The following is a 57512-nucleotide window of genomic DNA, read 5'->3' as shown; positions in this document are numbered from 1 at the left end:
GGCCCGGCCGATGCCGGTGGTGCCGCCGGTCACCAGCGCGCGGCGGCCGGCGAGGCTCGGCTGCCGGGTGTGTGCGTCGGTGGCATCGTGGGCGGAGGGTTCGGCGAGATCGGGCATGGCGGCTCCGGTGATTGCGGACGGTTGCGCGAACAAGGAATGGGCGCCGCTTAGGTTCCGGTCACCACGCTATGCTGATCCGACCGTTCGCCGGAACGTGAAACTCGATCCGGTTCTCGCCCGCCGCCCGGCCTACCAGGCGATCGCCGCCCATCGTCTGGACGGTCAAATCGGGCAGCTTCGCCTTCTTCTCCGGGAGGATGCACAGGCGTGCCGTGCAGCCCTCGGTGCCGCCGAGCTGGAAGTTGAGCGCGCGCTCGCCCGGCCGATCGCTGGCCAGCAGGAAATGGTCGCAGAACAGGCTGAAAGGTGCGTTGCTCACAGGGTGGAAGGTGCGGCTGGCGAAGACGAAGGCCGCGCCCGCGCCATAGATTTCCTGGCCGACCTGACCCGCCTGCTGCCCGTCGACATACAAATCCTCGACCGGGAAGGAGAGGGCGCGATCGACATAGCTGTTGCGGACATTCTCGCTGGCCACGACCTCTTCGGGCAGCGCATCGGGATAGTAATACCAGGCGCGGTCGAGCGCGTAGCGGCAATATTCGCTGAGCAGCAGCCGCACCGCGGGCTCAAGATCGGGTCCGCTGTCCTTTAGATAGCGCTCGAAAGCGGCGAAGCTCTCAAAGCACTCGTACATCGCCATGTACGGCGCGTCGTGCAGCGCAGTGACGCCCAGGAAGTTGCGGTAATGCTTGGCGTGCGCGATCTCGGATTCCCACATCGCCGCATTGTGGAAGAAGCTGGCGAGATAGACGTAGCTCTGTTCGAGATACGCTTCGTTGTTGGTGATCCGCCACAGCCGCATGCATGCCGCCGCGCCCCAGGCGGTGAGGTTCGCCTGGTAATTGAGCTCGAAGCGCATGCCGCGCGCGGCATCGATCGCGGTGCGGGCTTCGTCGAGGAAGCGCTTGTCGTCGGTCAGTTCGAACGCCTGGAGCATGACATAGGCATAGATGCCGCCGACATCGGTCTGGCCCAGCCCGGCGTCGTCGCGCGCGGCGGTGATGACCGAGAAGTCGGTGACATTATACTGGATCGGCCAGCGATAGTCGAAATGGTGCGCCGCCTCGATCCCGAAATCGACCGAGTCCAGGAACAGCTTGTGCGCGCGCTCGTCGCCGTCGATCGCCAGCCGGCCCAGGTTCATCAGCGGATGATAGAGATACCAGCTGTCGACCGCGTCCTTCTCCTTGTCGGCGCCGACATTGGGCAGATAGCGGCGCATCGTGCGCAGCTTGGGATCGTAGAATTTGCGCAGCCCTGCCTTTAGCTCGCCGAGCAGCGGGATCTCTTCCTTCTTCCACGCCTCATAGTCGCGGATCGATGCCAGCACCGACATCTGGACCATCGAGTCCGGATATTCGGTTGCAGTGTAGGGATGGATGTAGCGGAAGCCGTAATGGCGGATCGTCGCCTGCGGCGCCTCGTCCAGGTCGCGGAGCGAGCGCTCGGCGCGGTCGACCCAATCGTGAAATTCGGTCTTGGGCAGTTCGAGCCGGCGATAGATCGCGCCGAGCAGCATGAGGTAGCGATGCGCCATCGCCGTCTCGTCGCCGCCGGCATCGTCGTGGAAGGCGAGATAGGTGTCGAGGATCGCGATGTCTTCGCCCTCGGGCAGTCCCTTGAGCGAGGGCTCGCCTTGCTGCGGCGCGGTCGGCGGCAGATAGCCGAGCTCGGGCCATTCCCCGCCCACGGCGCCATCGGGCGTGGTTCCGGTGGCCTCGAAATAGGGGTTCAGCGTCGTGAAGTTCTGGAAATACAGCGTGCTGCCGAAATCGGGTTCGGTCATCCGGAAATAGCTGACGCCGGCGTTCATGCCGCGCTGCCCGGCCTCGACCTGGCCCACCGCCAGCGCCGGATCGTCGCCTTCGCCCAGCGGGTAGAGGTCGCGCGGCAGATAGGGAACGAGCAGCGGCACCTGCGGGCGGAGCGTGGTGGTCACGCGCAGGATCGGAATGGCATCCTCGTGCAGCCGGATTGCCACGGTCTGCCGGCCGAGCACCGTGTCGAACTCGAGGCGCAGCGTTTCGTCGCCCTGGGTGCGCCGCTTGCGCACCTCGCCGCAGCCGCCCGGCGCATGCGCCGCACGCAGCGCCAGCCCGCCGCGTCCTTCGCGTCGGATGAGGATCCACAACGCGTCGCGCCCCGAACGGACTTCGATCGTGCGGTCGCCGAGCGGCAGCGCCGCCACTTCGTCCATGCTGCCGTTGCGCAGTTCCTCGCGCAGCAGGAGGACATTGGGCGTGACGCCGGGAAGCTTGCCAGCCGCGGACCGGGCGGGAAGAGTCATGGTCTTGGTCATCGAAGATCAACCTCCGGGGTTTGCAGCGGTTTCCAAAGCTAATCTCGATCAGCGAAGCGCTGGCGCCGCAGGAAGCGCGCCCGCAGCGATGCGTCACGAAGGAAGCTGGCGGGAAGGTCGGTGAGGCCACGCAGGCCTGCGACGGTGGAGATGTTGCGGACCGTGCGGCGCGTTCCGAACAGCATCTGCTGGACCATCTCGCGCCGGCGGATCTCGCCGCTCTCCTGGACGAGCGCGAGGCGGTGGAGCGCATAGAGCCCCAGCACGCCGGCGATCAGGAAGTAGAAATCCCATTGCGACAGCCGTAGCGGCGACACCAGCGCGACGCCCTCGGGGCTGGTCCAGCGCAGCAGCAGCTCGAACCGGCGCAGGCGAAAGAAGTCCGCGAACGCTCCACCGAGGATCGGGGCGACGCCGGCAGCAAGAGCCGTCGCGAGCCCCGCGGTCGCGACATAGGCAGTCGACGAACCCTTGGGCGAAAGCTTGAGCGCGATGCTGGTGGTGGCCAGCGTCGCGCCCGCCACGGCGCCTCCCATGAACAGGTGCAGCACCACCAGGTACGCGACCAGCCACGGCCCGTGATCGATCTGCGAGGCGCCGATCATCGCGACGATGCACAGGATATAGGTCGGCGCGGCCACCAGCAGCACCGACTTGTTGGCGAAGCGATCGGCAAGCGCCCCCCAATTGCGCAGCGCGATCAGGTTGGAAAGCTGGCTGACGACGCTCAGCACCATGACGAAGGTCATGTCGAAGCCGAGCTGCTGGACGATGAAGACCGTGAAGAACGGCGTCGCCAGGTTGATCGCGAATTGCCAGGCGGCGAGGAAGATCGTCAGCTGGCGGAAATTGCGGTCGGCCAGCGGCTCGCGCAACAGCCCGGCCAATCCCAGCTTCACGTCCGGCTGCGGCGGCATCGCAGGCTCGGGGATGCGCGCGGTCAGCCAGGCGCTGACCAGCCCCGACAGGAAGCCCAGGCCGTACAGCGCGCCGAAGGTAACGCTGCGCCACCACGATCCTTCGGGCGTGCGGTCGAGCACCACTGCCGCGGCGATGCCCGCCACCAGGCTGATCGCCGGCGCGAAACCGCTCCGCCGCGCGAACACCCAGCCGAGCTTGTCCTCAGGCGCCAAGTCGCGCATCCACGCGCTCCACGCACAGCTTCCCACCGCCGCCATCCCGCACAGCACCAGCTGCCCCAGAATCAGCGCCGCGATCGCCAGTTCGTGCGGCAGGAACGCCGACAATGCCATCAGCGCCAGCATGCCGCGCCCGATCAGGCTGGAGACGACCGAGATCAGCTTGCGCTGCCGCAGCCGCTCGACCAGCAGGATCGTCGGCGCCTGGAGCAGCTGGCCGAGAAACGGTGCCGAAGCGAGCACTCCGATCACCAGGTTCGATGCGCCCAGATGCAGCGCGAACGCCGTCAGGATCACGCCGCTGGTCAGCGCCGTTGTGGTGCTGGCGAACGCGGACTCAGTGACGAGCTGGCGCAGCGCGTGGTCGCGTTCCGCCTCGCTGACGCTTTGCTGTGCCCTGAGCGTCATTCGCCCGCCTTGTCCTCCTAGTGCGAGACCGCTGAAAGATTTTGTGCGGCGCCGGTTCCACGCTTGCTGCACCGCAGGGACCAAAAGCCGCTTCGCGCGTTGCGGGGGCCATGGAAAAGCTGTGGTTCATCACCAATCCGAACTCAGGGTCTGCAACGCGCCCCAAATGCGAGGCGCTCGAGGCCGTGTTCGAGGAGCGCGGGCTGACGCTCGCCGGGCGCACCGAATTTCCAGACCAGGAGCTGCCCACGCCCGCTACGCTTGAAGAGGCCGGGGTGGATACCGCGGTGCTGTTCGCCGGCGACGGCACGATCAACGCCGCGCTGCGGGCGCTGGAACAATGGAACGGCGCCTTCCTGATCCTGCCCGGCGGCACGATGAACCTGCTCGCCAAGGGGCTGCACAGCGAAACCGATCCGCACAAGATCGTCCACGCCGCGCATGCGTGCGACCGGCGCGTCGCGCTGCCTTATGTCGAGGCGGGCAAGCACCGCGCGTTCGTCGGCCTGATCCTCGGCCCGGCGGCATCCTGGTTCCGGGCGCGCGAAGCGGTACGCGAAGGCAAGGTCGGGCATCTGTTCGGCGCCGCCCGCGCCGCGCTCCGCCGCACCTTCGGCAACCGCGGCATCCGCGTCGACGGCGCCAAGGGCCTGGGCGACCATTACCAGGCGGTGTTCGTCACGCCCGATCTCCAGGGCCTCGAAGTCACCGCCGTCGACGCCCGCGACTGGGGCTCGATCGTGCAGCTCGGCTGGGACTGGATGACTGGCGACTGGGTCGCCGCGCGCGCCGTCACGCAGACCCGCGCCGACCGGCTCAAGGTGCGCGGCAAGCGCCGCGTGCTCGCCTTGTTTGACGGCGAACCCGTCACGCTCGATCCCCATGAGACGATCAAGGCCGGCAAGAGCCTGGAAACCTTCATCGCCACCCGCACCGACCCGGAGGTCCCCGCCGCATGACTCGCATCTTCCACGTCAGCGACGTCCATTTCGGCCGCGAGGATACCGAGGCGGTCGAATGGTTCGACCGCAAGGTGCAGCAGGAAAAGCCCGACGCCATCATCATGACCGGCGATCTCACCATGCGCGCCCGCTCGGCGGAATTCGCCGCCGCCGCCAAATGGCTGCAAGGGTTCGACGTGCCGGTAACGGTGGAAGTCGGCAATCACGATCTGCCTTACTTCAATCTCTTCGCGCGCATGTTCACCCCCTACAAGCGCTACAAGACGCTCGAGCGCATGATCGAGAAGCCGCTCGACGTGAAGGGCGTCGCGGTTGTCCCGCTCAAGACCACCGCCCGCTTCCAGCTCCGCACCAACTGGTCGAAAGGCTATGTCAGCACGCATGCGCTCCAGAAGTCGCTGGCGCTGGCCGAGGCGGTGCCCGCCGGCAATCTGCTCTTCATCGCCGCGCACCATCCGCTGATCGAGGCGGGCACCCGCGCCACGTCGATGACGCGCCACGGCCGTCAGGCGCTCGACGCGCTGGCGCAGACCGGCGCGCACGCCGTGCTGTCGGGCCATGTCCACGATCCGTTCGACGTCGAGCACCAGGTGAACGGCCGCACCGTCCGCCTGATCGGCGCCGGCACCCTGTCCAAGCGCACCCGTGACAAGCCGCCTTCGTTCAACGAGATCCAGATCGACGGCAGCAGCTTCCAGACCATCGCCCGCTTCAAGGGCGAGGACCCGGTCCCCCTCTGAAATCCTCCTCGGCACGGGGAGGGGGACCACGCGCAGCATGGTGGAGGGGGCTCGCCTGAGGACAGATCGCTAACAAAGATCCCGCCACGCCCAACGCGGTCTCGAATCCCCGATCTGGGCGAAGATCAGGCCCGGAATAGCCCCAGGGGCCCGCGCCCGCCGCCGCTCCACGTTCCCCAATTGGGGAACACATAGGGCATGTCCGCGTCCGCCACGCCGTGCCACCGCGCGATCGCGCCGATATATTCCTCCTGCGACACCGCCGGCACGAAGCGCCCGTCGCTGGCGATGTCGTTGGCCCCGCCCAGCACCGGATCGGGATAGGCGCCGAAGATGCCGCCCGGCGTCACATTGCCGCCCACCACCAGGTGGTTGCTGCCCCACGCATGGTCGGTGCCGTTCTGGGCATTGCCCTTGAAGGTCCGCCCGAAGTCGCTCATCGTGAAGGCAGTGACGTTCTCGGCCAGCCCGATTGCCCTCATCGCCTTGTAGAACCCAGCCAGCGCCATCGCCAGGTCGCGCAGCAGGGTGGCGTGAGTGCCGGTATCGTTGTTGCCGCCGCCGACCTGTCCCGAATGGTTGTCGAACCCGCCCTGGCTGACGAAGAAGGTCTGGCGGTTATGCCCCAGCGTGCCGCGCGCCTCGATCATCCGCGCCACGCGCATCAACTGACGCGCCACGTCGCTGGTCAGCGCCGCGCCCGTGTCCGGGTTGACGAAATAACCATCGACCGCGCTGGTGGCGGTGAGGATGCCGTTGGCGGTGTTCGCCTGGCCATAGGCGCCGGTCACGTCGCGCGCCGTCGCCTCAGTCATGATCCCGTAGGACGCGCCATTGGCGAACGCGTCGACCGCGGCGTTCTTGGCCAGGTTCGCCGCGCCCGAAGCGCCGCTGAAGCCGTTGCGGCCCAGCGTGCCGGTCGACGGCAGCACCAGCGCCGAGCTGGTCTTGCCAATTGTCGCCAGGTTGGACCCACCCAGCGAGATCATCGACGGCGTCGCGCTCGCGCCCGCCCGGTCGCTCAGCCGCCCCATGAAGCCATCGACGTTGAACTCGCGCGCGCGCAGCCCCTGCCAATGCGCCTGCTCGTCGGCATGGCTCATCAGGTTGCTCGGGCGCAGGTCTGCACGGCTCCTGTAGGTGTCCTTGGTCAGCGGCGCGAACAGCGTTCCCGCGTTCAGCACCAGCGCCAACCCGCCTTCGTCCCACACCGGCCGCAATGCGCTCATCGCCGGGTGCAGCGCATAGGTCGTGTTGGTCAGCGCGGTGAGCGCCGGCGCCTTGATGCCCACGCTGCCGCGCGACGCCAGATAGGTGGCATGCCGCGCGTCGGTCGGGATCACCATGTTCCAGCCGTCGTTGCCGCCGAACAGGAAGATGCCGACCATCGCCCGGTAGCTGCCGCTCGGTGCGGCCATGGCGGTGGTGCGGCCCAGCTGGCCGAAGGCGGCGAGCGCGCCGGCGCCCGCAGTCAGGCGCACGAATTCGCGGCGAGAGATCGTCATCTGGGAATCCTTACCGGTCGACCAGGAACAGCGGGCTTGAGCCTGCGACGTACAGCATCATCTGCGCCCGCTTGCGGGCCTGAACCAGCACATCGGTGTTGGTGATCGGCGTCGCCGCCGCCTTGAGCGCATCCTTTTGCGGCTGCGTCAGCGTGTTGGCGAACAGCAGCAGGTTGATGCGCGCCACCATGCCGTCCAGGTCGGCGCCGAACGCTTCCCAGCCCGCCCATTGCGGCTGGGTGAGCGACGACATCGGCAGCCCGGAATCGACCGCAAACTCGGCGCGCGTCGCGTCGCCGCCGATCGTCCAGTCATAGACGAAGTTATGCCAGCGCAGCACGTTGGACGTGTTGAGCAGCTTCGACGCCGGGCTCTTCAGCGTCGCCGATCCGGGCAGCGGATAATCGGGCGGATAGAAATTGAATACCGAGGGCGCCCGCATCACCGGCTGGCCGAGCCCTCCGTCACGCGTCACGAACACATAGCCGTCGGTGGAAAACCCGATCGCGCGGGCCAGCGCGGTCATCAGCAGGATCGGCTCCTTGACCTTGCCCGCATTGGGTCCCGGGGCGCCGCGCGCTTCGGCATCGCTCAGGATCGCGCGCACCACTGCCTTCAGGTCGCCGCGCACGCCGCTGCCATTATTGGCGAATGCCGCCGCCACGCGTCCGACATAGGCCGGCGTCGGGTTCGGCGTCACCAGCTGGCCGATCAGGAACTTGGCGATGTAGGGCGCGGTGGACGCGTTGTTGAACGCCGCGTCCACCACTGCCGCAACGCTGGCATCCTGCGCCGCGCCGGCAGGAACGCTGATGCCCAGGAAGGTCTTGGCCGTGGTGTCGTACCGCGCCGGCACTGCGATCATCGGCTTGGAATAATCGCGCGCATTGCCGTCGCTGGTCGCCGCGCCGCCGACGCGCGCATAGGTCCAGCCGGTCAGCGCTCGCGCCACTGCCTTGATGTCGTCGGGCGTATAGGTCGGCACCCGCGCGCCCGTCGCGTCGAGCACCGGCGTCCCGTCCAGGTTCAACTGGTCGGGCCCCATCGAGAAGAGCTGCAGCAGCTCGCGCGCGTAATTCTCCGAAGGCGCCGACTTGTTGCTGTCGGCCATGTCGAGATAGTCGCCCATATACCCCAGCATCGTCACCTGGGCGAGAATGTCGCGGTAATTGCCGAACGCGTTGGCGAGGAAGATCTGGTTGAGCGCCGCGATCCCCGCGGCGGAATTCACTTCCTGCTCGGACGCGACGATCAACTGGCCAAGCGCCAGCGCCACTCGCTGGCGCAGCTGGTCCTGGCCCATCACCGCGTCGGCATAGAAGCGCATCGCCACCGGCGTGCGGGAGAAATGCGCGCGCGCGCACACCGCGTCGCCGCTTGCGCAGAAATCTCGGCGCACCTCACCCGCGGCAATGTCGGCATAGCTGCTGCCTGTCGCGGCGAACTGCTCGTCCAGCCAGGCGTTGACGCCGACTTCCTTGATCCGCGCCACCAGCGCCGGCGTCGGCCCGAACGTCGCCTGCTTGGCCAGCCGCGCCGCGTCGCCATCGGTGAAGGCAACCGCCGTAGGGGTCGGGGCCGGCGTCACCACGCCGCCGGTATCGCCTGCCGACGATCCGCCGCCACCGCCGCCATCGCACCCCGACAGCAGCGCCAGCGCCGTTGCCGCGCTCAGCACTAGGCCTTGTTTGAACCTGATCACGCTACGCTTCCCCCGCCCGTTGCCCCGCAACTTGCATGGTCCTGCATAGAGGATTCGCAGCACTCTCCCAACCCGTAGAGCTACTTAAGTGGCTCGCACGGGCGCACTCCCCGCACAGCTCCCCGGCGAAGGCCGGGGCCCAGTTGCCAAGCGCTGCGCAAGGGCGGCCCGGCCTAGCTCCGGCATAGCGGCTGGGCTGCGACCCGCGCGGGGATCCAATCTCGACGGCGACAAGCGCCGCCAACCACCGTCCCGCAAACGAAAAGGGCGGCCCGTTGCCGGACCGCCCTCTCGGTTGTTCTGATCAACCCCCGCTTGCGCAGGGGCAGGCCGATTAGCGCTTCGAGAACTGGAAGCTACGGCGTGCCTTGGCACGGCCATACTTCTTGCGCTCGACGGTACGGCTGTCGCGGGTCAGGAAGCCTGCCGCCTTGACCGGGGCGCGCAGCACCGGCTCGAAGCGAGTCAGCGCCTGGCTGATGCCGTGCTTGACTGCGCCGGCCTGGCCCGAAAGCCCGCCGCCCTTGACGGTGCAGATCACGTCATACTGGCCTTCGCGCTCGGCGACGCCGAACGGCTGGTTGATCACGAGGCGCAGCGTCGGACGTGCGAAATACACTTCCTGGTCACGACCGTTGATCGTGATCTTGCCGGTGCCGGGCTTCAGCCAGACGCGTGCGACGGCGTCCTTGCGGCGGCCGGTCGCATAGGCGCGGCCGAACTTGTCGAGTTCCTGCGCGCGCAGCGGCATCGTCGAAACGGGAGCTTGGGTGACCGGAGCGGCGGTCTCGCCACCTTCGGAAGCCTCGACCGGAGCACCTGCGGCCAGGTTGCCCAGATCGGAAAGGGACTGGCGGTTGTCAGACATTATGCGCCCACCTTGTTCTTGCGGTTCATCGACGCGATGTCGAGGACTTCGGGGTTCTGCGCCGCGTGCGGATGCTCGGTGCCGGCGAAGATGCGCAGGTTGCGCATCTGCTGGCGGCCCAGCGGACCGCGCGGGATCATGCGCTCCACGGCCTTTTCGAGCACGCGCTCGGGGAAACGACCCTCCAGCACCTTGGCTGCGGTGATTTCCTTGATGCCGCCGGCATAACCGGTGTGCTTGTAGTACACCTTGTCCTGCAGCTTCTTGCCCGTGAACCGAACCTTGTCGGCGTTGATTACGATGACATTGTCACCGCAATCGACATGGGGCGTGAAGCTGGTCTTGTGCTTGCCGCGCAGGATGTTGGCGATGATCGTCGCCGCACGACCGACCACCAGGCCGTCGGCGTCGACGATGTGCCACTTCTTCTCCACCTCAGCCGGTTTTGCCGACTTGGTGGTCTTCATCAGCTCCTTCATGGGGCCGGGACCTTTCGTTTAAAACGCGAACGCGCCGCCCTCAGGGACAGCGCGAATGGCGGTCATTTGCTTGGGGAGGGGGCAAAAGTCAAGCAAATGCGTGCCATTGCTGACGGGTATCATGATACCGTGCGGCTAGCCGGTCGCGCCGTGCACCCATTTGAACACCGCCGAACCCGCCGCCGCCGGCCAGGCTTCGATCACCGGCATGTCATAGGAGTGCAGCTCGGCGATCCGCGCCCGCAGCCGCGCGGCCAGCTCGGGCGTCGTCTTGAACAGCACCGGCACTTCCTCGGCAGTCTCGACATCGCCGTGCCAGCGATAGATCGACAGGCACGGCGCCAGGATGTTGGCGCACGCGGCAAGCCGCTCCTCGACCACGCTGCGTGCGACGCGCTCGGCCTCGGCCCGATCGGCAAAGGTCGCGTGGAGAAGCGCGATGTCGCTCACCGCCGCCGTCCCACCCCATGCGCGCCCCAGGTCGTTGCGACGACCAGCAGCGCCCCGGTCAGCTGGTGCAGCGCGGCCAGAGTGAGGTTCACCTGGCTCATCACCGTGGCGATTCCCAACAGGATCTGGATGCCGACCGCGCTATGGATGGCGATCGACGCGCGCCGGTCGGTCCCGCGCACCGCCCGCGCCAGCACCACCAGCGCCGCGAGCGCGACCCAGGCCCACCAGCGATGGACGAAATGGACGATCGCGGGATCGTTGATCAGCGCGTCCAGGAAGCCGCGCCCGGCTACCGTGGGGCCCGGAAAGAAGCGCCCGTTCATCAGCGGCCATTGGTCGGTGACCAGTCCCGCGTTCAGCCCGGCCACCAATGCGCCGAACAGCAACTGCACGAACAGCACCGCCAGCGTGCCGCCGCCGAGCAGCGTCAGCCGGGCGGGGCGGTTCTCCCCGGTCCGCGCCAGCCGCCGCAGGTCCAGCGCGGTCCAGACGATGCCCGCCAGCGTGAACAGCGCCACCAGCAGGTGCGTCGCCAGCCGGGTATGTGCGACGTCGGTGCGCACCGACAGCCCCGACTTCACCATCCACCAGCCGACCGCCCCTTGCAGCCCGCCCAGCGCCAGCAGCGCCACCAGCCGCCAGCCATAGCCGCGCGGGATCGCGCGGCGCGCCGCGAACCACAGCAGCGGCAGTGCGAAGGCCAGGCCGATCACCCGCCCGAGCAGCCGGTGCAGATACTCCCAGAAAAAGATCTGCTTGAATCCGCCCAGCGTCATGCCCTGGTTCAGCTGCCGATATTCGGGGATGCGCTTGTAGTTGTCGAACTCGGCCTGCCATTGCGCGTCGCTCAGCGGCGGGATGATCCCCGACACCGGCTTCCACTGCGTGATCGACAGGCCCGATTCGGTCAGGCGCGTGATCCCGCCGATCACCACCATCAGCACGATCAGGACGGCAACCGCGAACAGCCAGTTGGCGATGGCGCGCGGGCGGGCGGGGGAGTGGGCCGATTGCAGCATCGCGCCGATTTACGCGTGACTTCGACCAAAGGCGAGTGCCGCGATGTGGCGTGAAAACCACTATCGGAATAATCTGCTTTATTCTTTAGTCGGACATATTGTGCTGCGCGCGGGGCGGCGATACAGGCGGACCCTCAGGCAGAAAACTGCCAGCAACATTGTGAAAGGGGAGGCTGTATGAAGGCCAAGACGCTTCTGTGCATGTCGGTTTCGGCGTTTTCGATGATCGCCGGCGCGATGCCAGCCGCTGCGCACGCGGCAACGGTGCAATCCACGGATGCAAACGGCGCGCAGGAAGCGCCCAAGCCGACGGGCCCGTCCGACCAGAGCGTCAACCCCGCCGCGCCGCTTCCCTCTGATCAGGCCGAGTCGACTGCCGCGAGCGACGAAGTCGTCGTCACCGGCCTGCGCCGCAGCCTTGAATCTTCGCAGCGGATCAAGCGCGAGTCCGAGGGCATCGTCGACGCCATCGTCGCCGAGGATATCGGCAAGCTGCCCGACACCTTCGCCTCCTCCGCGCTGCAGCGTGTCGCCGGCGTCAACGTCACCCGCGGCGGCGGCGAGTCCGCCGGCGTCACCGTGCGCGGCCTGCCCGACCTGACCACCACCTATAACGGCCGCCAGATCTTCACGGCCGAGGGCCGCTACGTCCAGATCCAGGATTTCCCCGCCGGCACCGTCGCCGCGCTGGAAGTCTACAAGTCGGGCCTCGCCAACCAGATCGAAGGCGGCATCGCCGGCGCGGTCAACGTGCGCGGCCGCCGTCCGTTCGACTTCAGCGGCTTCGAGCTTTCGGGCTCGCTCAATTATGTGCATTCGCAGCAGTCGCAGGGCGGGGTGCCCAACGGCAACCTGCTGATCAGCAACCGGTGGGACACCGGCATCGGCGAGATGGGCCTGCTGGTGAACGCGTCCTATGTCGGCATCGACTTCCTGGATTCGACCCGCGAACAGTCGCTGGTGATCGGCACCACCAATGCCGCCAACGCGCCGACCGCGCAGTCCGGCCTGCGCTTCCCCGACGCGCAGGGCAACTTCCTGGGCTACGGTAGCCGCTACCGCCCCTCGGCCAACGCCGCCTTCCAGTGGAAGCCGACGCCCGAACTCGAAATCTACGCCGACGGTCTGTTCCAGGGCTTCCGCTCGAAGGACTATAACCGCTGGATGTTCATCCCGATCTTCGGCGATGGCATGACGCTCTCGAACGTCACCACGATCTCGGGCACCAACCAGATCTCGACCGCGACCGTGAACGGCGCGGCTCGCCCCGATGGCTATACCGGCTCGTTCGACGGCAAGACCGACACCTATCAGGCGGGCGCCGGCGCGATCTATACGAAGGATCGCCTGCGGCTCTCGGCCGACGTCGCTTATACCGACAGCCAGTACACCGCGAACAACGTCAACATCGACTATGCCGCGGCAAGCTCGCCGGTGCGCAACGTCCAGTTCGATGCCGCGCATGACGGCGGCCCGACCCAGAGCTTCGTCAATTTCGACATCAGCGATCCCGCCAACTTCATCAGCCGCGGTCTGTGGCAGGAGCTGCTGGTGGTGAACGGCAAGGACCTGCAGGCACGTGCCGACTTGTCCTACGATCTCGACCTCGGCTTTCTGAAGCGGATCGACGTCGGCATCCGCTATGCCGATCGCGATGCGGGTCGCGATCTGGGCAACCTGTACGTCAACAATGAAGGCGCGCGCGTTCCGCTGGCGTCGCTTCCGGGTCTCGACGTCCGCACCAGCCTGCCGGGCTTCACCTACAACCGTGTGCAGCCCAACGTCTTTTATGCCGCGCCGACCCGCGACAGCATCCGTGACAACCTCACCGAGTTGCGCTCCTTCTTCGGCGTGCCCGCGGGAATCCCGCCCTTCAACCCGGCCGAGAATTTCCGCGCCAACGAAAAATCCTATGCCGCTTACGCGCAGCTGAAATACGGCTTCGAACTCGGCTCGACCGTCCTGGACGGCGTCGTCGGCCTGCGCGCCGTCAAGACCAAGACCAAGATCGACGGCTTCTCGCGCGAAGAGGGCGTGGGCGGCGTTATCACCAACCCGGCGGTCAGCGCGGAGAGCGAATATACCGACTATCTGCCCAACGCGAGCGCACGCATCGGCCTGACCGACAAGCTCCAGCTGCGCCTCGCTTATACCCAGACGCGTACCCGGCCGAACTTCTTCGATCTTCGTCCGAACCTGTCGCTCGGCCAGCCGGTGATCCTCGCCCCCGGCGATCCCTGCCTCACCGACGCCACGCCGCCGGAGTGCGTCGAGCGTCTGCGCCGCGGCGGCTCGGCCGGAAATCCGAACCTGAAGCCGCTCACCTCGGACAATTACGACGTCAGCCTGGAATATTATTTCTCGCGGACCGGCTCGTTCACCGCGGCAATCTTCCGCCACGATGCCGAGGGTTTCCTTGCGACGGTAGCGGACCGCTCCACTCCCGCGCTGCGCATCGATCGCCCGGTCAATCTCGGCCAAACCCGCATCCAGGGCGCCGAGGTGACGTTCACTACCTTCCTCGACATCGACGGGCTGCCGGATTGGGCCAAGGGCTTCGGCATCCAGGCCAACGGCACCTATCTTGATGCCAAGGGCGATCTTCAGCCGAACTTCGCGTCGACGCTGAACAATGAGCAGCAGGTGTTCCCCGGCGTTTCGAAATGGGCGTACAACCTGGTCGCGCTGTACGAGAAGCCGCAATTCTCGGCACGTCTGGCCTATAATTACCGCTCCACCTTCGTGACCGGCTACACGCTCGAGGCGCTCGATCCGATCGCGCACCCGATCAAGGAAAAGGGTCGCGGCCAGCTCGACTTCTCGACCTCGATCACCCCGGTGCCCAACATCACCGTCGCGTTCGACATCGTGAACCTGCTCGGCAACCCGCTCCAGCGCGAGCGTGCGTACGACACCGGCGACACCTTCGCCCGGCAGATCCTGTATCTCGAGCGCAGCTACTCGCTCGGCGTGCGGTTCCGCTTCTGACGATCCCGGGGCCAGGAGAAACGCCATGCGAATGCTTCCACTCGCCGCGCTTTGCCTGATCCCGGCTTTCCTCGCCGCTCCCTCTTTGGGAGCGGCGCAGGAGGCGCCGAGCATGGCCGATCGGCTCGCCAACGATCCCCGCGTCGATGCGCTGCGGCCCTACGGCTTTCCGATCGTGCCGCCGGTGCGCAGCGACAAGACTGTTCAGTTCGGCAAGATGCTGCGCATCCCGTTGCAGGGGCATGCGGACTTCTGGCGGCTTGGCATCGTCAGCCCGACGCTCAAGCCGGTCAAGAAAGGCGACCGCATCGTCATCGCCTTCTGGGCCAAGGCTACCGATACCGCGAACGGGGCTCCCGGCAGGATCGGCCGCGTCCAGCTCGAAACGACTCCGGTGGTGCGCGCGATCTTCGAAAAGGCCTTCGATATCGGCCCGGAGTGGAAGATGTACCAGCTGACCGGCAATGCCGACCGCGACTATGCGCCCGGCCAGCTCAACGCCGCGCTGCACATCGATGCCGCAAAGCAGACGCTCCACCTCGGCCCGCTGTTCGTGCTGAACTACGGCCAGACCGCCGAATAGAAGCCGGGCCGCCCGACATCATTGTTGCCGCGAAGCAACATCGCGCGCAATTTCGTTGCGGTGCGGCATTGTGTCCCTTTCGTTACAGAACAGTGCGGCCATAATGGTCTTCGTCGGGGAAGGGGGCTCCCCCATGGGGAGGATCATCCATGCGACGTTCGGCTACCGCGCTGCTCTCGATCACCGCTTCCACGCTGGCCTTCGCCGCTTCCGCGCAGGCGCAGACCAGCGCGACTCCGCCTCCGACGGACTTGGTGGAAGGCGCCACGCCGCAGGACGCGGTGCCCGACGAGGATCCCGCCAACACCGTCGTCGTCACCGGCACCCGCGCCGCCAACCGCACCGTCGCCGACAGTCCGGTCCCGATCGACGTGATCTCGTCCGAAGCGCTGCAAAGCTCGGGGCTTGGCGAGATCAACAAGATCCTCAACAACCTCGTCCCCTCGTTCAACTTCCCTCAGCCCTCGATCACCGACGGCACCGACGTGATCCCGCCCCGCCTCGCTGCGCGGCCTCGCGCCGGACCAGACTTTGGTGCTGGTCAACGGCAAGCGCCGCCACGTCTCCGCGCTGCTCAACGTCAACGGCTCGGTCGGGCGCGGCTCGGCGGCGGTCGATCTCAACACGATCCCGGCCTTGGCGATCGAGCGCATCGAAGTGCTGCGCGACGGCGCTTCCTCGCAATATGGCTCCGACGCCATCGCGGGCGTGATCAACGTCCAGCTCAAGCGCGCCAATCACGGCGGCCGCGCCCAGGTGAGCTACGGCAAGTACATCAGCACGATGCAGGGCGTGCCCGATGTCAGCGGCCTGTTGCTGACCGGCGGCCAGCCGGCCCTCGACCCTGCCGATACCCGCATCCTCGCGGCGAGCCGGGACGGCGAGCGCAAGGTGAACGATGGCGATCTGTGGACGATCGGCCTCAATGTCGGCCTGCCGATCGGTGCCGAGGGCTATCTGAACGTCACCGGCGAGTATCGCGACCGCCAGAACACCAACCGCGCCGGCTACGACCTGCGCCCCAACTATAATCGCCCCACCGCCGCGTTCGACGCGCGCGAGGCGGGCTTCAACCGCCTCAACTTCCAATATGGCGATCCCCAGACCGAGGATTACAACGTCTTCGTCAACACCGGCGTGCCGCTCGGCGATTTCGAGCTCTACGCGTTCGGCTCCTATTCCTCGCGCGACGGCCTCAGTGCCGCGAACTTCCGGCAATCCGCTTCGGCCAACAACCGCGACTGGTCGACGATCACTCCCGCCACCACGCCCAATGCCGGCAATTTCGTGCCGCTGCGCGCCAACGGCTTCCTGCCGTTCATCCATTCCAAGCTCGAGGATTATTCGCTGGCGGTCGGCATCCGCGGCGATCTGGCGGGATGGTCCACCGATCTCTCGCTGGTCTATGGCCACAACCAGTTCGACTACCGCACCGAGAACAGCCTCAACACCTCGTTCGGGCCGGCCTCGCTCAGCAACTTCGACTCCGGCGGCCTCGCCTTCGGCCAGCTCACCGCCAATCTCGATGTGAGCCATGAGTTCGACATGGGCCTCGCCAAGCCGCTGACGTTCGCGGTCGGCGCCGAATACCGCAACGACGATTTCAACATCCGCCCGGGCGAGACTCAGTCCCACGCGATCGGGCCCTACTTCCGCTCTGCCTTCGCCACCACGGCTGCCAATTGCGGCGTCCAGGGCGGCGTCTACGCGGCCGCGACCGGCATCTGCAGCTTCCCGGGACGCGGCGCGCTGGTCGGCGCCCAGGGCTTTCCCGGCTTCCCGGAAAGCGCCGCGACCGATGTCAGCCGTCACAGCTATGCCGGGTACGTCGAACTCGACACCGACCTGTTCGACGGCTTCACCGTAACCGCCGCCGGCCGTTACGAGCATTTCTCCGATTTCGGCGAGACGCTGAACGGCAAGCTTGCCGCCCGCTACGAATTCAGCCCCGGCTTCGCGGTGCGCGGATCGGTATCGAACGGCTTCCGCGCGCCCTCGCTTCACCAGCAATATTTCACCACCACCTCGACCAACTTCATCGGCGGCGTGCCGGTGGAAATCAGCACGCAGCCGGTTTCCAGCCCCGTGGCGCAGGCGCTCGGTGCGAAGGAGCTGGAGCCCGAAAAGTCGTTCAACTGGACGGCGGGCGCGACGCTCAACCCGTTCCGCGGCTTCAACTTCACGGCCGACTATTACCACATCAAGATCGACGACCGCGTCGTCCTGACGGAAAACCTCGGCGCGGCCGGCAGCGGCACCGCGGCGGTGAATGCGGCGGTGAAGGCGATCCTCGACGCCAACGGCTTCCAGTCGGTCGGCGCGGCGCGCTTCTTCATCAACGGGCTCGACACCACCACCGAGGGCGTCGACGTGGTCGGCACCTACCGCTTCGGCGTGGCAGGGCTGGGCAATTGGTCGCTGTCGGCGGCGTACAACCGCAACACCAACAAGATCGACCGGCGCATCACCGATGTCGGCCCGCTGGCGCAAATCCCCGGCCTGATCCTGTTCGGCCGCGTCGAGGGGATCCGCTTCACCAACGGCCAGCCCAAGGACAAGCTGGTGCTCAGTGCCGACGGCACGCTGGGCGGTTTCGGCATCACCGCGCGCACCACGCGCTACGGCGAAGTCATCGCGCCGGGTGCCGCCACGCCGCTCACCGACCCGACGAGCCTGACCGCTTATGGCCCCGACGACGTGTTCCTCGAGCCCAAATGGGTCACCGATCTCGAAGTGCGCTTCACCTTCCAGGAGCACGCGACGTTCGCGGTGGGCGCCAACAACCTGTTCGACGTCTACCCGACCGCACGCCCCACCGGCGCCCGTCCGAGCAGCGTCGGCGGCTTCTATCCGGTCGACGCCTATTACCAGCCCTACAGCAGCTTCTCGCCCTTCGGCTTCAACGGCCGCTTCCTCTACGGCCGCTTCTCGGCGCAATTCTAACGGCAGGGACTTGGATCAAACAGTCACCCCGGCCTTGTGCCGGGGTCCACTGTGCCGCGATGGCAGTCTTCGCCAGTCTCGATCCGACCTAGCCTCGGCTTCCTGCGCAGGCCAGTGATGGCGCCGCTTACGCCCGCGCGCCGCCCCCGGCAGCGCTGGTCTCATTCCAGCGCAGCGCCTTGAGCACCGTGTCGACGATATGCTCGGCGTTCAGCCGCGCCTCGTCATACTGCTTCTGCGGCGACGCCTGGTCCTGGAACAGGTCGGGCAGCCGCATCGTGCGCAGCTTCAGCCCGTTGTCGATCAGCCCCTCGTCGCTGGCCAGCGTCAGCACATGCGCGCCCAGGCCCCCGATCGCGCCTTCCTCGATCGTCACCGCCACTTCATGGCTGGTCAGCAGCTTGCGGATCAGCGCCTCGTCCAGCGGCTTGGCGAAGCGCAAATCGGCCACCGTGGTCGAAAGCCCCTTGGCCTCCAGTGCGTCGGCGGCCTTCAGCGCCTCGGCCAGGCGCGTGCCGAGCGACAGGATCGCCACCGTCTTGCCGTCGCGGACCACTCGGCCCTTGCCGATCTCCAGCTTCTGCGGAACCTCCGGCAACGCCAGCCCGACGCCATTGCCGCGCGGATAACGCAGCGCGATCGGGCCCGCATCATATTCGGCGGCGGTGTAGGTCATGTGGACCAGCTCGACCTCGTCCGCCGCCGCCATCACCACCATGTTGGGCAGCGTCGCCAGATACGTCACGTCGAAGCTGCCGGCATGCGTCGCGCCGTCCGCGCCCACCAGCCCGGCACGGTCGATCGCGAAGCGCACCGGAAGGTTCTGGATCGCCACGTCGTGCACCACCTGGTCGTAGGCGCGCTGCAGGAACGTCGAGTAGATCGCGCAGAACGGTCGCATCCCCTGCGCCGCGAGCCCGGCGGCGAAGGTCACCGCATGCTGCTCGGCAATGCCCACGTCGAACGCGCGCTCGGGGTGCGCCTGGGCGAACTTGTCCACGCCCGTGCCCGATGGCATCGCCGCGGTGATCGCCACGATCCGCTTGTCGGTCTCCGCCAGCTTGGCCAGCGTCTCGCCGAACACGTTCTGGTAGGAAGGCGGCCCCGGCGGCGCCTTGTCCTGCGTGCCGGTGATCACGTCGAACTTCTGCACGCCGTGATATTTGTCCGCCGCCGCCTCGGCCGGGGCGTAGCCCTTGCCCTTCTTGGTGACGACATGGACCAGGATCGGGCCGTGCTCACTGTCGCGGACATTCTCCAGCACCGGGATCAGGTGCTCCAGATTGTGCCCGTCGATCGGCCCGACATAGTAAAAGCCCAGTTCCTCGAACAGCGTGCCCCCGGTCGCCATGCCGCGGGCATATTCCTCGGCCTTGGCGGCGGCGTTGTGGACGCGCTTGGAAAGCTTGCGGATCGTCTTCTTGGCGAACTCGCGCAGCCCCAGATATTCGGACGACGACACCATCCGCGCCAGATAGGCCGACAGCCCGCCCACCGGCGGGGCGATCGACATGTCGTTGTCGTTCAGGATCACCACCAGCCGGTTTCCCGCGGCCTCGGCATTGTTCATCGCCTCATAGGCCATGCCCGCGCTCATCGCGCCGTCGCCGATCACCGCGATGCCCTTGCCCGGCGTTCCCGCCAGCTTGTTGGCCATCGCGAAGCCGAGCGCGGCCGAGATCGACGTCGACGAATGCGCCGCCCCGAACGGGTCGTATTCGCTCTCGCTGCGCTTGGTGAAGCCCGACAGCCCGCCGCCCTGGCGCAGCGTGCGGATCCGCGACCGCCGCCCGGTCAGGATCTTGTGCGGATAGCATTGGTGGCCGACGTCCCACACCAGCTTGTCGTCGGGGGTGTTGAACACATAATGGATCGCCACGGTCAGCTCGACCACGCCAAGCCCGGACCCCAGATGCCCGCCGGTCGATCCCACCGCCGAAATGGTCTCCTGGCGCAGCTCGTCGGCGAGCTGGCGCAGGTCGGCGGGCTTCAGCTTTCGAAGATCATCGGGTGTATCGACGGTGTCGAGCAACGGCGTGGTAGGCAGGTCGGACATCGGCCCCTGTTACTCCAGCCATTCGCAGGTGTCGAATGCTTGCGTGGTGCAGAACGCGTGCAGCTCAGCCGCCCGGCGCAAGCGCGTTACTGGCAGTCCCCGCACTTGCCGCGCACTTCGATCACCGGGCGCACCGGCGCGAATCCCGCGCCCGTAGCAGCCGAGCGCACGTTGCGGGTGATCGAGTCGTCGTCGATATGCGTGGTCTGCCCGCAGCTGTCGCACACCAGGAAGATGCAGTCGTGCAGGCAGTCCGGATGCGCGTTGGCGACATAGGCGTTCGCGCTCTCCACGCGCCGCGCCAGGTTCGCGCCGACGAACAGGTCCAGGATGCGGTACACGCTGTTGGCCGCGACTCGGCGCCCCTCGGCCTTCGACACCGCCTCGGCGATGTCATAGGCCGATGCCGGCTTGGCGAACCCCGCCAGCGCCTCGAACACGCGCTCGCGCATCGACGTCCACTGCTCGCCCGATTTCTCCAGCGTGGATTGCGCCGCGCGGGTCAGGTCGCTGCCGTGATGCTCATGATGATCGTGCGCGTGCATACCCTGATTTAAGCCTCCGAAGGCCCCGCCGCAAGCTGGCCTCCGTCTAAAGGGCGACCCACCAGCAAGTCGCGATTGCTGTTCTAGCACTAGACAGATCGAGAGGCGTCCACGCAGAAGCGCCGGCGAACCCTCCGACAGATACTGCCTGCTTCCGCCACCAAACGGGCGGAGTTGACGACGACGGCGCCGCCATGCACGATCTTTCGCATGCTTCGATCGGTCTCGCAGTTTTGGATCGGCTCGGTCTTCGGGACTTCCTTGCTCTGCTTGTGTGTCCCGCACGCCATCGCTTGTCGTCCAGGTCCGACACCAAGTGTGCGTAAGCAGGTGTCCAGCATTAAGGAGCAGCTAAAAAGAGCCGAGGTGACTGCAATCACAGGAACGGTCGTCCGAGCTGTTGAGGGTAAAGATGACGTGGCTCGAATAGTACCGCTCAGAGTGTACAAGGGCGATGTCAGGCCATTCTATGATATAGCGACTCCAAACACATGTTACCTTATTTTTGGATCGGGAAGTATCGGCAGGGTGTACACTGTTTTGCTCTGGCGAGATGGTGACCGGTTTTTCATACATGAGGAACGGGATTTTGAAGCGCGCGAGAAGTTGTTGAAACGAACTTTGACGCGCTTATACCCCTCGAAGTCGCGCGACTAAGGACGCCTCCGCGCCCGAAAGCCGCCATTCCGCTTCCTCCCCACTTCCCGCCGGCCTCCTCTCCACATTCACCTACGCCCCGGCTGCGTTACCCACTGATCGGGCGGAGATTGCGGCGTTGAGCTGCTTCTTGATCGAGGCGCCCAGCAGGTGCTGCTCGATGTTGGAATAGCCTTCCAGTTTAAGGGTGCGTCGGATCTCCTCGACGGTGCGGCAGTTGCTCTGCCGTGCGAGTTCCAGCGCGCGCTCCAGGGTGCTCTTGTCGTTCATGGTTGTCGGAATAGCGGAGGCGTGGCGTTGCCACCAACCCTCAGTGGACGATTTCTGGATCCCCCGTGCGGTCGCTGTTTCGGTCACCGCGCGAGAGTGAGCATCCTCGGCAAGCTGCCGGCGCCCCGCAATTGCGTGCGCCGATGCGGCGATCTAGAGGTCGGCCATGGCAAAGGCTGATCGACTTGCTCGCCTCGACGCTCGCAGGGCGGAACTGGAATCGGAATATGGCGAGGCGCTCGTTGCGGCCTTGCGAACGACGGCAGCGGGTAAATGGGGACTTTTCGATCACAAGGGCGATCGTGCGATGCGCGCCGCGGCAGCGCCCGTCGTCGACGATCTGAACGCGCTTGGCGAAGCTATCGACGAGGCACGAGACCAGCTGGGATTGCCGCCATACGTTCTCCACCAGGAGTTCGTCGCATCGCGCGGCCCAGTGGGGCCGGAAGCCATGGGTGAGCCCAAACAAGCCCAGGCCTGGCTTGACCGCCTTGCAGAGACGAAGGCGGTACGACTTTAGTCGAATCTCAAGGCCGAGTGTCTCGTTCGCCGCTGCTTCCAGCTAGCCGCCAGCAGCTGGCCGCCAGCCGTCCCCAGCCTAGTAGGTCGCACGCCGGTTCAGGTCGTGGCCCAGCGCCACCAGGCTGACGCCCATCAGCGTCCAGAACGTCTCGAACCCGCCATGCGGGATGCTCAGCGCGCCCGCCATGATGCCGAGGCCGAACGCACCGACCACTGCCGGCATCATATAGCCATGGCTGACGATGCCGCGGCCCAGCGTCAGGATGCCCATGCCGATCGCCAGCATCAGCCCGATCTCGTGAATCGTGGGATGCACCAGCGCGCCGGCGGAGGAGATGACAGTGAGCAGGACGGTGGTCGCCACGCAGTGTACCAGGCACAACCCGCTCAGCCCGATCGCCAGGCGATCGAAGCGTGCATCGATGCCGCCCCAAAGGCGGGCAAGCGGGAGACTCAACGTCATGGCCGGCATATAGGCCACGCATCTGGAAGGTACAATATAACATTCGCAAATTGCCGCGCATTGGCGATGCCGGCCGGGTACGCCGAAGTCAGGACGGCGGCGTGAGGACCCTGGTGCCTGCGCGGAACCGATCGGCGGCGATGTGAGAAGGGCAGGGACGCGAGCTAGGATCGCGTGAGATCGACAGGGTATCGATGGTGCCGGCTCTCTTCCCGCTCCGGAGCCGATACGGGTAGGCCGAGTGACGCTCTAGGGTACGCCACTCGGCCACGCCCGCTTAACCTATTTAGGCTTTTGCGGCCGTATTCCAACCGGGCTGCGCCGATTTGTCGTATCGGCGCGGCAGTCCGAACCGGGCGTCACCGTCCGGCACCCAGATAATGGGCATGCGCCGCATCGGTGGCGTTGACCGCCAGCACCGACCGCGCATCCGCCGCCGAATGGGGCCATCCGTCGCGGTCCGATGCGGCATCCAGCACGCGGTCGAGCAGCGCCTGGCCTTCCTCCCACCAGCCGATGCCGCTGGCGGCGTTCAAATGCCCCTGTGGACCGGCATCGACGAAGACGCTGCCCCAGCCCTTTGCCAGCGACTGCGCCTTGTCGGGCGAGATCCACGGATCGTCGCTGCTCGCGACCACGATCGAAGGGAAGGGCAGCGGCGCGCTGGGTGAGGGCTGGAAGGCGGCGAGCTCGGGCCGCACGTCCGGCTTGTCCACATCCGCCGGCGCCACCAGCAGCGCCCCGGCGACCGGCCAGCCGAACGGCTGGGGCGAGAGCGAGGCCCACCACGCGACGGCCAGGCAGCCCAGGCTGTGCGCCGCCAGCACCACCGGTGCCTGCGCGCCGCGGATCGCCTGGTCCAGCTTCGTTACCCAGCTGTTGCGGTGCGGGGTGTCCCACATGCCCAGTTCGACTCGGACCGTGTCGGGGCGGGATTGCTCCCACAGCGTCTGCCAGTGCGAGGGGCCCGAGCCACCGAGCCCGGGGACGGTGAGGATGATCGGCGAATGTTCGTCAAACGGACTGAAGATCGTCATGTTTCCGCTCCTGCGGGAGGAGATGGCCGGATCCTCTTTGTAATTCCCATCAGCTAAGTAGACAATGGCCTTGCGATGGGCCGCCGCGCGGGTGCGACGGCCTGTCCATGCGTCGCAATTCTCAGCTGGCGTAAAGCGCCGCTTCGGCGGCGCGGCGGCGTTCCAGCCCCGGCATCACCTTGCCGTGCGCCCGGTCCCAATGGCCGAATTGCGCCTGCGCGCCTCGGTAATCGCCCGCCTTGTGGAGCCTGAGCAGCGTGCTCGACTCGAGGTTGGCGACGCCGACATTGTAGGCGAAGCTCAGCATCGCATCGAATTGGGGCTGGGTGGTCGGTGCGTCGCCGATCGCGGCGGAAACCCGCGCGGCGAACCGCGTCACGTCCTGCGCCAGCCGCGCGTCGCATTGCTGCTGGGTCCACACCAGGCCGGGCACGATGTCCGCGCCGGTCGATCCCCATCCGATCGTCCAGGGATCGCCGCCGCTCCCCGGGTCCGGATAGGCCGCGAAGCCGCCGTCATCCTGTCGCTTGGCACAGCCTTCGAATTGCTCGATCAGTGCCGTGCATGCCGAACTTGGCGTCATCGATCTGCCTCCCCCGTTGCATCCCGACGACCCATGAAGCCGTTGAAATCCTACATTGCAACAGGCTTTTGCGGTGTCGGCCGGGGGCTCTGCTCCGTTGCGGTTGCAACTCGGCGCGCGCCGCGCCTAAACGCGGCCATGGCCAAGCAGCGCGTAGACCAGATGCTCGTCGATCGCGGCCTCGCCGAAAGCCGCAGCCGCGCCCAGGCGCTGGTGATGGCCGGCCTGGTCTTCATCGGCGACCGCAAGGTCGAAAAGCCCGGCTTCGGCGTCAACGAGAGCGTCGTGCTCGACGTTCGCGGCCGCGATCACCCCTGGGTGTCGCGCGGCGGCATCAAGCTTGCGCATGCCCTCGACCATTTCGGATGGAGCGTCGATGGCGCGGTGGCGATCGATGTCGGCTCGTCGACCGGCGGCTTCACCGACGTGCTGCTCAGCCGCGGCGCGGCCAAGGTCTATGCGGTCGACAGCGGCACCAACCAGCTCGCCTGGAAGCTGCGCCAGGATCCGCGCGTGATCGTCCACGAACAGACCAGCGCCCGCATCCTCACCGACGCGCACATTCCCGAGCCGGTCGACCTGGTGGTGTGCGACGCCAGCTTCATCGGCCTGGCCAAGGTGCTCGACGTGCCGCTCCGCTTCACGCGCCCCGGCGCGCGTCTCGCCGCGCTGATCAAGCCCCAGTTCGAGGCCGGCCGCGAGGAAGTGGGGAAGGGCGGCGTCGTCCGCGATCCCGCCGTCCACGAACGCGTCTGCGCCGAAGTCGCCGACTGGCTGCGCTCGATCCAATGGGAAGTACTCGGCGTCACTCAGAGCCCGATCACCGGGCCAGAGGGCAATGTCGAGTTCCTGATCGGGGCGACGCGCCCGGCCTGAAATCTTTTCACGATTGCGAAACTCTATACTAACCGTCTTCCGCAAGGGTGCGCCTGGAAAAAGGGGAGATACGGTTTTGCGTGAACTCGCGTCCAAGGGTCAGTTGCGTCTCGCTTATTTTCGCTGGGCCATCGTCACCGTCCCGCTGATCCTGCTACTGGGCTTTGCCTCGGGCCGCGCGGCGCCAAGCGGCGACGAGAACGCCTGGTTCATGGCGCTCGACAAGCCCGCGATCATGCCGCCGGGCTGGGCCTTCCCGGTCGCGTGGAGCATCCTCTACATCCTGATGGGATTGGCGCTCGCCATCGTCATCAACGCCCGCGGCTCACGCAAGCGCGTCCCGGCGTTGATCGTCTTCGGGATCCAGTTGATGCTCAATCTCGCCTGGACCCCGGTGTTCTTCGGCATGCACCTCGTCGTCCCGGCGCTGGTGATCATCGGCGCGCTGATCGTCTTGGTCGCCATCACCATCGCGCTGTTCTGGCAGGTGCGCCGCACAGCCGGGCTGCTGCTGCTGCCCTATCTCGCCTGGATCTGCTTCGCGTTCGCGCTGCTCTTCCAGATCCATGTGCTCAATCCGGATGCGCAAACTCTTGTACCTTCGCGCATGACCGACCAAATTGAGATCCGATAGCTTTTAGGAATTTGAAGATGCAGACCGACAACCGCCTGTTCGACGATTTCGTGAAGTTCGTGAACGGCGCGGCGGGTACCGTCGCCGGGATGGCGCGCGAGACCGAGTCCGCTGCGCGTGACCGCGCGCGCGAGTGGATCGGCGGCCTCGATTTCGTGGCGCGCGACGAGTTCGAGGCTGTGAAGGCCATGGCCGCAGCCGCGCGTGACGAGGCCGATGTTCTGAAAGCACGCATCGCCGCGCTCGAAGCCCAGCTCGGGACCGCCAGCGTTGGTACTACGCCGCAGGGCAACGCTTGACCGATAGCGCCGCCGCCTTGTCCACAGCTTTTCGGCTCAGGCACGAACCCTCGGCTTGTGCCCTCGAGGCAGCATTGGCAGGAATCCGTTCCGCCAATGCCGGCGCGTGGAGGACCTGATGCTGGATGAGGCGGAGTTCGACCGCGACGATGCGGCGCCGATCGACATGCTGGAGAATTACTTCGCCGCGCATGGCTGGACGCACCAGCGCGAGGACGAAGAGATTGTCGCCAAGGTCAAGGGTAGCTGGACCGAGTACGAGCTTCGCGCGATCTGGCGCGAAGACGACGGCGTGCTCCAGTTCCTCGCCTTCCCGGATGTGCGCGTTGCGGACGAGCGGCGCGCAGCGATCTATGAGGCGATCGGCCTGGTCAACGAACAGCTCTGGATCGGCCACTTCGAGCTGTGGTCGGCCAGCGGCATCCTGTTGTTCCGGCATGCCGCGATGATCGACGGGTCGGGCGAACCCTCGCTGACTCTCGATCAGGCCGAGCTGCTGATCGAGAGCGCGATCGACGAGTGCGAGCGGTTTTATCCGGTCTTCCAGTTCGTGCTGTGGGGCGGCAAGACGCCAGCAGAGGCGCTCGCCTCCGCGCTCATCGAGACTCAGGGCGAGGCATGAGTGGCGACATGCCGGCTGGCATGTGGCTGGTCGGGTGCGGCAACATGGCCGGGGCGATGCTTCGCCGCTGGCTCGAAACCGGCACGTTGGCCGCTGAGGCCGTCTTCGTAGTCAACCGCCAGGATCGCGATCTACCCGCCGGCGTGCGGCAGGGCAGGGCCTTTCCAAGCGATGCGGCGCCACCTGCCTTCCTCCTGCTGGGGGTCAAACCGCAGCAGCTGGACGCGATCCCCCAGCTACCCACCTCCCTGTCGCTACGGCAGGAGCGAGGTGGCAGCGAAATGGGCGATTTGCCTCCCCTCATCTCCATTCTGGCCGGCGTCGACACCGCGACACTCCAAAGCCAGTTTCCCGGCTACCCGATCATCCGCGCCATGCCCAACCTGCCTGTTGCGCTCGGAAAGGGAGTCGTCGCGCTGCACGGCGCCCGCACGCAGGCGATTGACGCGCTGATGGCGCCGCTTGGCCTCGCCGAATGGATCAACGATGAGGCGCTGTTCGACGCGGTCACCGCGCTCGCCGGAAGCGGCCCGGGTTTCGTGTACCGTTTCATAGACGCGCTTGCCGCCGCCGGTGCCGCGCTCGGCTTACCCGCAGATCAGTCGCAGCGGCTCGCGCTGGCGACGGTAGAGGGGGCAGGGCTGCTCGCCGCCCAGGCCGATGACTCTCCCGCGATACTCGCCGACCGCGTCGCCAGTCCGGGCGGCTCCACCCGCGAGGGGCTGAAGGTGCTGGATCACGAAGATTCGTTGAAGCGGCTGCTGCGCGACACGCTGGCAGCGGCCGCGCGCCGCAACGCGGAAATGGCGGACGCCGCACGCCGCTGACGCATTTGTCGGCGCTTTGAAGAACCCGTTGGCTGGGGCGGCAGGATTCGAAGCTGCTATAACGCTGTTCTTCTGGGGAGCCTTACGCTGGTTGACAGTCGAATATCGGTGCTACAATCGACTGCTGCTATGACTGCTACAGCAACCGTACTCACAAGCTATATGTTCAAGCGACCGAACTCTGCGATGTGGCAGTTTCGGAAGCATGTACCTAGCGATGTTCAAGCGGCGTTCGGGCGCGACGTTGTCACTAAGTCGCTTGGGACAACTGATGATCGCGCTGCCACCACCAAGGCGATCGCGCTCCTCGACTCACTTGAAGAGCAATGGGCATCTCTGCGGCGAGGGGAAGCGGTGCATCCTCTGGAGATCTCTACTAGCTCGTCGATTGCCAGCGAGCCTTCAGAACATTTGAAGCAGGCAATCATCCGCGCAGTCTACGAACAGGTCTCACGCGAGCTTGAGGTACGCGATAATGCAGCCTTTAAGGCGGATCGCGCCGCTCACTTTGAAAGCCTCGCAAAACGCCGGACCGAACTTCGTGAAATGAACCGGGAGGTGCGTGCCGGTCAGCTCGACCGGTTTGAAGGTCCAATCGAGCGCATGCTGTCGAACCGAGGCCAAGAGGTCGATCGGAGCGCGTTTTGGTTCCGTCAACTCGCCCGCGATGCAGCCACGGCTGTGCTTGATGCAAGAGACGTCAGTATCCGGGCCGACGAAGGCGAGATTGATCCTCGGCCCACCACCGAAGTCGTTCGACATGCTCTCGCCAATGGAGTGCCCACGGCCCGCCGCAGAGACGTGCCCTTCTCGGAGCTCGTCGACCAGTTCATGAAGCAATGGCTGGCGGGCCGCAGCAGTGGGAAGGTCACGAATACCGAGCAGCAGAAGCGCGCCACTTTTGGGCTGTTCAGCGGCTTCTTCGACGACCAGTCCATTCGACTGGTTCGTCACGAGGACGCCGCCACCTTCTTTGACACAGTGCGATTGCTCGATCCGAACTGGGCTCGGTCGCCAGATGGTCGGAAACTGCCGTGGTCAAAGTTGATCGAGCGCTACGGTAACCGCGACAGAGGTCTCTCGGATGGTACCATGAACCGCCACCTCCAAGTGCTTCAAGAGCTCTGGCTCTGGTCCAAGAAGCGCGGGCACTGCGAGGGTGAAAATCCCTTCGAAGGCTTCCACAAGAAGCTCCGCGCAGGCGTTAACGTGAAGCCATACGTGGCTTGGGAGGATGACGAACTTCGACGCCTGCTTGATCCACGTCCCAAACGCCAAGACCTTCTGGAGGTCATCTTGGTGGGCATGTTCACCGGCATGCGAATGGACGAAGCTGCTTCGTTGACCTGGGGCCAGGTCCGCGAGAGCAACGAAGGTGGGCAGGTTGTCCACTACTTCCAAGTCGAAGACTCGAAGACACCGGCCGGTAACCGCAAGATCCCGGTGCACTCCGAACTGCGCTGGTTGTTATCGCGAGATCGTGGCGCTCAGGGTGACCGGCTGTGGCCCACTTTCAACCCTGAAGGCCCTGGCAAGAAGCCGGGCGCCGACGCAAGCCGAGAGTTTTCCCGGTTCAAGATGATGAAAGGGTTCGACGACGATACGAAGACGTTCCACTCGTTTCGCAAGAATGTTACCCGAATTATGGAGCGTGCCGGAGTACCGGAAAACGATTGGGCACAGATATTTGGCCACGAACGCGGCTTCACCTACAAGGTCTACAATCCCGACGGCATCGCAATGGTAAGACGCGCCGAGATTATCGCATTGATTGAATATCCCCGTATCGACGTCCCACATCCCGCAGCTTGACCCCTACTGCTCTTTCGAATCCTGCCTCCCCGACCAACATGAGAAAGCCCAGCAAAAACATAGCCTTAGCTATTCGCATGGGCTGGATTGTTGACAGATAAATTGACAGTCGGGCTGTGCCCTTCATCAGGGTATGGATGTGGTCCCCTGGTACTCTCCGTGAACGGGCGGCAACAGTTCGCCCAACCGCGCGTATAGCGAGTCGACACAGCGGCTCAGCCGCGTAGTGCTGTACACCCGAGCACGGAGTGTCTTTAGCGTGTACTGGTCTCGGCGGAACTGGATGAACTCGCCTGCCACGCTGTAATCTTCCAATTGGATACTCGCATCGTCCCCTGGTCCGGTAAGCACCTGCATTCGACCGTGGGCAAGAATGTCACGGAGAGCCAGACCATCGCTGAACCGCCGGATAATGCCGAGTATGAGCATTCGGTGCTCAGTCAGCGGGCCGGATGCGTCACATAGGTTTTCGAGATACTTGAGCCGATGGGTACGTCGAGACGGAAAGCGATCGCGTAGCCCGACGTAGGTCTCGTGCTTTGAGGCGCGTATCGCCAGCTCGGTTAAGATCGTCTCCACCGTTCCCATTGCGGCGACGTAAGCACCACGGAGCTGCATCACCTCCGTCAATGTGTGGTCTAAGGTCCACGGGTTTATTTCAACCCGCAGAGGCGAGGTTCGGTTCAGCATCTTCTTTCCCCGTGTCGGTCAGGCCGCAATTGTCACGTAGAACGAAACTGCCCTGCGGCGTGGCGCTCGCACCGTGTGAGGTAGAAGGGACACTCCCAGCGCCGTTGGCGAGAGGGTTGAAAATAGAGGCCCATGAGATGATTTCTGGCCTGTCCTTCTAAGCGCCTGGGGAGAGGTCGGTCGCGCTCCGCTCGCTTTCGTGAAGTCTACGGCTTCAGGCAGAAGCGGCAGCCTTCTGCTCAGCTTTGAATGCATCGCACATCATCGCTTGCAGTTCTCCATGACCTTGAGCCGTGGCCATCAGCGCGCTCCGCTCACCGCTAGTGAAGTGACTGCCGCAATGGATGATGGCTAATTGAACTAGCAGAGGGCTCGTGCTGTAATGGTCTCGGACGTGCTTCTTTCGCGGCGCTGACCCATGAGCGCAAACAGGATAAACCAACAGAGACCGCACTACTTCGTTTTTAGAAGCATCCTTACTCAGTTCAAAAGTGGCAGTGAGTAGCTCTGACGATACACTAACCATTCTTCGCATCACAAATGCCGCCCAAGCCCATTGATAGTCTATCATCGTTTCAGCACTGCTATAGATCATCTTATCGATGATCTTTGCGTGCTTTTTTTCATGAGCAAAGCGATTGAGGTACAACGCGTATTCTCTAGCCCGATCTGGATTACGCGCCCACCGCTTCGCGACATAGGGGATGGCAATAGGGTCATTAGCTCTTCGAAAGAAGCTCAGGCAAAAGCTTTCAGCCCGGTGTCGTTCTTCCCCACTGAAGTCGTCTAGCTTTTCGAACACCGCTTTCGTTGCTTCGAGCTCCACCTCCTCTTCATCAGGTGACAGTTCGAGGATGTCTTCTACGGTGTCGCCGTAAGGTCCGCTTTCAGTTACCGTGACTTCATAGTCAGTAAGCTTCTCGGCTGCCTCCTCTTTAGCTGCTTGAATAGCTTTATCTAGCTCGGTCTCTTCACGGAGAAGCTTAGCCGGCGCAGTAGCAAACGTTTTGCTTTCGTTCAGCGCTAAATCATATTCCCGAAGGCGTTTTACATACTCAGGAAAGAAAGACTTAAAGTCTTCTGCCGTTTGAAATAGAATGTAAATGTCGTCAACATAGCGAAAGTGAACGAAGCCCTGATCTGAGATAAACTCGTCTATACCAGCAAGATAGCTGTTTCCGAGCAGGTCAGACCCATATATCCCCTGCGGAAGTCCCCTGGAGCTTCTATCAAGGGTCAGTCCCGTCAAAAACTTTTCGGTAAACTTGACCATTTCAGGGGAGAGCCCTTGATGTTCGAGCTGATTAACTAATTCGTGCTGATTTATGCTGGTAAAGTACTGGGCAACGTCGCTCTTCAGCGCGATTGTATATTTGCCCGTTTTCACAGATTTTTCGAATTTCGATTTCAGCGACTCCCACTGGGTTGCAGCCTGCTCGAAACCTGCTCCCGCGATGGACAAAGGTTTGTGGCTGAAAACCCGTGTTCGATCCATAGCTGCTTCGACTACAGGCGCGGCCACCTGCGCAATAAAATGATATAATATCCTGTCTTCTGGGTATAGCACAGTACCTGGTCGGAAATAGTTCGGACCAATTATCGATGCGCTTTTTGCCGAAACACGAAGCGACTTCGGGACCTCTAGCTCAATCGGTGGTTTCGGTCCGTAACTACTGGCATTCAGCTTAGTCGCAACGGATTGTTTCAGCTTGTCTGCGCAGTGTGCATAAATCGCATCCAACTGCGGCAGAATGAAAAAATCTGAAAATTGGTCCTGACGGACGTGTGCAACGTCTAAGTCGTTGACCATCTTAGTCACTATCGGCTTGTCGAGACCGAACCCCGGCATAGAGCTACCTTCAACGTTGACAGGGTGACAAGCTATCGGATCGCCGCACCAACTGTAAGTAGCAATCTGGCGAAATTTAGCATGAAATTCAGCCCTGAACCGAGAGCGGCAACTAATTTGGGATCAATGGGCGCTTGCCCCATCCTTTAGTCGCGATTGAGGTATGACATATTGACTATACCGTTCCTACCTGATCCTTAGACTACCTAAGTCTGCTTCTCGATTCGCTGAATCGCCGCACGGCTAACGCCAAACTGCTTCGCCAATGCTCCGAGAGATACACCCTCTCTGCGGCTGGCAATCACGAGCTGCTTCTGTTCCATATTGAGTGCAGAAGGACGACCCAATGCCTTACCCTCTGCCTTGGCACGCGAAAGGCCAGCTTGTGTCCGTTCGATCAGCAGGTCCCGCTCGAACTCAGCGACCGCCGACAGCACGCCCATTGTCATCTTCCCAGCTGCGCTAGTGAGATCTACCCCGCCAAGGGCAAGGCAGTGCACCCTTACACCTTGCGCTGCCAACGCCTCCACAGTCGCACGAACGTCCATGGCATTGCGGCCTAGGCGATCCAGCTTAGTGACGATCAGAACGTCACCGTCCTCAAGTCGATCTACCAGCTTAGCGAAACCCTTGCGCTCCATCGCTGCAACGGAACCTGAGACAGTCTCGGTGATGACGCGCTTAGGTTCGACCTTGAACCCCGCTGCATCAATCTCCCGCACTTGGTTCTCGGTGGTCTGATCAGCGGTGCTGACGCGGCAGTATGCGAACGTGCGGGCCATGCGAACGACTCCTGTATCGAAAGTGTGGCTCGTAAGTAGCAGCGTATCGGAACTATCGTCAACCTATATTCCGATACATGTCGGGTAAGTGGCACGTAATCGGTGGTTTCCGATACACCCTCATTCCCGCTCGCGGTACGCTTGGCTTCCTCATAGCCTGGCAGCCAGGACGCGCTGCGCAGGGTTCGTGTATGGACACGCACTCCTGGGTTGCACGGCCATGAAGGCGAACCAGCCTCGCGTCAGCGATGTTGCCAGTGTCGGCCTTGGCTTGTGATCGAGACACGTGAGGTTCGCTTGAGATGGGGGGAGTTCGATTGCGCGTCTACTCAGCTCCTGCTGGACGCGTTCAGCCGCTTGATGGCGCAGCGGCTCTTGGCTGCTCGCCGGCGCCTCACTCAGGTGTGATTCTGTGGCTCTCATACGAAGCGTGCGCAACAGGACGAAACGTGTCCGGCCTGAGTCAGACGCGCTGACTTTTTTGACTTTATCAATCAATTCTTGACTCGAGTGTTGTCTAACTCGATATATTGACACAACCGTCATCACACAGGTGTGCACACCTGCAACAGGAGGAGCACGGAATGGCAACTCGCTACATCCTCACCGATGCTCCCGTAAAGCGTCGCATGAAGCGTGTCGCTCGCGGTAACGGCAAGCGTGTCGATCCTGTGCAACTGGTTGCAGAGATGCACGACCGCTTCCCAACGGTAATGGCCCACTTGGCTGAATGAGCCAAGAGCCAGTCTGGCTACTGCCGCCTGAGCTGGTCGCCCTCAACAAAGGCATCGTAGAGCGCACTGGTGAGCCGCACATGATTGCGATTCCAGGTGCGCTTGAGGCTGCATGTGGGCGTCCTATCAACGCTCATGCTTATGGCGAGGATGACATTATTGTCCTCGCCTGCATGACGCTACTGGCGATCGCAGAGGCGCACGCGTTCATTCAGGGCAATAAGCGCGTGGCTCTGATCGGCATGGAGCTCTTCCTCCGAAACAACGGATACACCTTCGACGCTCCAGACGTTCGCACTATGTCGCAAGCGGTCTATGATGCTGTCAACGGAGAGCTCAGCCTGGATGATCTGGTGGACCTGTTTGACCCGTTCATTATCGATCACGATGGCGGTGAGCTACCTGCCGGTCTTATTCACTCAATGCCGGCGAAAATTGTAGATCATGAAGATCGCTATCGAGCCGCTTACAAGGTCATGACGAACTTTGGGAGTCGCGACATCACAGACATGATCGTACCTCGCCCAACTATAGAGTTTTTCGGCAAGCCTAAGTCCAACCGAGACGATCAAGGCGGCTAGTCACTTCTTCCGATTCTGCGCGGAGCGCACGACATGGAAGTTACCCACGATTTAGTCCATGACGGTGACGAGTGATCCTTCTTCGGCCGTATCGCAGGCACGATCAGAACAGCGTCTGACGACCGGCATCCTCTGCACATGACGCAACGCCTGGCCTCCGGTAGCTGCATGGACTAGCTCCGAGCTTCAAACACTTGCCAGATGATTGCGTCGAACCGCTCACCACGCGCGCAGCGGAAGCACCACACCCTGAGATCGCGCCCCCTGCTAATCGATGGCCAGTCATCCGGGCGTAGGGACGAACTTCTGAACCTCGATCACGAGCTGTGCTCGGATGGCTTCGAGCGTCTCTAGGAGGGCGGTGCGAGCGCCTGCGTTGATCTGCAACTTGTAGGCTAGGGTAGGTTCGACGCCATCCTTTCCGCGTAGGAAGGTCGCAACCGCCTCTTTCCTATGGCGTTCGTCGGTCTCCGCATGGGCATCAAGGATCGGCAGCATGGAGGGGTAGTAGACGGCGACCAGCGCGTAGAGAGTGTCCAGCCGCGGCATACTCCCGACGGATTGATCCTCGTCGAGCCCGGCCGACAGCTTGACCATATCCATGACCGCGACGAACGCTTGACCTTCGATGGCCCGCATCTCCGTGAAGATCTCGCCCGCCTTGTCTCGCATGAGCGCTGCGTCCGCACGTTTGGCGTCCTCGCGACGGGTCTGACGCTGCGTCAACGTCCCCACCCAGGCGCCGCCAAACCCAAGCCCACCCGCAAGAGCGGTGTTGAGCACAAGAACCCAAGCAGGCACGTCAGCCATGCAAATCTCTCCTATGGAAGGGTAAGCAAGCCTGATTCCGGCGCCTCAGCCGGGAGAAGGTCTCGGGCACCCACGCTGGGCCTCGTACCCTAGCGGCTCTGGAAGGGTAAAGGTGTCGAGACACTCCCGGCACCTGGTAGATCGGAGTGCTGTCATCGGCTGTGGATGGGTCAGAGTGTTGGAACCGCCGGCGGATAGGCGGCATCCGGGTAAGCGCTTGACATCATCACTAGGACCTCTGCTAGAACACTCTGACTTCCTGAGATGTTCAGCCACGCAACACGCGATAAACGCTCGCGCGCCCAATTCCGAGGCGCTTTGCGATCTCCGATGGTCCAATGCCCTCGTTTCGCAGAGAACGCACGGCGGCGAGATCAATCGATGGCTTGCGGCCGCGATAGACACCATTGGCTTTCGCCCGGTCGATCCCTTCGCGCTGACGCTCCCGGTGGATGTCGGCCTCGAACTCTGCGATAGACGCCAGTACCCTCAGCAATAGCTTGCCCGTGCCCGTGGCTGTATCCATGCCCAATTGTTGCAAGCACCGGAACGCCACTCCTCACTCGGTCAGGCGCTTTACGATAGCATGCAGATCAGCAGCAGAACGCGCGAGACCGTCGAGACGCGTCACCACCAGTGCATCGCCTTCTCGCACGAAAGAGAGCGCATGCTCGAGCTCTTGGCGTCCCAGTGTACTGGTCCCGCTTCGCTCCTCTGAAAACACCTTTTCGCATCCAGCTTCCGCCAGCGCTTTGAGCTGCGCGTCAAGCGACTGACCCACTGAACCGACCCGAACGTAACCACCAACATCCTACACCTGTCTCATTAGGTTCTAGACCAACAATGAGTGTCGTCTCACAACGCCATTATCACCCCAAATGAGACACTCCACGCGGAGAACAGCTGTCCGACAAATTTGCCTCGAAAGAGTATACTCGAGTGAGACGCTCCCTTGAACGGCGCAAAGGGATCGCCCATTTAGATGACCACTTCAGTTCGGCGTTAGGGTTACTGAGCGAACCTCTGAAGGCCATTGTTGCGTGTGTCGTGCTCCTGACAGAGTCCATGTCCCTTGAGATCAGCCTAACGGCCCTCAAGTTCTCGATGGAGGTGAAGATGGAAACACTACGTAGCTTTGTGAACGTGGTAACGCGCACGGCGCTGTGGTCCCTGGTTGGGGGCGCGATACACGTTAGCAATGGCTTCAGCGGGAACAGGTCGATCTGAGCCGAGAGACGCCGAAGGGGGAGGTTCGATTCCTCCCCACCACTCCATCTTTTCGAATGCCGTTCAGGGAGCGCGCGGTCAGGTCTGCGGACTTAGCTTAGCGGCGACGCTCCGAAACTTCTCCAATGCTGTCTCCAGGCTGTCGACGATCTCTGCGGCGATCTCGGCGGGAGGGGGCAGCGTGTCCGGGTCGGTGGCGCTGGCGTCCTTCAGCCAGAACAGGTCGAGGTTCAACTTGTCGCGCTTTACAAGTTCCTCGTATTCGAAGCGCCGAAAGTGCCCGGTTTCTGCCCGCTTAGCGCGCCCGTATTTGGAGCCGTAGCTCACTACGAAATCGTCGAGGTCCGCCCGCTTCAGCGGGCGCTCGCGCAGGGTGAAGCGCTGGTTCGTGCGCAGATCGTATACCCACAGGGCGCGGGTTGCGATGCCTGTGCCGGGCGTAGCGCGGTCGAAGAATAGTACGTTGGCCTTCACTCCCTGGCTGTAGAAGATGCCGGTCGGAAGCCGCAGCAGAGTGTGAAAGTCGAACTCCTCGAGCAGTCGCTTGCGCAGCGTCTCGCCTGCACCGCCTTCAAATAGAACATTGTCCGGCATCACGACGGCCGCACTGCCGCCGACCTTCAGGATCGACATGATGTGCTGGAGGAAGTTCAGCTGCTTGTTGCCCGTGGTGACGGTGAAATCGTCGCGGACATAATCCTGGCGCTCGCTGTCAATCCCGCCATCCTCGCGGACAATGCGGAACGACTGGCGCTTGCCGAAGGGCGGGTTGGTCAGGATGACGTCGAATGCCTTGTCGCCGCGATCGAGCAGCGCGTCCTTCTGCTGCACCGGTGAAGTCGCGCCGCCGATTCCGTGCAGGTAGAGGTTCATCGCGCACAGCCGCACCACCTCGGCGACGATGTCAGTGCCCGACAGCTTGTCGGCGCGCAGCGCGGCGGCGACCCGCCGGTCCTTGGCAGCGGGCTTTGCCTTCATATGGTCGTAGGCGGCGAGCAGGAAGCCGCCGGTGCCGACCGCGGGATCGTGGACGGTGTCGTCCGGCTCGGGATCGACGAGCTGGGTGATGACTTCGATCAGGGGACGCGGCGTGAAATACTGGCCAGCGCCTGACTTCACCTCGCCCGCGTTACGCTCCAGCAGCCCTTCGTAGATCGTGCCCTTCACGTCGACGTTGAGGCCCATCCACGTCTCGGCGCCGATCAGCGTCACCAGCCGCTGGAGCTTGGCCGGATCGCCGATCTTGTTCTCGGCCTTCAGGAACAGCGTGCCGACTATGTCGGTGCGCTTCGACAGTGTGTCGAGGATGCGGCGATAGGTCCGCTCGAGATCCTCGCCCGCGCGACCCGCCAGCGTGTCCCAGTTGGCATCGGCCGGCAACGCAGAGGCCTCGCCCAGCGCGTCGGTGCGCTCCTTGTCCATCTTGAGAAACAGCAGAAAGCTGATTTGGCCAAGATAGTCGCCATAGGACACGCCGTCGTCGCGCAGGACGTGCGCGTAGTTCCACACCTTCGCGACCAGCGCCTGTTCGTTCATGCGAGTTCTCCACGGAAGGCGGCGGCAAGAATGGATTGGCGGAGGGTGGCGGCGGCGCTTTGCTGGTTGCGAACGTCAGTTCCACAATCGGCAGCAGCTGTCAGGGCCTGTTCCACCCGGCGCAATATTTCTCCCTGTTCCGCCGCAGGCGGCAGCAGCACCGGTATTTGGCGGATCGTCCCCATCGAGAGCGATGGCTGAGCTACAGCCTTCATCGCTGCAGTCGCGAGGGCCTTCCCGACTGGCGATCTGAGGAACAGCTCAACGAAGCGAGGCGAGACGGTGTCAGTTTCCACCCGCATCATGCCGATGTTCGGTCCTAGGAAAAAGTCCTCACCCTCTGGCACTGTCGCGACGTTTCCGGTTCCCGCCCCCACGAACACCATGAGCAGTTCGCCACCATGCAAGCGCGAGCGCGTCAGTTCAGCCACGGAGGAAGATCGAACGCGTGAATAGTTCGTCTCCTTAAACCCGTGCGGGCCGGCATTTTCCGCCTTAATTACCCGCAGGTCACCGTCGTCGTCATATCGAACGAACTTCGTATATTCGAAGCCAGCCAGCTTTGTGACGAAAGAAAAAGCTCCCAGCTGCATCCAAGTCCAGCCGTCTGGGGCAGGCCATAGAAGCCGTTGCTGCGCAGGCGTGATCTCTTCTGGCGCTTTGTCGCGCCGCTTGCCGAGACGTTTAGATGCAAGACGTGCCCGCTCCGCGAGAATGCGGTCAGAAAGGTCTGCGCCCGTCTCGGTGGACGCATTGGCGGTCCGCCAGTCGGCCGTCAGCTCGCCGGTGACGGCGGCCTTAAGCAGCGCCTTGCGCCACGTCGCCAGATCGTCTCGCGCCCGCGCCAGCGCCGCTTCGCCATCGTCGATCTCGGCGAACAGTTCGTCGATACGGGTAACGACCCGACGCTGTTGGTCCCTTGAGGTCAGCGGGAAAGGAATGGGTTCAACCACCGATGGTCGAACACGGGTTAGCGATCCCCCTACACCCGAAGCGTTCGCTGCAAGGTAGTTACGAACTGCGTCTCGCATCAGAAAATAGCGAAGATAATCGGGCTCCACCCGCTCATCAGGAGCAAATCGAATCCATTCCGTAGAAGCGATCAAGCGACCAGTGTCGTGATCAATTACCTTCCATACACGATTGATTCTGGGGTTGATCTTGCAGAGTAGAATGTCGTTAGCGGCAACGGCCTGCTTCGCCGACCCTATCTCGCGACCGACGATACTTTCTGGGTGACCGGTTGGATGGCTAGGAACACTGTAAAGCTGAAATTTTTCATCTGGTGTTCGACCTGGCGTAACCGAAGTACCACCCTTCGAGACAAACGAGCCCAACCGCTCCCAATACCATTCCTTTGGCAACGTCCAAGGACCATCGACCGGCCCGTCCGCCGTCACCCGCTTCGCCATCTCACGCGCCCCCACTTACGCCACCAGCGCGTCCTGAAGCTCGTCGAGTAGAACATCGAGTCGGGGACCGAAAGCCCTGCGTGCGCCGAGGATGCCGCCGCGTGCGCCGAACTGGTCCTGGATGTCGGCCGTGGTCAGCTCGATGTTGGCGGCGAGATAGTCGCGGATCGCCTCCAGCCAGCCGAGCTGCTCCTGCGTATAGATGCGCCCGGCGCGCTGTTCGCGGCCCAGCCACAGGTTGAACCGGCCCGCCATGTCCGAGGACAGCGGTATCAGCGTCTCGCTCGTCCCCATGGCGAAGCGCACCAGCGCGACGATGTCGGTCAGCGTCTTTGCCGGGTTGGCGCGCACCTTGTCGGCGCTCAGACGGCGATAGGCGCTCCACAGCGCGAGCGGCTCGAGCAGCCAGGGCGGCCGCATCATCGCGACGCGCAGATCCACCAGGCTGTCATAGGTCAGCCGCTTCGTCGCGGCGGGCAGGCCGTAGAGGATGCGCAGCGCGGTCAGTTCATTGCGGTGTTCGTCGAGGAAGCGGCCGAAATCGGTCGTCATCGTCGTCGCCTGCCCCGCGTCCCACGCGGACGAGATGACGACGTCGCGGCTGATGTCGTCGATGATCACCTCCGACGCCTTTTTCAGCTCGATCAGCACGCGGCGCAGCGCCGGGTTGTTATAGGCGGCCAGCGCCGCCTCGCGCCGTTCGGTGGCGACGGCCTCGATCTCGGCGTCGGTCACGGTGGCGCCGTGCCGCTGGCGCGCGGCATCCTCGATGGCGTCGGCATTGATCGAATCGACCAGCTCCCCCGCCAGCGCCGTCAGGGGCTTGCCGGCGATCGCCTCGATCCGTGCCTTGCCCGCATCGTCGAGCTTGCGGTTGAGCCTGGCGAGGCGACCGGCCAGCGTGGCGACGGCATCCTCGTCGCTGCGGCCGCTGGCGATCTGTTCGAGAAGCTTGTCGAATGCGACACCGTGCTCGCGTTCCAGCGGGATCGCCTGCGTCTTCAGGCTGTCGGTGACGCCGACCGCGTCGATCAGCACGAACCGGTCCTTGACGCGCGCGTCGGGCGTGATCGTGGCGAGCGTCGCTGAATCGATCGTCCGCACGCCGCGCCCGCGCATCTGCTCGAAATACACCGCCGAGCGCACGTCGCGCAGAAAGATCAGCGCCTCGATCGCCTTCACGTCGGTGCCGGTGGCGATCATGTCGACGGTGACGGCGATGCGCGGGTTGTAGGCGTTGCGGAACTCGGCAATCACCGTCTCGGCATATTTCGCGCCGACCTTGTAGGTGATCTTCTTGGCGAAATCATTGCCCTGGTCGAACACTTCGCGGACGGTGCGGACGATCTCCTCGGCGTGGTTGTCGTCCTTCGCGAAGATCAGCGTCTTGGGGACTTCGGTGCGGCCGGGGAAGAGTTCGGTGAACAGCGTGTCGCGATACGCCTCCAGCACGGTGCGGATCTGGTTCTGCGCGATCACGCTGCGATCGAGATCCTGCGGCGTATAGGTCAGGTCGTCGTCGAGCAGGCGATAGGTCTGGGCACGGGTATGACGATCGCGGACGGGGAGCGTGTAGCCCTTCTCGACGCGCCCGCCATGTTCGCCGATCTGGGTCCTGATGCGGTAGATGTCGAACGGCACGTTGACGCCGTCGGCGATCGATTTTTCATATGGGTAGTCGGCCACGATATTCTCATCGAAGAACGCGGCGGTCTGCACGGTGGGCGTGGCGGTCAGCCCGATGATCTGCGCATCGAAATAGTCGAGCAATTGGCGCCAGCTGCCATAGATCGAGCGGTGACATTCATCGACCACGACGATGTCGAACGTCTCGGGCGGGAGCGTGGCGCTGTAGGTCACGGTCTTAGGCGGCGCGGTCCAGCGGCGTTCGAAATCGCTGGCTTCCTCGTCCTCCTCGGACAGGTCGGTGCCGGTCAGCTGCGCAAAGACGCGCTGGATAGTCGAGATGACGACCTTGGCGGGGGCATCGAGTCCCGCGGGACCGAGCCGCTGGACGTTGTAGAGTTCGGTAAACAGCCGCCCGGTGCCCGGCGGGCGAAAGGTCTGGAACTCCTTGAGCGTCTGCCGCCCGAGATTGTTGCGATCGACCAGGAACAGGATGCGCCGCGCATCGGCATGCGCGAGCAGGCGATAGGCGAGCGTGGCGGCGGTGAAGGTCTTGCCCGCCCCCGTCGCCATTCGCACGAACGCGCGCGGTCGGTCGCTGGCCAGCGAGGCCTCTAGTCCCTCGACCGCCTCGACTTGGCAATCGCGCAGACCGTCGGATACTAGCGCCGGCATCTCAGTCAGCCGTGCGCGTAGCGACGATCCCGCCTTCAGCCACTCGTGCAGTGTCTCCGGCCGGTGGAAGGCAAAGACATGCCTGGAGCGGTGTAGCGGATCGACACGATCCGCGAACAGGATCTCCGTCCCTGAAGCTTCGTAGTCGAAGCGCAACGGGTCGCTCCACTTTGCGAGTGGCTGTTGCGGTTGCGGCTGGTATCCGCGCGCCTGTTCGGCAACGCCGGACAGGGTGGTACCCGCCGCCTTCGCCTCGATAACTCCGCAGGCTTTGCCAGCAACTAGCAGCAGATAGTCGCACGGACCAGTCGCCAATGGAAACTCGCGTACCGCGACGCCCAGCGATGCAGTTCGGTTCAATTCGGCGCGATCCTGCACCACCCATCCCGCTGCCGCGAGCTGCCCATCGATGACCTTGCGGGCTAGAGCTTCCGGCGTCGTGTTCACAATGCCCTTATCGCTGGCTACCGCAGACTGAGCAACCCGAGGTCCGACACTCAACCTTGTGCCACTGCGACTTACTCCTACCGGTAAGCCACTTCAGCGCAAGTTTTCTCGCGGCAAGTTTCTCGACTCTCTGCGCGGCGCTATTGATCCCAAGCGCGCTACAGGCCTGGTGCTAAGAAGGGCCTACGACTGATACGATAAGCTCCCGGCGCATTCAGCACCGAGGGCGACCGTCTTCTCGATGCTGATAGGCCTTGCGCAGATTTGCCGGACGGTTGGTCAACGTTACCTGTCTCCGCTCCATAACGGAAGCCAGCTGTTTTCTGGCCTGCCTCTGTAGCCGGGAGAATCTGTAGGTTGACTGAGAGAACTCGTCGGTTCGACCGCGCTCCCCAACATGAACCCGCTTCAGCCAAGGTCGCTGCTTCCTACGGGTTGGGGGACCAGCACCACCACAAGGTCGGGGGCGATTACTGCCCAGCCCCTCCCTGGAACGTGGTAGCCGACGCCGCTGATCTTGCGAGCCTTCGCCTCAGCAAGGTGCCTGCGCGGCATCTCAAGCCTGAGTCGTCGGTACGGAGCTATCATGAGCTTCACCGGGTAGGTGCCCATGTACGTCTGATAATGCGTACGGAAGATGCGTGATGCCTCCTCCCTGTTCTTGGCAAATATCGTCGCCTCGAAACCGTCATACGCTTCAATCTGAAAAGCTCGCATCAATCACCTCTCTCGTGGTCAGTGACACGACTATGAGAGATACGATGACCCGTGTCGGGTGGCTTCGTGAGAGGGAGCATGGGCTATTCTTCCCGAGTACCCAGTCCCGGTCAGTCGCTCAAATTGAAGTCGGTTCACGCCACTCCGAGACCGGCCTGCTGATGCTCTCCCAGAATAGCCGAGCGGTCTGCGTCATGGAGTTCGAGACGGCCATTCGGCGGTCAGGGAGACGTGGATCTGGCCGCCGGGCTGCTTTAAGTAAGTACGTGGCGTACGCTGCTTGGTGAGTGCTGAACATTGCAGAGTGGATCGCGCGCGGGACAGCTGAGAAACCTCGCTGACCGTGTCCAGCTGCTCGAGCAACGGCCGCCTCTACTTTGACGTGATCTCCGGCGGCCCGGATTGCCGCACCACCATGCAGATGAAGGTATGTCGGCCCATTCGTGTCTTTGCTCCACCCCTCGATGATAAAGAAGAACTCTCGACCGGTTCCTACAGCCTTATCGAGCTCGCTGCGGACCCGATCACGCATCTTCGCGCGGGGATCCGCTGCGGCTGCCACCCACCTATCCTCAAGGTTTGGGTGGATGCGGATGTTGAAGGTCAGGAACTCCTTGTCATAGGTGAGCGCCATCACCTGGATCTTCATCCAATCGGACAGATCATCCCATTGCGGCATAGGCCGTCCGTTTTCTTGCTCTGTGATTGGAAAGGGAGTCAGAGTCCTCTGGGGGATTCCCTCTTTCCCAAGGTATACTGATAGGTACTCGACTGGATGCCCTGCGGACCGATGCAGGCTCTCGGCATAGTCGACCATCAACCGCAGAAAACGGTAGATTTTCTGATCTCGCCGTCGCCGCCTCGCCTCCCTAATGCGAGCCTTCCGATTTACACTTTTTCGATGTGCAACCTTCGTCATGAATCTGGCCGTGACGACTCCAGCGAGGTGCTACAATAAGTGCTACAATCGAATGCTACAGCACCATCGGTAAGCACCTGATAACAAACGATATTTTATGAATGGCTGGGGCGGCAGGATTCGAACCTACGAATGCCGGTACCAAAAACCGGTGCCTTACCACTTGGCGACGCCCCAACGGGAAGCGGGCTTATAGCCCCTTAGAACAGACGTTCAACCCAGCCATGCGGGTCGGGCGCAGTTCCGCGCTGAATTGCCGTAAGCGCGCCGCGCAGCCGTTCGGTAAGCAGGCCAGGGCCGCCATTGCCGATGGTGAAGTCGAAGCCGCGGCCGCGCACCCGGCCGATCGGCGTGACCACTGCCGCGGTGCCGCAGGCGAATGCCTCCCGCAGCCGTCCGCTTTCGGCATCCTTCTGCCAGTCCTGCATGCTGTACGGCGCCTCGCGCACGTCGATCCCGGCATCACGGGCGAGCGTCAGCAACGAGTTGCGCGTGATCCCCGGCAGGATCGTCCCGCCCAGCGGAGGGGTCTGGACCGATCCGTCCTCGAACACGAAGAACACGTTCATGCCGCCCAGCTCCTCGACATAGCGGTTCTCGACCGCGTCGAGGAACACCACCTGGTCGCAGCCTTCGCGGATCGCCTCGGCCTGGGCGATCAGGCTTGCGGCGTAGTTGCCGCCGCACTTTGCCGCGCCGGTACCGCCGCGCGCCGCCCGCGTATAATGCTCGGAGGTCCAAAGCGTCACCGACGGAGCGCCGCCCTTGAAATAGGCGCCTGCCGGCGATGCGATCACCATGTAGAGATATTCGCTGGCCGGCTTCACGCCCAGGAAGGTCTCGCTCGCGAACATGAAGGGGCGCAGATAGAGCGACGCGCCGTCGCCTTCGGGGATCCAGTCACGGTCGACGCGTACCAACTCGCGGATCGACGACAGGAACATCTCCTCCGGAAGAGGCGCCATGGCCATCCGCTCGGCCGATTCCCGGAACCGGCGCGCATTCTCTCCGGCGCGGAACAGTGCCGCGCCACCATCGGGGAGGCGATAGGCCTTGAGCCCCTCGAAGATCTCCTGCGCATAATGCAGCACGGCGCAGGCCGGGTCGATCTGGATCGGCCCGCGCGGCTGGACCCGCGCATCGTGCCAGCCGCGCTCTGCCGAGTAGCGGATGACCACCATATGATCGGTGAAGATCTTGCCGAAGCCGGGATTGGTGAGAAGGGCCGTGCGGTCCGCCTCCGTCACCGGCTGTGCGTGGGCCTCGAACTCGAAATCCAGGATGGTCGTGTCTTGCATGCAGGCATCCATAGGCCGGTGGCATCGGGTTGCGAAGGCCTAGGCGCGGTGGCAAAGATGGTCAACATGGCTGTCCCAATTCCCGCTTCTCCCCTGTTCCTGCGTGAGCCGGAGATCCGCCGAGGCGTCGAGTTGCTCTATTTCGGCTATGCGCACCTGACGCGGTCGATCGATGCGGCGCTGGCCAAGCAGGGACTGGGGCGCGCGCATCATCGCGCGCTCTATTTCATCGCACGCAAGCCCGACGTGACCGTAAGCGAGCTGCTGGCGCTGCTGGCGATCACCAAGCAGTCGCTCGGGCGCGTATTGGGCGAACTGTCCGAGCGCGGCCTGGTGGAAACCCGCACCGGCGACCGTGACCGGCGCCAGCGGCTGCTGCGGCTGACGGCGGCGGGTGCCGAGCTGGAGGGGCAGTTGTTCGAATCGCTCCGGGAGAAGCTCTCCGCTGCCTATTCCAGCGCCGGCCAAGGCGCGGTAGGCGGATTTTGGGCAGTGCTGGAGGGCCTGGTGCCCGAAACCGATCGAAGCCGCGTCGTCGCATTGCGCCGATAGCGGAAATCCTCCCCCGCTCGCGGCGAGGGAGGATCGAAGGCTCAGGCGACCTTGAAGCCTTCCTTGTTCATCGTCGCGGTCAGCTGCTTGTTCTTTTCCTCGGACAGCTGCGCGCGGAGCATCGGGAACAGGTTCTCTTCCTCTTCCTTCATGTGGTGCTCGATATCGGCGCGGAACGCGCGGACCTTGGCGATCCACTCGGGCGAATTGTTCGGCATGTTCTCCAACTCGTAGAGATACTGCTTCACATAGCCGTGCTCCTTGTTGAGCTCGTCGGCGCCCTCGCGCTGGCCGATCTCGCGCAGCGCGGGGTAGATCACGTTTTCCTCTTCGACTGCATGCTTCATCAGCGCGTGCTTCAGGTGCGACAGCAGCATGCCGCGCTTGATCGTCGACTTCTCGTCGGTTGCCTCGATGGCATCGAACACCTTCAGCGTCGCGGCGTGTTCGGCCTTGAGCGCGTCATCCCAATTGCCTGCCAGCGCGGTCGGCGCCTGTACCGCGGCCTTGCGGCCCAGCATGGCGAGCAGGCCAAGCGCCGCGCCGCCTGCCACTGCACCGGCCATCATGCCCAGATTGCCGTTGGCGCTCTTGCCGCCGCTCGATTTGGTGGTGGACGTGGGCTTGAAGCGCCCGTTCTTGTCCCGCGTCGCCGTGGTCTGTGCCATGTCAGCCTCCGTTGAAAATGGAATCGGAAGCAGAACAGTTCAGCGGTCGCGGCGTTCCAACTGCGCCGGTGCGCAGCCGTGGCCCGCGCTATGCACAAGAAATCCGGCGGGTTAATGAACTCCCCGGGCGTTCCGGTATTCTGATCCGAACGGGAGGTGCGTACATGCCCAAGCGCGGACATCGGCCCCGGCCGGGCGGCATGCGGTGCGGATGAAGCGGGAAGGTGCCCTGCGGCGGCTCGGTGCCCTGTCCCTGCTGCTCACCGGTGCCACGCTGTCGGCGTGCAGCGACGCGACCATCCTCGCGCCTGCCGGGCCGATCGGCGACGCCAACCGCACCATCCTGTTCAACGCGCTGGCGATCATGCTGGCGATCGTCATCCCGACCATCCTTGCCACGCTTGGTTTCGCCTGGTGGTTCCGCGCCGGCAACGTGCACGCGAAGCGCCGCCCGGACTTCGTCTATTCGGGGCGGATCGAGCTGCTGGTCTGGTCGATCCCGATTCTGGTGATCCTGTTCCTCGGCGGCGTGATCTGGGTCGGCAGCCACCAGCTCGATCCCCGCAAGCCGATCGCCTCGGCCACCCCCGCGCTCGAAGTGCAGGTCGTCTCGTTCGATTGGAAATGGCTGTTCATCTACCCGAACCAGGGCGTCGCCACGGTCAATCAGCTGGTCGTGCCGGCCGGCGTGCCGGTGCATTTCTCGATCACCTCGGCCAGCGTGATGAACGCGTTCTTCGTGCCCAAACTCGGCAGCATGATCTACGCGATGAACGGCATGCGCACCGAACTCAACCTGCGCGCCGACAAGCCTGGAACCTTCCACGGCCAGTCCGCCCATTTCAGCGGCGACGGCTTCCCCGACATGAACTTCCGGACGCACGCGGTACCGGTCGCGCAGTTCAACGCCTGGGCCACCGGGCTGCGCGGCAAGGGCCCGTCGCTCGACGCGCAAGCGTATCGCCTGCTCGCCCAGCAGAGCCAGGGCGTGAAGCCCTATAGCTATGGCGCGGTCGCCCCCGGTTTCTTCGACGCGATCCTGAGCCACCGGCTCAAGCCCGCGCCCGGACCATCGCAGGGCCGTGGCGGCGGCAACAACATTTCGCCAGGGACAGTAGAACATGCTTGGTAAGCTCGACTGGTCGGCGATCCCTTTCAGCGAGCCGATCCCGATCCTGGCGGGGCTCGCCGTCATGCTGGCGGCAGGGGGCGTCCTCGCCTGGGTCACGGTGAAGGGTTGGTGGCCGTATCTCTGGACCGAATGGATCACCAGCGTCGACCACAAGCGGATCGGCATCATGTATTGCCTGCTCGGCGTCGTCATGTTGATCCGCGGCTTCGCCGACGCGATCATGATGCGCACGCACCAGGCCGTGGCGGTGCACGGTCCCGGCTATCTCCCGCCCGAGCATTACGACCAGATCTTCTCGGCCCACGGCACGATCATGATCTTCTTCGGCGCGATGCCGCTGGTGATCGGCATCATGAACTTCGTGATCCCGCTCCAGCTCGGCGTGCGCGACGTTGCCTTTCCCACGCTCAACTCGACCGGCTTCTGGCTGACCGCCTCGGGCGCGCTGCTGGTCAATCTCAGCCTGGTGGTCGGCGAGTTCTCGCGCGCCGGCTGGCTGCCCTATCCGCCGCTCAGCGAAGGCACCTATTCGCCCGGGGTGGGCGTCGACTATTATCTGTGGGCGATTCAGATCTCGGGGGTCGGCACGCTCACCGCCGGCGTCAATCTGGTCACCACCATCCTCAAGATGCGTGCACCTGGCATGAGCTATTTGCGCATGCCGATGTTCTGCTGGACCAGCCTTGCGTCGAACATGCTGATCGTCGCGGCGTTTCCGATCCTCACCGCCACCCTCGCGATGCTGACGCTCGACCGCTATCTCGGCTTCCACTTCTTCACCAACGATGCCGGCGGCAACCAGATGATGTTCGTCAACCTCATCTGGGCCTGGGGCCATCCGGAGGTCTACATCCTCATCCTGCCGGCCTTCGGCATCTTTTCCGAAGTGTTCTCGACCTTCTCGTCCAAGCCGCTGTTCGGCTATCGCTCGATGGTCGCGGCCACCCTGTTCATCTGCGTGGTGAGCTTCACTGTCTGGCTCCACCATTTCTTCACCATGGGGGCAGGGGCCGACGTCAACGCCGCCTTCGGCATCGCCACGTCGATCATCGCGGTCGGCACCGGCGTGAAGATCTACAACTGGCTGTTCACCATGTACGGCGGCCGCGTCCGCTTCGACACGCCGATGCTGTGGGCGCTCGGCTTCATGGTCACCTTCGTGGTCGGCGGCATGACCGGCGTGCTGCTGGCGGTGCCCCCGGCCGATTTCATGCTCCACAATTCGATGTTCCTCGTGGCGCATTTCCACAACGTCATCATCGGCGGCGTGGTGTTCGGCGTCTTCGCCGGCATCACCTACTGGTTTCCAAAGGCATTCGGCTTCCGCCTGCACGAAGGCTGGGGCAAGGCTGCCTTTTGGTCCTCGATCACCGGCTTCGTGATCGTGTTCGGCTGCCTCTACATCCTCGGCCTGGACGGCATGACTCGCCGGCTCCAGCATGTCGAAGTCGACGAATGGGTGCCCTGGCTCTGGGTCTCGGTGGCGGGTGTCGGCGTGATGATCCTCGGTGTCGCCTGCCAGATCATCCAGCTGATCGTCAGCATCCGCCAGCGCGACCGGTTGCGCGACGAGACCGGCGATCCCTGGGATGGCCGCAGCCTGGAATGGTCGACGCTGTCGCCGCCGCCGCACTTCAACTTCGCGGTGCTGCCGGACGTGCATGGCGAGGAAGCCTATTGGTCGACCAAGCAGCGCGCGATCGAGCGCGAGCGGCTGGGCGACGAGCCCGAGTACAAGCCGATCCACATGCCCCGCAACAGCCCGACCGGCTTCATCACCGCCTTCTTTACCACCGCAATCGGCTTCGCGCTGATCTGGCACATCTGGTGGCTGGCGATCGTCGGCTTCATCGGCGCCTATGCGACCTTCGTCGCGTTCGCCTGGCGCGACCAGGAAGAATATGAGGTTCCCGTCGAGGATCTGCGCAAGGCGGAGCATGCCCGCCGCGCCGCGCGTCAGGCCTGGCTCGCACAGGGGGCCGGCGCATGAACACCGCCACCGCGCAACCCGGCACGGATGAGACCGGGCATGGAAAGGCCGGCGACCCGCACCATCTCGGGCGCGCCAGCAACGGCAACGACGCGACAGGCCGCGGCGAGGGCGGTCCTGCCTCCAAGCGGATCATCGTCGGCTATGGCTTCTGGATCTTCCTGCTCAGCGACATCATCCTCTTTTCGGGATTTTTCGCGGCCTATGCCGTGCTGGTGGGCGAAACCGCGGGAGGTCCCACCGGCCGCGAACTGTTCAGCCTGCCCTATGTCGGCTGGGAGACCGTGCTGCTGCTGGCCTCTTCGTTCGCATGCGGGCTCGCGAGCATCGCCACGCACAAGCGCAGCATGGCTCAGACTCAGATTTGGCTGCTCGTCACGGGCCTGCTCGGCGCCGGCTTCCTCGTCATGGAAGGCCTCGAATTCCGTCACATGATCGCCGAAGGCGCGGGGCCGCATCGCAGCGCGTTCCTGTCGGCATTCTTCGCGCTGGTCGGCTGCCACGGCCTCCATGTCGGCGTGGGGCTGCTCTGGCTCGGCACGATGATGGCGCAGCTGCGGGTGAAGGGGTTCCGGCCCGCGATCCTGCGCCGCCTGCTGTGCTTCAACCTGTTCTGGCACGCGCTCGACATCGTCTGGGTCGGGCTATTCACCATCGTCTATCTGCTGGGAGCCGGCATATGAGCGACGTCACCGAAGAGGAGGTGGTCGACGAGCGGGACTCGGCGCCCGGCGAAGAACATGTCAACGCCCGCGAGCCCGCCGGCGGGCTGCGCGGCTATCTGATCGGGCTGTTCCTGGCGGCACTTCTCACCGCCGCCTCGTTCACGGTGGCAGGATCGGACTTCTTCTGGAAGCCGTCGATACCTGCCGCGCTGATCGTGCTGGCGGTGGCGCAAATGGGCGTGCACCTCGTCTTCTTCCTCCACATCACCACGGGCCCCGACAACACCAACAACGTGCTGGCGCTCGCCTTCGGCGTGCTGGTCGTGGTGCTGGTGATCTTCGGATCGCTGTGGATCATGTCGCACCTCAACCACGCCGCGATGAACCCCGACGACATGATCCACCGAATGCGGTGAAGCTTAAGGCAGCACGCAACTGATCCGCGCCCCGCAGGTTAGCGCTCACACGGAATAATTCCAGGAGTGGATCATGACCGGCCAGCTGCAGGAAGTCGCGCGCTTCGATCACCAGGTGACCGGCATCACCGTCAGCCGGGACGGGCGCATCTTCGTCAACTTTCCGCGCTGGACCGAGGACTCGCCCATCTCCGTCGCCGAACTGCTCCCGGGTGGCGAGCTGAAGCCGTACCCGGACGAAAAGTGGAACAGCTGGCGCAACGCGAAGCAGAACGAGATGCCGGTCGGCGACTATTTCGTCTGTGTCCAGTCGGTCGTCACCGATCTCCATGGCGCGCTCTGGGTGCTCGACCCCGCGGCGCCCGGTAACGAGAAGATTCTGGAGGGTGGCCCCAAGCTCGTCCGCATCGATCTCGCGACCGATCAGGTGACCAAGGTCATCGGCTTCCCTGGTGATGTCGCGCTCCAGGGCACCTATCTCAACGACATCCGCTTCAGCCCGGACGGCCGCACCGGCTACATCACCGATAGCGGCACGCGCGGCGCGATCATCGTCGTCGACCTGGAGAGCGGCGAGTCTTTCCGCGCGCTGGATGGCCATGCCTCCACCCAGATGGAGAAGGACGTCACCGTCGAAGTGGACGGCGCGCCGCTCCGCCGCCCGGATGGGCGCCAGCCGGCCTTTTCCGCCGACGGCATCGCTATCGCCAATGATGGCTCCAAGCTCTACTGGCAGGCGCTGACCGGCCGCACCCTCTACGCGATCGACACCGCCCGCCTGACCCCGGACACATGCGAGAAAGTGGTCGAGGCTTCGGTCGAGAAGGTCGGCACCACCCATGTCGCCGACGGGCTCTGGATGAGCAGCAACAACACGCTCTATGTCACGTCACCGACCGACAATTCGGTCACCCGCTGGACCGGCGCGGGTACCGAGAAGGTCGTCAGCGACGCCCGCCTGCGCTGGCCCGACACCATGTCGGAAGGTCCCGACGGCACGCTGTACGTGACCGCCAGCCACATCCAGGACACCTATTGGTTCAAGCCCGACGCCCCGCCCGCGGTGCCAACCGCGCTGTTCTCGTTCAAGCCGGACTGAGGAGGCACCGATGCCAAAGCAGACCGAAGGCGCGCGAGCGTTCGGACGGAGCCACCAAGGCGGTCTCCTGCCCAAATCCGCGCTGGAAACACTCCGGATAAACCCCCATGTGAAAGTCCAACGATCCAACGATCCAACCCGACGGCCGCGGAGGGCGTCTAATTCACACAGGTTGCATGCGTGCGCAGCCACTGAAATAAGGCCGCCTCCCGCGCCGCTGCCGAGAACCTTGTTTGATGAAGTTGTCTACCCGTAGGAACTACACCCTGCCGCTTTATGCGGCGCTGGCGGTTCTGACCGTGGCCCCGTTTGCCGGCGACTTCCTCCTGCCGCTCGGCACTGCGGTGTGGATCCTCTACATCCTGCCGGTGATCCTGGCCTATGCCGCGCCGCGCCGGGAGATGCCGGTGGTGATCGCGATCTGCGTCACCATCCTGCTGATCGTCGGCTTCAACATCGCGCCGGCCGGAGTCAATCCGGTCGTATCGCGCACCAACCGCATGATCGGCGGGACGGTGATATGGATCATCGCGGTGGTGGGGGTCTTCTTCATCCGCAACCGCCAGGCGGTCGAGCGCCAGGAGTGGCTACAGGGCGCGCAGCTCGGCCTGGCCAGGGCACTCGCCGGCGAGCAGACGCTCGATCAGCTCGGTACCAACGCGCTGCGCTTCCTTGCCGATTATGCCGGGGCACGGGCGGGCGCGCTGTTCATCCAGAGCGGCGAGGGCTTCGTCCGGCACGGCACCTATGGAACGCCCGCCGACGCGCCGATCCCCGAGCGGTTCGACCGCGATGACGGCCTGCTTGGCCGCGCGGTGACCGAAGGGCGCAGCGTCGTGCTCGACGATGTCCCCGACAATTACCTGTATTACGGCTCCGCGCTCGGCCGCGCGCGCCCGAACCGGCTGCTGATCACCCCGGCCAAAGCCGATGGCACCGTGATCGCCGTCACCGAGCTCGGCTTCAATCGCCGCTATTCGGAGGAAGTCCCCGAACTTCTCGAATCGGTGTCCGAGCTGGTCGGCGTCGCCGCCCGCTCGGCAAAATACCGCGCCCGCCTGCGCGAGTTGCTCGAAGAAACGCAGCAACAGGCCGAGGAGCTTCAGGCGCAGAGCGAGGAACTCCGCTCCTCCAACGAGGAACTGGAAGCCCAGGCCCGCTCGCTCGAGGATTCGCAGGCTCGCCTCGAAGCGCAGCAGACCGAGCTCGAGGAAAGCAACACCCGCCTGGAGGAGCTCGCCCACACGCTCGAAGCGCAGCGCGACGACCTCACCCGTGCCGAGACCTCGCTGCGGGCGCAGGCCAGCGATCTCCAGCAGGCCAGCCGCTACAAATCCGAATTCCTCGCCAATATGAGCCACGAGCTGCGCACCCCGCTCAACTCGCTGCTCATCATGGCCCGCCTGCTCGCCGACAATCGCGGCGGCACGCTCACGCCCGAACAGGTCAAGTTCGCCGAAACGATCGAAACCTCGGGCAACGACCTGCTCGTGCTGATCAACGACGTGCTCGACATCTCCAAGATCGAGGCCGGCAAGCTCGACATCCAGCCGCGCCGCTTCCGCATCGCGCCGCTCCTGACCAAGATGAAGGCTGCGTTCGAACCGGCAACGGCGAGCAAGGGCATCGCCTTCCACACCGACATCCATCCCGGCACCGGCGACGAGATCGAAACCGATCCCCAGCGGCTCGAACAGATCCTCAAGAACTTCCTGTCCAATGCCGTCAAGTTCACCCAGCACGGCAGCGTCACCCTGGCAGTGTCGCGGATCCAGGACGGCCGGCTCGCCTTCACCGTGCACGACACCGGCGTCGGCATCCCGCAGGAACAGCAACAGATCATCTTCGAGGCGTTTCGCCAGGCTGACGGGACGATCAGCCGCAAATATGGCGGCACCGGCCTCGGCCTGTCGATCTCGCGCGAGCTTGCCCGCCTGCTCGGCGGCGAGTTGCGCGTCGAAAGCATGCCGGGCGAGGGGAGCGCCTTCTCGATCCTGCTGCCAGAGACCTATGACGCGACCAGCGTCCAGCCCGCGGTGCAGGGCGACCGCGCACCGCTTGCCGCAGAGGCGCAGACGAGCCTGCCGACCTCGGCGCCGACGCCCGCGCGCTTCCGCCCGGCAGGACCCTCGGTCGAGGACGACCGCGAGCGCCTGACCGGCGACAGCCGCGTGATCCTGGTGGTTGAGGACGACCCCGCCTTCGCCCGCATCCTCTACGATCTCGCCCAGGAACTCGGCTTCCAGTGCCTGGTCGCCGGCACCGCCGACGAGGGTGCGCTGATGGCCCGCCAATATCTCCCGCACGCGGTTATCCTCGACATGAACCTCCCCGATCATACCGGGCTGTCGGTGCTCGACCGGATCAAGCGCGACGTGCGCACGCGCCATATCCCGGTCCACGTCGTCTCGGTCGACGACGACGCGCAGGCGGCACTTGCGGGCGGCGCGGTCGGCTATCTGTTCAAGCCGGTGAAGCGCGACCAGCTGGTCGACATGCTCGAAGGTCTGGAGGCGAAGCTCTCGCAGCGCCTGCGCCGCGTGCTGGTGGTCGAGGACGACGCCCAGCAGGCGCAAAGCGTCAAGCTGCTGCTCGCCTCGCGCGATGTCGAGACGGTGGAAGTGCATTCCGCCGCCGACTGCCTGAACAAGCTGGCCGAGCAGACTTTCGACTGCATGGTGCTCGATTTGAACCTGCCCGACGCGTCGGGCCTCGACCTGCTCGACCGCCTCAGCGCCGACGAAAGCTTCGGCTTCCCGCCGGTGATCGTCTACACCGGGCGCGACCTGTCCTCGGACGAGGAACTGCGCCTGCGCAAATATTCCAAGTCGATCATCGTCAAGGGCGCCAAGTCGCCCGAGCGCCTGCTCGACGAGGTCACCTTGTTCCTCCACCAAGTGGTGTCGGAGCTCCCCGAGCCGCAGCAAAAGCTCCTCGCCAAGTCGCTCGGCCGCGATGCCGCGCTCGACGGCCGCCAGATCCTGGTGGTCGAGGACGACATCCGCAACGTCTATGCCCTCACCAGCATCTTCGAACCGCACGGCGCCAAGGTCCGCATCGCCCGCAACGGGCTCGAAGGGCTGAAGGCACTGGCCGACAGCGCCGCCGACGGCGCCGATCCGATCGACCTGGTGCTGATGGACGTGATGATGCCCGAAATGGACGGCCTCACCGCCACGCGCGAAATCCGGCGCGATCCGCGCTGGAAGAACCTGCCGGTCATCGCGCTCACGGCCAAGGCGATGGCGCGCGACCAGCAGGACTGCCTCGCCGCGGGCGCCAACGATTATCTGTCCAAGCCGCTCGACGTCGACAAGCTCCTGTCGCTCACCCGCGTCTGGATGCCGCGATGACGCCCGACCCCCAGCTTACCCCGGTCGAGACGATCGAGATGGACTTGCTGCTGGAGGCGATCTGGCGGCGCTATCATTACGATTTCCGCGGCTATGCCCGCGGCTCGATCGAGCGCCGTCTTAGCCGCGCGCGCCAGCGCTTCGCCTGTACGACCTTTTCGCAACTTCAGGACCGCGTGCTCCACGATCCCGCGATGCTGTCGGAGCTGATGGGCTTCCTCACCATCCAGGTCAGCGAGATGTTTCGCGACCCCGACTATTTTCGGGCGCTGCGCGAGGAAGTGATCCCGCACCTGCGCACCTATCCCTCGCTCAAGGTGTGGATCGCCGGCTGCGCCAATGGCGAGGAATTCTATTCGCTGGCCATCCTGTTCCGCGAGGAGGGGCTGGAGGAGCGCACGATCTTCTATTGCACCGACATCAGCCCCGCCGCGCTCGATCGCGCAAAGGCCGGCATCTACGATCTCGATCGCATCCAGCTGTTCACCGAAAACCACCGCCGCTCGGGTGCGACCACGTCGCTCTCCGACTATTATACCGCGGCATATGGCGCGGCGGTGTTCGACAAGAGCCTGCGCGCCCGCGCCGTCTTCGCCGAGCACAACCTTGCCACCGACCAGGTCTTTGCCGAGGCGCATCTCGTCTCCAGCCGCAATGTGCTGATCTATTTCGACCGCGATCTTCAGGATCGCGCCCTGGGTCTTTTCGGGGATTCGCTGGTCCGCGGCGGCTTCCTGGGACTTGGCTCCAAGGAAAATCTCCGCTTCTCGTCGCAGGCGGGCTGTTTCGCCGACTTCAACGAGCGTCAGAAGATTTACCGCCGCAACACCGAGGCGCGTAGCCCGGCTCGGGAACTCCGCGATGCCGGGTGACGTCGTGAAGATCCTGGCCGTGGACGACGTGCCGGGAAACCTGACCGCGCTGGAGGCACTGCTCCGCCGCGACGGGCTCGAACTGCTCCAGGCGCGCTCGGGTCCCGAGGCCCTCGAACTCTTGCTGGTCCACGACGTCGCGTTGGCGCTGCTCGACGTCAACATGCCGGGCATGAACGGATTCGAGATCGCCGAGTTCATGCGCGGTACGGATCGCACCCGCCGCGTTCCGATCATCTTCCTCACCGCCGCCACCGGCGACGAACGCCGCCGCTTCCGCGGGTACGAAACCGGCGCGGTCGATTACCTCCTCAAGCCGGTCGACGCCCAGCTGCTGCGCAACAAGGTCGACATCTTCGTCGAGCTCGCCCGCCAGCGCCAGGAACTCGCCGAACAGCGCGATCAACTCTCGGCTGCGCTCGGCCGCGTCCAGGCACATAGCGACAATTCGCCACTCGCCGTGGTCGAGTTCGACGCCGACTTTTGCATCCGCACGTGGTCGAAGGGGGCCGAGCGCCTGTTCGGCTGGACCGCGGCGGAAGTGGAGGGCGTTTGCCTCCCTTCGCTGAAATGGATCAACGAGGAAGATGCCGGGCAGCTTTCGGCACTGCTCGACGAATTCGTCTCGGGGGACCGGGCGCGGCACATGCAGACCCAGCGCGTCTTCTGCCAAAGCGGCGAGGCGCTGCACTCCGAATGGTATTGTTCTGCGCTGCGTGATGCGTCGGGCAAGCTCAGCTCGATCAACGTTCAGATCCTCGACGTGTCCGAGCGCCGCCGTGCCGAGGAGACTCAGAAGCTGCTGATCGGCGAGCTCAATCACCGGGTGAAGAATACGCTCGCCTCGGTCCAGGCGATCGCCACCCAGACATTGCGTCACGCTGCCGCGCCAGCCGAGTTCGCGCCGACCTTTATCGGCCGCATCCACGCGCTCGCCCGCGCGCACTCGCTGCTCAGCAGCGCGACCTGGCAAGGTGCGAGCCTGCGTGAACTGGTCAACGGCCAGCTCCAACTCGGCACGATCGACGAAAGCCGCCTGACCGTGGAAGGCCCCGATGTCGACCTGCCGCCTGAAATGGCGCTGCACCTGGCTCTGGTGATCCACGAACTCGCCACCAACGCTAACAAATATGGCGCGCTCTCCACGCCCGAAGGGCGGCTGAGCTTCACTTGGCAAATCACACCGGACGGGCTGGCGCTCGAATGGGTGGAGCAGGGTGGCCCGCCGGTCGAGCCGCCCAGCCGTCGCGGCTTCGGCACTGCGCTGATCCAGCGCAGCATCCAGGCCGAAGGCGGCACTGCCGAGCCCGCATATCTGCCCGAGGGCCTCCGTTGGCACTTCACCTTGCCGCGTCCCGGCCCTGTCCATGCACCGGCGCTCGCCCGGTCCGCAGCGCCCGCACCACGGGCGGTCAAGCCCAGCGGCCCCGTCGGCGCGCTGACGGGCCGGCGAGTCCTGGTGATCGAGGACGAGCCGCTGGTGGCACTCGATCTCATCGCGATCCTGGAGGAGGCGGGGGCTGAGGTAATCGGGCCCGCTGCCACTGCGGAGGCGGCGATCGAGACTGCGCGAACCGGACGCGCCGACGCCGCTTTGCTCGATGGCAACCTTCAGGGAAGCAGCGTCGAGGCGGTCGCTGAGACGCTCGCCAGCCAGGAACTGCCGTTCGTGTTTGTCACCGGCTATGGCCGTGAGCATCTTCCAGACGGCTTCCGCCATGTGCCAGTCATCAGCAAACCGTTCGACCGTGCCCATCTGATCGGCGCAGTCACCGCTATTCTCAAGCATGACGAGGCAGCTGTCGCCTGACCTGGGGGCGGCGCTCGTCGGCTACAGGCGCCGCGCCTCCGGGTGGGATGTGACGAGACGGCGCACCGCAGGAGCGCCGGTCAGGATCTTGGTGCCACGATCAGGATGTCCAGGTCGCGCTCGGGCCGCCAATTCTCGTGCCGCACTTCGAACCGGGTAGGCGAGATTTTGCGCACGCCGTCGCCGCAGAAACTCACCAGATTGGTCGGCGCACCCTTGTCCACGACAAGGCGGAAGCGCC

51 protein-coding genes, 1 tRNA gene and 1 pseudogene (2 of these 53 only partly in view) are annotated in these 57512 nt (G+C 64.3%); 23 read left to right on the top strand and 30 right to left on the bottom strand.

From position 1 onward, the window contains the following. The 3 genes from LZ586_RS06725 to LZ586_RS06715 all read right to left on the bottom strand — a co-directional run. Positions 1-117, bottom strand: partial view of an SDR family oxidoreductase gene (locus LZ586_RS06725; RefSeq protein WP_235078952.1) — the start only. It extends 663 nt beyond the left edge of the window; the window shows 117 of its 780 coding nt (coding positions 1-117); the start codon lies at positions 115-117; the stop codon falls past the left edge of the window. A gap of 61 nt (positions 118-178) precedes the next feature. After that, positions 179-2419: a hypothetical protein gene (locus tag LZ586_RS06720; RefSeq protein WP_235078951.1), complete on the bottom strand. Its 2241-nt coding sequence runs from the start codon at positions 2417-2419 to the stop codon at positions 179-181. Positions 2420-2457: 38 nt separating this feature from the next. Further along, positions 2458-3966, bottom strand: coding sequence for an MFS transporter (locus tag LZ586_RS06715; protein WP_235078949.1), 1509 nt, complete (start codon positions 3964-3966; stop codon positions 2458-2460). 110 nt (positions 3967-4076) lie between these two features. Between LZ586_RS06715 and LZ586_RS06710 the strand changes: the two genes are divergently transcribed. Further along, entirely contained in the window at positions 4077-4925 is an 849-nt protein-coding gene (locus LZ586_RS06710; RefSeq protein WP_235078947.1) for a diacylglycerol/lipid kinase family protein, read from the top strand. Further along, entirely contained in the window at positions 4922-5668 is a 747-nt protein-coding gene (locus LZ586_RS06705) for a metallophosphoesterase family protein (protein ID WP_235078946.1), read from the top strand. The genes LZ586_RS06710 and LZ586_RS06705 overlap by 4 nt, the downstream gene beginning before the upstream one ends. A gap of 125 nt (positions 5669-5793) precedes the next feature. On the opposite strand, the gene LZ586_RS06700 is transcribed toward LZ586_RS06705, so the two are convergent. From LZ586_RS06700 to LZ586_RS06675, 6 genes are all read right to left on the bottom strand, one after another. Beyond that, positions 5794-7173, bottom strand: coding sequence for a DUF1501 domain-containing protein (locus LZ586_RS06700; RefSeq protein ID WP_235078945.1), 1380 nt, complete (start codon positions 7171-7173; stop codon positions 5794-5796). Positions 7174-7183: 10 nt separating this feature from the next. Next, positions 7184-8875 (bottom strand): DUF1800 domain-containing protein, encoded by a 1692-nt coding sequence (locus LZ586_RS06695; protein WP_235078943.1) that lies wholly within the window; start codon positions 8873-8875, stop codon positions 7184-7186. A 334-nt stretch (positions 8876-9209) separates the two neighbouring features. Beyond that, positions 9210-9743, bottom strand: coding sequence for a 30S ribosomal protein S9 (gene rpsI, locus LZ586_RS06690; protein WP_235078942.1), 534 nt, complete (start codon positions 9741-9743; stop codon positions 9210-9212). Continuing rightward, entirely contained in the window at positions 9743-10222 is a 480-nt protein-coding gene (rplM, locus tag LZ586_RS06685; protein ID WP_235078940.1) for a 50S ribosomal protein L13, read from the bottom strand. The genes rpsI and rplM overlap by 1 nt, the downstream gene beginning before the upstream one ends. Positions 10223-10357: 135 nt before the next feature. Continuing rightward, positions 10358-10672 (bottom strand): divalent-cation tolerance protein CutA, encoded by a 315-nt coding sequence (gene cutA, locus LZ586_RS06680; RefSeq protein ID WP_235078938.1) that lies wholly within the window; start codon positions 10670-10672, stop codon positions 10358-10360. Further along, a complete protein-coding gene (locus LZ586_RS06675; RefSeq protein ID WP_235078937.1) occupies positions 10669-11694 on the bottom strand; it encodes a COX15/CtaA family protein in 1026 nt (341 codons plus the stop codon). Before LZ586_RS06675 ends, cutA begins: the two co-directional genes overlap by 4 nt. 177 nt (positions 11695-11871) lie before the next feature. On the opposite strand from LZ586_RS06675, the gene LZ586_RS06670 reads away from it, so the two are divergent. Continuing rightward, a complete protein-coding gene (locus LZ586_RS06670; RefSeq protein WP_235078936.1) occupies positions 11872-14682 on the top strand; it encodes a TonB-dependent receptor in 2811 nt (936 codons plus the stop codon). 25 nt (positions 14683-14707) lie between these two features. After that, positions 14708-15265: a hypothetical protein gene (locus LZ586_RS06665; protein ID WP_235078934.1), complete on the top strand. Its 558-nt coding sequence runs from the start codon at positions 14708-14710 to the stop codon at positions 15263-15265. Positions 15266-15347: 82 nt separating this feature from the next. On the opposite strand, the gene LZ586_RS06660 is transcribed toward LZ586_RS06665, so the two are convergent. Continuing rightward, the gene (locus LZ586_RS06660; RefSeq protein WP_235078932.1) at positions 15348-15695 is read right to left on the bottom strand and encodes a hypothetical protein; all 348 of its coding nucleotides are present in this window, start codon (positions 15693-15695) and stop codon (positions 15348-15350) included. 104 nt (positions 15696-15799) lie between these two features. Here LZ586_RS06660 and LZ586_RS06655 point away from each other — a divergent pair, with 104 nt between their 5' ends. Next, complete coding sequence (locus LZ586_RS06655; protein ID WP_235078930.1) at positions 15800-18208, top strand: TonB-dependent receptor plug domain-containing protein; 2409 nt, start codon at positions 15800-15802, stop codon at positions 18206-18208. Positions 18209-18335: 127 nt separating this feature from the next. Here the strand turns inward: LZ586_RS06655 and dxs are convergent, their stop codons facing one another. The 3 genes from dxs to LZ586_RS06640 form a co-directional block, all read right to left on the bottom strand. Then, positions 18336-20264: a 1-deoxy-D-xylulose-5-phosphate synthase gene (dxs, locus tag LZ586_RS06650; protein ID WP_235078929.1), complete on the bottom strand. Its 1929-nt coding sequence runs from the start codon at positions 20262-20264 to the stop codon at positions 18336-18338. 86 nt (positions 20265-20350) lie between these two features. Then, complete coding sequence (locus LZ586_RS06645; RefSeq protein ID WP_235078922.1) at positions 20351-20809, bottom strand: Fur family transcriptional regulator; 459 nt, start codon at positions 20807-20809, stop codon at positions 20351-20353. Between the two features lie 729 nt (positions 20810-21538). Further along, complete coding sequence (locus LZ586_RS06640) at positions 21539-21736, bottom strand: hypothetical protein (RefSeq protein ID WP_235078921.1); 198 nt, start codon at positions 21734-21736, stop codon at positions 21539-21541. Between the two features lie 166 nt (positions 21737-21902). Here LZ586_RS06640 and LZ586_RS06635 point away from each other — a divergent pair, with 166 nt between their 5' ends. Continuing rightward, positions 21903-22256 (top strand): hypothetical protein, encoded by a 354-nt coding sequence (locus LZ586_RS06635; protein ID WP_235078914.1) that lies wholly within the window; start codon positions 21903-21905, stop codon positions 22254-22256. 78 nt (positions 22257-22334) lie between these two features. Here the strand turns inward: LZ586_RS06635 and LZ586_RS06630 are convergent, their stop codons facing one another. The 3 genes from LZ586_RS06630 to LZ586_RS06620 all read right to left on the bottom strand — a co-directional run bounded on the left by LZ586_RS06630 (position 22335) and on the right by LZ586_RS06620 (position 24341). Further along, positions 22335-22721 carry a MerC domain-containing protein gene (locus LZ586_RS06630; protein ID WP_235078913.1) on the bottom strand — a complete coding sequence of 129 codons (387 nt, stop codon included), beginning with the start codon at positions 22719-22721 and terminating at the stop codon, positions 22335-22337. 359 nt (positions 22722-23080) lie between these two features. Further along, positions 23081-23758 (bottom strand): RBBP9/YdeN family alpha/beta hydrolase, encoded by a 678-nt coding sequence (locus tag LZ586_RS06625; RefSeq protein WP_235078912.1) that lies wholly within the window; start codon positions 23756-23758, stop codon positions 23081-23083. 121 nt (positions 23759-23879) lie between these two features. Continuing rightward, the gene (locus tag LZ586_RS06620) at positions 23880-24341 is read right to left on the bottom strand and encodes a lysozyme (RefSeq protein WP_235078907.1); all 462 of its coding nucleotides are present in this window, start codon (positions 24339-24341) and stop codon (positions 23880-23882) included. A gap of 138 nt (positions 24342-24479) precedes the next feature. Between LZ586_RS06620 and LZ586_RS06615 the strand changes: the two genes are divergently transcribed. The 6 genes from LZ586_RS06615 (at position 24480) to LZ586_RS06590 (ending at position 29411) form a co-directional block, all read left to right on the top strand. Next, on the top strand, positions 24480-25217 hold the full coding sequence (locus LZ586_RS06615; protein ID WP_235078906.1) for a TlyA family RNA methyltransferase: 738 nt from the start codon (positions 24480-24482) through the stop codon (positions 25215-25217). A gap of 76 nt (positions 25218-25293) precedes the next feature. Further along, positions 25294-25851 carry a TspO/MBR family protein gene (locus tag LZ586_RS06610; protein WP_235078904.1) on the top strand — a complete coding sequence of 186 codons (558 nt, stop codon included), beginning with the start codon at positions 25294-25296 and terminating at the stop codon, positions 25849-25851. Between the two features lie 17 nt (positions 25852-25868). Further along, positions 25869-26150 (top strand): accessory factor UbiK family protein, encoded by a 282-nt coding sequence (locus LZ586_RS06605; protein ID WP_235078903.1) that lies wholly within the window; start codon positions 25869-25871, stop codon positions 26148-26150. Between the two features lie 118 nt (positions 26151-26268). Next, on the top strand, positions 26269-26772 hold the full coding sequence (locus LZ586_RS06600) for a YbjN domain-containing protein (protein WP_235078901.1): 504 nt from the start codon (positions 26269-26271) through the stop codon (positions 26770-26772). Positions 26773-26780: 8 nt separating this feature from the next. Next, a complete protein-coding gene (locus LZ586_RS06595) occupies positions 26781-27599 on the top strand; it encodes a pyrroline-5-carboxylate reductase family protein (RefSeq protein WP_235078900.1) in 819 nt (272 codons plus the stop codon). A gap of 129 nt (positions 27600-27728) precedes the next feature. Next, a complete protein-coding gene (locus LZ586_RS06590; protein WP_235078898.1) occupies positions 27729-29411 on the top strand; it encodes a DUF6538 domain-containing protein in 1683 nt (560 codons plus the stop codon). Positions 29412-30315: 904 nt separating this feature from the next. Here LZ586_RS06590 and LZ586_RS06585 read toward each other — a convergent pair. Continuing rightward, positions 30316-31950 (bottom strand): RNA-directed DNA polymerase, encoded by a 1635-nt coding sequence (locus LZ586_RS06585; protein WP_235078896.1) that lies wholly within the window; start codon positions 31948-31950, stop codon positions 30316-30318. Positions 31951-32156: 206 nt separating this feature from the next. Continuing rightward, a complete protein-coding gene (locus LZ586_RS06580; protein ID WP_235078895.1) occupies positions 32157-32732 on the bottom strand; it encodes a recombinase family protein in 576 nt (191 codons plus the stop codon). A 584-nt stretch (positions 32733-33316) separates the two neighbouring features. Here LZ586_RS06580 and LZ586_RS06575 point away from each other — a divergent pair. Then, the gene (locus LZ586_RS06575) at positions 33317-33466 is read left to right on the top strand and encodes a hypothetical protein (RefSeq protein WP_235078892.1); all 150 of its coding nucleotides are present in this window, start codon (positions 33317-33319) and stop codon (positions 33464-33466) included. Beyond that, a complete protein-coding gene (locus LZ586_RS06570; RefSeq protein ID WP_235078890.1) occupies positions 33463-34047 on the top strand; it encodes a type II toxin-antitoxin system death-on-curing family toxin in 585 nt (194 codons plus the stop codon). Before LZ586_RS06575 ends, LZ586_RS06570 begins: the two co-directional genes overlap by 4 nt. 282 nt (positions 34048-34329) lie before the next feature. Here the strand turns inward: LZ586_RS06570 and LZ586_RS06565 are convergent, their stop codons facing one another. The 10 genes and pseudogenes from LZ586_RS06565 to LZ586_RS06520 form a co-directional block, all read right to left on the bottom strand. Then, positions 34330-34857, bottom strand: a complete 528-nt coding sequence (locus LZ586_RS06565; protein ID WP_235078888.1) for a hypothetical protein — start codon at positions 34855-34857, stop codon at positions 34330-34332. Between the two features lie 268 nt (positions 34858-35125). After that, the gene (locus tag LZ586_RS18265) at positions 35126-35284 is read right to left on the bottom strand and encodes a helix-turn-helix domain-containing protein (RefSeq protein WP_413777330.1); all 159 of its coding nucleotides are present in this window, start codon (positions 35282-35284) and stop codon (positions 35126-35128) included. After that, a pseudogene (locus LZ586_RS06555) lies at positions 35270-35647 on the bottom strand (recombinase family protein); the annotation flags it as partial. The gene LZ586_RS18265 and the pseudogene LZ586_RS06555, both read right to left, overlap by 15 nt. Before the next feature lie 515 nt (positions 35648-36162). Further along, positions 36163-37620 carry a class I SAM-dependent DNA methyltransferase gene (locus LZ586_RS06550; RefSeq protein WP_235078887.1) on the bottom strand — a complete coding sequence of 486 codons (1458 nt, stop codon included), beginning with the start codon at positions 37618-37620 and terminating at the stop codon, positions 36163-36165. Beyond that, on the bottom strand, positions 37617-39032 hold the full coding sequence (locus LZ586_RS06545) for a hypothetical protein (RefSeq protein WP_235078885.1): 1416 nt from the start codon (positions 39030-39032) through the stop codon (positions 37617-37619). Before LZ586_RS06545 ends, LZ586_RS06550 begins: the two co-directional genes overlap by 4 nt. Before the next feature lie 15 nt (positions 39033-39047). Further along, the gene (locus LZ586_RS06540; RefSeq protein ID WP_235078883.1) at positions 39048-41780 is read right to left on the bottom strand and encodes a DEAD/DEAH box helicase family protein; all 2733 of its coding nucleotides are present in this window, start codon (positions 41778-41780) and stop codon (positions 39048-39050) included. A gap of 408 nt (positions 41781-42188) precedes the next feature. Further along, positions 42189-42497: a hypothetical protein gene (locus tag LZ586_RS06535; protein WP_235078882.1), complete on the bottom strand. Its 309-nt coding sequence runs from the start codon at positions 42495-42497 to the stop codon at positions 42189-42191. A 118-nt stretch (positions 42498-42615) separates the two neighbouring features. Beyond that, positions 42616-43176 (bottom strand): hypothetical protein, encoded by a 561-nt coding sequence (locus LZ586_RS06530; RefSeq protein WP_235078881.1) that lies wholly within the window; start codon positions 43174-43176, stop codon positions 42616-42618. Between the two features lie 342 nt (positions 43177-43518). After that, a tRNA-Gln gene (locus LZ586_RS06525) sits at positions 43519-43593 on the bottom strand. A gap of 23 nt (positions 43594-43616) precedes the next feature. Then, positions 43617-44714, bottom strand: coding sequence for a branched-chain amino acid aminotransferase (locus LZ586_RS06520; RefSeq protein WP_235078879.1), 1098 nt, complete (start codon positions 44712-44714; stop codon positions 43617-43619). Positions 44715-44780: 66 nt separating this feature from the next. Between LZ586_RS06520 and LZ586_RS06515 the strand changes: the two genes are divergently transcribed. Then, on the top strand, positions 44781-45266 hold the full coding sequence (locus tag LZ586_RS06515) for a MarR family transcriptional regulator (protein ID WP_235078878.1): 486 nt from the start codon (positions 44781-44783) through the stop codon (positions 45264-45266). Between the two features lie 41 nt (positions 45267-45307). On the opposite strand, the gene LZ586_RS06510 is transcribed toward LZ586_RS06515, so the two are convergent. Next, positions 45308-45934, bottom strand: a complete 627-nt coding sequence (locus tag LZ586_RS06510; RefSeq protein WP_235078877.1) for a hemerythrin domain-containing protein — start codon at positions 45932-45934, stop codon at positions 45308-45310. Positions 45935-46145: 211 nt separating this feature from the next. Between LZ586_RS06510 and cyoA the strand changes: the two genes are divergently transcribed. The 8 genes from cyoA (at position 46146) to LZ586_RS06470 (ending at position 57271) form a co-directional block, all read left to right on the top strand. After that, entirely contained in the window at positions 46146-47066 is a 921-nt protein-coding gene (gene cyoA, locus LZ586_RS06505) for a ubiquinol oxidase subunit II (RefSeq protein ID WP_235078876.1), read from the top strand. Continuing rightward, positions 47056-49056: a cytochrome o ubiquinol oxidase subunit I gene (gene cyoB, locus LZ586_RS06500; protein WP_235078874.1), complete on the top strand. Its 2001-nt coding sequence runs from the start codon at positions 47056-47058 to the stop codon at positions 49054-49056. The genes cyoA and cyoB overlap by 11 nt, the downstream gene beginning before the upstream one ends. Then, a complete protein-coding gene (cyoC, locus tag LZ586_RS06495) occupies positions 49053-49739 on the top strand; it encodes a cytochrome o ubiquinol oxidase subunit III (protein WP_235078873.1) in 687 nt (228 codons plus the stop codon). Before cyoB ends, cyoC begins: the two co-directional genes overlap by 4 nt. Next, on the top strand, positions 49736-50137 hold the full coding sequence (gene cyoD, locus LZ586_RS06490; protein ID WP_235078872.1) for a cytochrome o ubiquinol oxidase subunit IV: 402 nt from the start codon (positions 49736-49738) through the stop codon (positions 50135-50137). The genes cyoC and cyoD overlap by 4 nt, the downstream gene beginning before the upstream one ends. 73 nt (positions 50138-50210) lie before the next feature. Continuing rightward, positions 50211-51236 carry a major royal jelly family protein gene (locus LZ586_RS06485; RefSeq protein ID WP_235078870.1) on the top strand — a complete coding sequence of 342 codons (1026 nt, stop codon included), beginning with the start codon at positions 50211-50213 and terminating at the stop codon, positions 51234-51236. Between the two features lie 236 nt (positions 51237-51472). Further along, positions 51473-54589: a response regulator gene (locus LZ586_RS06480; RefSeq protein ID WP_235078869.1), complete on the top strand. Its 3117-nt coding sequence runs from the start codon at positions 51473-51475 to the stop codon at positions 54587-54589. After that, the gene (locus tag LZ586_RS06475; protein WP_235078868.1) at positions 54586-55461 is read left to right on the top strand and encodes a CheR family methyltransferase; all 876 of its coding nucleotides are present in this window, start codon (positions 54586-54588) and stop codon (positions 55459-55461) included. Before LZ586_RS06480 ends, LZ586_RS06475 begins: the two co-directional genes overlap by 4 nt. Then, positions 55451-57271: a response regulator gene (locus LZ586_RS06470; protein ID WP_235078867.1), complete on the top strand. Its 1821-nt coding sequence runs from the start codon at positions 55451-55453 to the stop codon at positions 57269-57271. Before LZ586_RS06475 ends, LZ586_RS06470 begins: the two co-directional genes overlap by 11 nt. Positions 57272-57351: 80 nt before the next feature. Here the strand turns inward: LZ586_RS06470 and LZ586_RS06465 are convergent, their stop codons facing one another. Beyond that, positions 57352-57512, bottom strand: partial view of a DUF4424 domain-containing protein gene (locus LZ586_RS06465; RefSeq protein WP_235078865.1) — the 3' portion only. 802 nt of this gene lie beyond the right edge of the window; the window shows 161 of its 963 coding nt (coding positions 803-963); its start codon lies beyond the right edge, outside the window; its stop codon occupies positions 57352-57354.

This window comes from Sphingomonas sp. S2-65 (assembly GCF_021513175.1).
In the GTDB taxonomy this organism is placed as follows: Bacteria; Pseudomonadota; Alphaproteobacteria; order Sphingomonadales; family Sphingomonadaceae; genus Sphingomonas.
Note: the sequence above shows the minus strand (reverse complement) of the source record. Positions and strands in the feature narration are given on the sequence as shown.

Bases quoted from the DNA above. Each gene is read 5' to 3' on its own strand.
- LZ586_RS06720 (WP_235078951.1), bottom strand. From the start codon at position 2,419: ATGACCAAGACCATGACTCTTCCCGCCCGGTCCGCGGCTGGCAAGCTT.
- LZ586_RS06715 (WP_235078949.1), bottom strand. From the start codon at position 3,966: ATGACGCTCAGGGCACAGCAAAGCGTCAGCGAGGCGGAACGCGACCAC.
- LZ586_RS06710 (WP_235078947.1), top strand. From the start codon at position 4,077: ATGGAAAAGCTGTGGTTCATCACCAATCCGAACTCAGGGTCTGCAACG.
- LZ586_RS06705 (WP_235078946.1), top strand. From the start codon at position 4,922: ATGACTCGCATCTTCCACGTCAGCGACGTCCATTTCGGCCGCGAGGAT.
- LZ586_RS06700 (WP_235078945.1), bottom strand. From the start codon at position 7,173: ATGACGATCTCTCGCCGCGAATTCGTGCGCCTGACTGCGGGCGCCGGC.
- rpsI (WP_235078942.1), bottom strand. From the start codon at position 9,743: ATGTCTGACAACCGCCAGTCCCTTTCCGATCTGGGCAACCTGGCCGCA.
- rplM (WP_235078940.1), bottom strand. From the start codon at position 10,222: ATGAAGGAGCTGATGAAGACCACCAAGTCGGCAAAACCGGCTGAGGTG.
- LZ586_RS06675 (WP_235078937.1), bottom strand. From the start codon at position 11,694: ATGCTGCAATCGGCCCACTCCCCCGCCCGCCCGCGCGCCATCGCCAAC.
- LZ586_RS06670 (WP_235078936.1), top strand. From the start codon at position 11,872: ATGAAGGCCAAGACGCTTCTGTGCATGTCGGTTTCGGCGTTTTCGATG.
- LZ586_RS06665 (WP_235078934.1), top strand. From the start codon at position 14,708: ATGCGAATGCTTCCACTCGCCGCGCTTTGCCTGATCCCGGCTTTCCTC.
- dxs (WP_235078929.1), bottom strand. From the start codon at position 20,264: ATGTCCGACCTGCCTACCACGCCGTTGCTCGACACCGTCGATACACCC.
- LZ586_RS06645 (WP_235078922.1), bottom strand. From the start codon at position 20,809: ATGCACGCGCACGATCATCATGAGCATCACGGCAGCGACCTGACCCGC.
- LZ586_RS06640 (WP_235078921.1), bottom strand. From the start codon at position 21,736: ATGAACGACAAGAGCACCCTGGAGCGCGCGCTGGAACTCGCACGGCAG.
- LZ586_RS06635 (WP_235078914.1), top strand. From the start codon at position 21,903: ATGGCAAAGGCTGATCGACTTGCTCGCCTCGACGCTCGCAGGGCGGAA.
- LZ586_RS06630 (WP_235078913.1), bottom strand. From the start codon at position 22,721: ATGACGTTGAGTCTCCCGCTTGCCCGCCTTTGGGGCGGCATCGATGCA.
- LZ586_RS06625 (WP_235078912.1), bottom strand. From the start codon at position 23,758: ATGACGATCTTCAGTCCGTTTGACGAACATTCGCCGATCATCCTCACC.
- LZ586_RS06620 (WP_235078907.1), bottom strand. From the start codon at position 24,341: ATGACGCCAAGTTCGGCATGCACGGCACTGATCGAGCAATTCGAAGGC.
- LZ586_RS06615 (WP_235078906.1), top strand. From the start codon at position 24,480: ATGGCCAAGCAGCGCGTAGACCAGATGCTCGTCGATCGCGGCCTCGCC.
- LZ586_RS06605 (WP_235078903.1), top strand. From the start codon at position 25,869: ATGCAGACCGACAACCGCCTGTTCGACGATTTCGTGAAGTTCGTGAAC.
- LZ586_RS06600 (WP_235078901.1), top strand. From the start codon at position 26,269: ATGCTGGATGAGGCGGAGTTCGACCGCGACGATGCGGCGCCGATCGAC.
- LZ586_RS06595 (WP_235078900.1), top strand. From the start codon at position 26,781: ATGCCGGCTGGCATGTGGCTGGTCGGGTGCGGCAACATGGCCGGGGCG.
- LZ586_RS06590 (WP_235078898.1), top strand. From the start codon at position 27,729: ATGACTGCTACAGCAACCGTACTCACAAGCTATATGTTCAAGCGACCG.
- LZ586_RS06585 (WP_235078896.1), bottom strand. From the start codon at position 31,950: ATGCCGGGGTTCGGTCTCGACAAGCCGATAGTGACTAAGATGGTCAAC.
- LZ586_RS06580 (WP_235078895.1), bottom strand. From the start codon at position 32,732: ATGGCCCGCACGTTCGCATACTGCCGCGTCAGCACCGCTGATCAGACC.
- LZ586_RS06575 (WP_235078892.1), top strand. From the start codon at position 33,317: ATGGCAACTCGCTACATCCTCACCGATGCTCCCGTAAAGCGTCGCATG.
- LZ586_RS06570 (WP_235078890.1), top strand. From the start codon at position 33,463: ATGAGCCAAGAGCCAGTCTGGCTACTGCCGCCTGAGCTGGTCGCCCTC.
- LZ586_RS06565 (WP_235078888.1), bottom strand. From the start codon at position 34,857: ATGGCTGACGTGCCTGCTTGGGTTCTTGTGCTCAACACCGCTCTTGCG.
- LZ586_RS06550 (WP_235078887.1), bottom strand. From the start codon at position 37,620: ATGAACGAACAGGCGCTGGTCGCGAAGGTGTGGAACTACGCGCACGTC.
- LZ586_RS06545 (WP_235078885.1), bottom strand. From the start codon at position 39,032: ATGGCGAAGCGGGTGACGGCGGACGGGCCGGTCGATGGTCCTTGGACG.
- LZ586_RS06535 (WP_235078882.1), bottom strand. From the start codon at position 42,497: ATGCGAGCTTTTCAGATTGAAGCGTATGACGGTTTCGAGGCGACGATA.
- LZ586_RS06530 (WP_235078881.1), bottom strand. From the start codon at position 43,176: ATGCCGCAATGGGATGATCTGTCCGATTGGATGAAGATCCAGGTGATG.
- LZ586_RS06520 (WP_235078879.1), bottom strand. From the start codon at position 44,714: ATGCAAGACACGACCATCCTGGATTTCGAGTTCGAGGCCCACGCACAG.
- LZ586_RS06515 (WP_235078878.1), top strand. From the start codon at position 44,781: ATGGCTGTCCCAATTCCCGCTTCTCCCCTGTTCCTGCGTGAGCCGGAG.
- LZ586_RS06510 (WP_235078877.1), bottom strand. From the start codon at position 45,934: ATGGCACAGACCACGGCGACGCGGGACAAGAACGGGCGCTTCAAGCCC.
- cyoA (WP_235078876.1), top strand. From the start codon at position 46,146: ATGAAGCGGGAAGGTGCCCTGCGGCGGCTCGGTGCCCTGTCCCTGCTG.
- cyoB (WP_235078874.1), top strand. From the start codon at position 47,056: ATGCTTGGTAAGCTCGACTGGTCGGCGATCCCTTTCAGCGAGCCGATC.
- cyoC (WP_235078873.1), top strand. From the start codon at position 49,053: ATGAACACCGCCACCGCGCAACCCGGCACGGATGAGACCGGGCATGGA.
- cyoD (WP_235078872.1), top strand. From the start codon at position 49,736: ATGAGCGACGTCACCGAAGAGGAGGTGGTCGACGAGCGGGACTCGGCG.
- LZ586_RS06485 (WP_235078870.1), top strand. From the start codon at position 50,211: ATGACCGGCCAGCTGCAGGAAGTCGCGCGCTTCGATCACCAGGTGACC.
- LZ586_RS06480 (WP_235078869.1), top strand. From the start codon at position 51,473: ATGAAGTTGTCTACCCGTAGGAACTACACCCTGCCGCTTTATGCGGCG.
- LZ586_RS06475 (WP_235078868.1), top strand. From the start codon at position 54,586: ATGACGCCCGACCCCCAGCTTACCCCGGTCGAGACGATCGAGATGGAC.
- LZ586_RS06470 (WP_235078867.1), top strand. From the start codon at position 55,451: ATGCCGGGTGACGTCGTGAAGATCCTGGCCGTGGACGACGTGCCGGGA.